The sequence below is a fragment of the Leuconostoc inhae genome, from assembly GCF_019656015.1.
Classification (GTDB): domain Bacteria; phylum Bacillota; class Bacilli; order Lactobacillales; family Lactobacillaceae; genus Leuconostoc; species Leuconostoc inhae_A.
In genome coordinates this window covers 1-57,671 of sequence record NZ_BPKW01000011.1, presented here as the reverse complement: position 1 = coordinate 57,671, position 57,671 = coordinate 1, and the positions used below count along the sequence as shown (strand labels likewise).

61 protein-coding genes and 2 pseudogenes (1 of these 63 running past the window's edge) are annotated in these 57,671 nt (G+C 36.3%); 32 read left to right on the top strand and 31 right to left on the bottom strand.

Going from position 1 to position 57,671, the window contains the following annotated elements; all coding sequences use genetic code 11:
• Nucleotides 1–837: the 3' portion of a helix-turn-helix domain-containing protein gene (locus tag K5Q14_RS07575; protein WP_220735196.1), read on the top strand. Its footprint begins 93 nt before the window's first position; 837 of the gene's 930 nt are visible here — the last part of the coding sequence; its start codon lies off the left edge, out of view; its stop codon occupies nt 835–837.
• A gap of 134 nt (nt 838–971) precedes the next feature.
• Entirely contained in the window at nt 972–1,487 is a 516-nt protein-coding gene (locus K5Q14_RS07570; protein WP_220735195.1) for a helix-turn-helix domain-containing protein, read from the top strand.
• Nucleotides 1,488–1,632: 145 nt separating this feature from the next.
• Here the strand turns inward: K5Q14_RS07570 and K5Q14_RS07565 are convergent, their stop codons facing one another.
• Nucleotides 1,633–2,043, bottom strand: coding sequence for a flavodoxin (locus K5Q14_RS07565; protein ID WP_220735194.1), 411 nt, complete (start codon nt 2,041–2,043; stop codon nt 1,633–1,635).
• Between the two features lie 430 nt (nt 2,044–2,473).
• On the bottom strand, nt 2,474–3,031 hold the full coding sequence (locus tag K5Q14_RS07560) for a TetR/AcrR family transcriptional regulator (protein ID WP_010383552.1): 558 nt from the start codon (nt 3,029–3,031) through the stop codon (nt 2,474–2,476).
• A 214-nt stretch (nt 3,032–3,245) separates the two neighbouring features.
• Here K5Q14_RS07560 and K5Q14_RS07555 point away from each other — a divergent pair, with 214 nt between their 5' ends.
• Together K5Q14_RS07555 and K5Q14_RS07550 are read left to right on the top strand one after the other, a co-directional pair.
• Complete coding sequence (locus K5Q14_RS07555; protein ID WP_220735193.1) at nt 3,246–4,040, top strand: SDR family NAD(P)-dependent oxidoreductase; 795 nt, start codon at nt 3,246–3,248, stop codon at nt 4,038–4,040.
• A 244-nt stretch (nt 4,041–4,284) separates the two neighbouring features.
• Complete coding sequence (locus K5Q14_RS07550; RefSeq protein ID WP_220735192.1) at nt 4,285–4,746, top strand: GNAT family N-acetyltransferase; 462 nt, start codon at nt 4,285–4,287, stop codon at nt 4,744–4,746.
• Nucleotides 4,747–4,818: 72 nt separating this feature from the next.
• Here the strand turns inward: K5Q14_RS07550 and K5Q14_RS07545 are convergent, their stop codons facing one another.
• The gene (locus tag K5Q14_RS07545; RefSeq protein WP_220735191.1) at nt 4,819–5,700 is read right to left on the bottom strand and encodes a LysR family transcriptional regulator; all 882 of its coding nucleotides are present in this window, start codon (nt 5,698–5,700) and stop codon (nt 4,819–4,821) included.
• Between the two features lie 111 nt (nt 5,701–5,811).
• Here K5Q14_RS07545 and K5Q14_RS07540 point away from each other — a divergent pair, with 111 nt between their 5' ends.
• A complete protein-coding gene (locus K5Q14_RS07540; RefSeq protein WP_220735190.1) occupies nt 5,812–7,152 on the top strand; it encodes an amino acid permease in 1,341 nt (446 codons plus the stop codon).
• Nucleotides 7,153–7,233: 81 nt separating this feature from the next.
• On the opposite strand, the gene K5Q14_RS07535 is transcribed toward K5Q14_RS07540, so the two are convergent.
• Entirely contained in the window at nt 7,234–7,662 is a 429-nt protein-coding gene (locus K5Q14_RS07535; protein WP_220735189.1) for a hypothetical protein, read from the bottom strand.
• A 96-nt stretch (nt 7,663–7,758) separates the two neighbouring features.
• Nucleotides 7,759–8,034, bottom strand: coding sequence for a hypothetical protein (locus K5Q14_RS07530; protein ID WP_220735188.1), 276 nt, complete (start codon nt 8,032–8,034; stop codon nt 7,759–7,761).
• 449 nt (nt 8,035–8,483) lie between these two features.
• Between K5Q14_RS07530 and K5Q14_RS07525 the strand changes: the two genes are divergently transcribed.
• Complete coding sequence (locus K5Q14_RS07525) at nt 8,484–8,882, top strand: hypothetical protein (RefSeq protein WP_220735187.1); 399 nt, start codon at nt 8,484–8,486, stop codon at nt 8,880–8,882.
• A gap of 480 nt (nt 8,883–9,362) precedes the next feature.
• On the opposite strand, the gene K5Q14_RS07520 is transcribed toward K5Q14_RS07525, so the two are convergent.
• From K5Q14_RS07520 to K5Q14_RS07500, 5 genes are all read right to left on the bottom strand, one after another.
• Nucleotides 9,363–9,635: a type II toxin-antitoxin system RelE family toxin gene (locus tag K5Q14_RS07520; protein WP_010386130.1), complete on the bottom strand. Its 273-nt coding sequence runs from the start codon at nt 9,633–9,635 to the stop codon at nt 9,363–9,365.
• On the bottom strand, nt 9,632–9,847 hold the full coding sequence (locus K5Q14_RS07515; protein WP_010386127.1) for a DUF6290 family protein: 216 nt from the start codon (nt 9,845–9,847) through the stop codon (nt 9,632–9,634). Before K5Q14_RS07515 ends, K5Q14_RS07520 begins: the two co-directional genes overlap by 4 nt.
• Nucleotides 9,848–10,003: 156 nt before the next feature.
• Nucleotides 10,004–11,659 carry a glycoside hydrolase domain-containing protein gene (locus K5Q14_RS07510; protein ID WP_220735186.1) on the bottom strand — a complete coding sequence of 552 codons (1,656 nt, stop codon included), beginning with the start codon at nt 11,657–11,659 and terminating at the stop codon, nt 10,004–10,006.
• A 169-nt stretch (nt 11,660–11,828) separates the two neighbouring features.
• On the bottom strand, nt 11,829–11,978 hold the full coding sequence (locus tag K5Q14_RS07505; protein WP_010383859.1) for a hypothetical protein: 150 nt from the start codon (nt 11,976–11,978) through the stop codon (nt 11,829–11,831).
• Between the two features lie 61 nt (nt 11,979–12,039).
• Complete coding sequence (locus tag K5Q14_RS07500) at nt 12,040–13,017, bottom strand: NAD(P)H-dependent flavin oxidoreductase (RefSeq protein WP_220735185.1); 978 nt, start codon at nt 13,015–13,017, stop codon at nt 12,040–12,042.
• Nucleotides 13,018–13,146: 129 nt separating this feature from the next.
• Between K5Q14_RS07500 and K5Q14_RS07495 the strand changes: the two genes are divergently transcribed.
• A complete protein-coding gene (locus K5Q14_RS07495; RefSeq protein ID WP_220735184.1) occupies nt 13,147–13,461 on the top strand; it encodes a winged helix-turn-helix transcriptional regulator in 315 nt (104 codons plus the stop codon).
• 265 nt (nt 13,462–13,726) lie between these two features.
• Here K5Q14_RS07495 and K5Q14_RS07490 read toward each other — a convergent pair whose 3' ends face one another.
• The 12 genes and pseudogenes from K5Q14_RS07490 to K5Q14_RS07435 form a co-directional block, all read right to left on the bottom strand.
• Entirely contained in the window at nt 13,727–15,121 is a 1,395-nt protein-coding gene (locus K5Q14_RS07490; RefSeq protein WP_220735183.1) for a flavocytochrome c, read from the bottom strand.
• 219 nt (nt 15,122–15,340) lie between these two features.
• A complete protein-coding gene (locus K5Q14_RS07485; protein ID WP_220735182.1) occupies nt 15,341–15,709 on the bottom strand; it encodes a toxin-antitoxin system, toxin component, MazF family protein in 369 nt (122 codons plus the stop codon).
• Entirely contained in the window at nt 15,702–15,989 is a 288-nt protein-coding gene (locus tag K5Q14_RS07480; RefSeq protein WP_220735181.1) for a type II toxin-antitoxin system RelB/DinJ family antitoxin, read from the bottom strand. Before K5Q14_RS07480 ends, K5Q14_RS07485 begins: the two co-directional genes overlap by 8 nt.
• A gap of 130 nt (nt 15,990–16,119) precedes the next feature.
• Nucleotides 16,120–17,301 (bottom strand): ABC transporter permease, encoded by a 1,182-nt coding sequence (locus tag K5Q14_RS07475; protein WP_220735180.1) that lies wholly within the window; start codon nt 17,299–17,301, stop codon nt 16,120–16,122.
• Nucleotides 17,288–17,977, bottom strand: a complete 690-nt coding sequence (locus K5Q14_RS07470) for an ABC transporter ATP-binding protein (protein ID WP_220735179.1) — start codon at nt 17,975–17,977, stop codon at nt 17,288–17,290. Before K5Q14_RS07470 ends, K5Q14_RS07475 begins: the two co-directional genes overlap by 14 nt.
• Nucleotides 17,970–19,013, bottom strand: coding sequence for an efflux RND transporter periplasmic adaptor subunit (locus K5Q14_RS07465; protein WP_220735178.1), 1,044 nt, complete (start codon nt 19,011–19,013; stop codon nt 17,970–17,972). The genes K5Q14_RS07470 and K5Q14_RS07465 overlap by 8 nt, the downstream gene beginning before the upstream one ends.
• A gap of 33 nt (nt 19,014–19,046) precedes the next feature.
• On the bottom strand, nt 19,047–19,553 hold the full coding sequence (locus tag K5Q14_RS07460; RefSeq protein ID WP_220735177.1) for an MFS transporter: 507 nt from the start codon (nt 19,551–19,553) through the stop codon (nt 19,047–19,049).
• Nucleotides 19,554–20,100: 547 nt separating this feature from the next.
• Complete coding sequence (locus K5Q14_RS07455) at nt 20,101–20,985, bottom strand: ABC transporter ATP-binding protein (RefSeq protein ID WP_220735176.1); 885 nt, start codon at nt 20,983–20,985, stop codon at nt 20,101–20,103.
• 16 nt (nt 20,986–21,001) lie between these two features.
• Complete coding sequence (locus K5Q14_RS07450) at nt 21,002–22,237, bottom strand: ABC transporter permease (protein WP_220735175.1); 1,236 nt, start codon at nt 22,235–22,237, stop codon at nt 21,002–21,004.
• A 352-nt stretch (nt 22,238–22,589) separates the two neighbouring features.
• A pseudogene (locus tag K5Q14_RS09795) lies at nt 22,590–22,898 on the bottom strand (EamA family transporter); the annotation flags it as partial.
• A 695-nt stretch (nt 22,899–23,593) separates the two neighbouring features.
• Nucleotides 23,594–23,962, bottom strand: coding sequence for a hypothetical protein (locus K5Q14_RS07440; RefSeq protein ID WP_220735174.1), 369 nt, complete (start codon nt 23,960–23,962; stop codon nt 23,594–23,596).
• Nucleotides 23,963–24,141: 179 nt separating this feature from the next.
• Nucleotides 24,142–24,552 (bottom strand): annotated as a pseudogene (locus K5Q14_RS07435) (EamA family transporter); the annotation flags it as partial.
• A gap of 173 nt (nt 24,553–24,725) precedes the next feature.
• Here K5Q14_RS07435 and K5Q14_RS07430 point away from each other — a divergent pair.
• From K5Q14_RS07430 to K5Q14_RS07415, 4 genes are read left to right on the top strand one after another with little or no spacing between them, the layout of a single operon-like run.
• Entirely contained in the window at nt 24,726–24,890 is a 165-nt protein-coding gene (locus K5Q14_RS07430) for a hypothetical protein (RefSeq protein WP_010385127.1), read from the top strand.
• Nucleotides 24,875–25,930, top strand: a complete 1,056-nt coding sequence (locus tag K5Q14_RS07425; protein WP_220735173.1) for an aminotransferase class V-fold PLP-dependent enzyme — start codon at nt 24,875–24,877, stop codon at nt 25,928–25,930. Before K5Q14_RS07430 ends, K5Q14_RS07425 begins: the two co-directional genes overlap by 16 nt.
• A gap of 4 nt (nt 25,931–25,934) precedes the next feature.
• Nucleotides 25,935–26,564 (top strand): HIT family protein, encoded by a 630-nt coding sequence (locus tag K5Q14_RS07420; RefSeq protein ID WP_220735172.1) that lies wholly within the window; start codon nt 25,935–25,937, stop codon nt 26,562–26,564.
• Nucleotides 26,565–26,587: 23 nt separating this feature from the next.
• Nucleotides 26,588–27,490: a hypothetical protein gene (locus K5Q14_RS07415; RefSeq protein ID WP_220735171.1), complete on the top strand. Its 903-nt coding sequence runs from the start codon at nt 26,588–26,590 to the stop codon at nt 27,488–27,490.
• A gap of 75 nt (nt 27,491–27,565) precedes the next feature.
• Here the strand turns inward: K5Q14_RS07415 and K5Q14_RS07410 are convergent, their stop codons facing one another.
• Complete coding sequence (locus tag K5Q14_RS07410) at nt 27,566–28,510, bottom strand: DMT family transporter (protein WP_220735170.1); 945 nt, start codon at nt 28,508–28,510, stop codon at nt 27,566–27,568.
• A gap of 158 nt (nt 28,511–28,668) precedes the next feature.
• On the opposite strand from K5Q14_RS07410, the gene K5Q14_RS07405 reads away from it, so the two are divergent.
• The 5 genes from K5Q14_RS07405 to K5Q14_RS07385 all read left to right on the top strand — a co-directional run bounded on the left by K5Q14_RS07405 (nt 28,669) and on the right by K5Q14_RS07385 (nt 31,873).
• On the top strand, nt 28,669–29,562 hold the full coding sequence (locus K5Q14_RS07405; RefSeq protein ID WP_220735169.1) for a LysR family transcriptional regulator: 894 nt from the start codon (nt 28,669–28,671) through the stop codon (nt 29,560–29,562).
• A gap of 110 nt (nt 29,563–29,672) precedes the next feature.
• Nucleotides 29,673–30,023 (top strand): PadR family transcriptional regulator, encoded by a 351-nt coding sequence (locus tag K5Q14_RS07400; protein WP_220735168.1) that lies wholly within the window; start codon nt 29,673–29,675, stop codon nt 30,021–30,023.
• A complete protein-coding gene (locus K5Q14_RS07395) occupies nt 30,020–31,363 on the top strand; it encodes a DUF4097 family beta strand repeat-containing protein (RefSeq protein ID WP_220735167.1) in 1,344 nt (447 codons plus the stop codon). Before K5Q14_RS07400 ends, K5Q14_RS07395 begins: the two co-directional genes overlap by 4 nt.
• A gap of 45 nt (nt 31,364–31,408) precedes the next feature.
• Nucleotides 31,409–31,597: a hypothetical protein gene (locus K5Q14_RS07390; RefSeq protein ID WP_220735166.1), complete on the top strand. Its 189-nt coding sequence runs from the start codon at nt 31,409–31,411 to the stop codon at nt 31,595–31,597.
• A gap of 12 nt (nt 31,598–31,609) precedes the next feature.
• Nucleotides 31,610–31,873 (top strand): PspC domain-containing protein, encoded by a 264-nt coding sequence (locus K5Q14_RS07385; protein WP_220735165.1) that lies wholly within the window; start codon nt 31,610–31,612, stop codon nt 31,871–31,873.
• A 194-nt stretch (nt 31,874–32,067) separates the two neighbouring features.
• Here the strand turns inward: K5Q14_RS07385 and gyrA are convergent, their stop codons facing one another.
• The 6 genes from gyrA to dnaA form a co-directional block, all read right to left on the bottom strand.
• Complete coding sequence (gene gyrA / locus K5Q14_RS07380; RefSeq protein WP_220735164.1) at nt 32,068–34,623, bottom strand: DNA gyrase subunit A; 2,556 nt, start codon at nt 34,621–34,623, stop codon at nt 32,068–32,070.
• A gap of 101 nt (nt 34,624–34,724) precedes the next feature.
• Nucleotides 34,725–36,734: a DNA topoisomerase (ATP-hydrolyzing) subunit B gene (gyrB, locus tag K5Q14_RS07375; protein ID WP_246587606.1), complete on the bottom strand. Its 2,010-nt coding sequence runs from the start codon at nt 36,732–36,734 to the stop codon at nt 34,725–34,727.
• A gap of 25 nt (nt 36,735–36,759) precedes the next feature.
• Nucleotides 36,760–37,887: a DNA replication/repair protein RecF gene (recF, locus tag K5Q14_RS07370; RefSeq protein ID WP_220735163.1), complete on the bottom strand. Its 1,128-nt coding sequence runs from the start codon at nt 37,885–37,887 to the stop codon at nt 36,760–36,762.
• Nucleotides 37,869–38,330 (bottom strand): S4 domain-containing protein YaaA, encoded by a 462-nt coding sequence (yaaA, locus tag K5Q14_RS07365; RefSeq protein ID WP_220735162.1) that lies wholly within the window; start codon nt 38,328–38,330, stop codon nt 37,869–37,871. Before yaaA ends, recF begins: the two co-directional genes overlap by 19 nt.
• A 140-nt stretch (nt 38,331–38,470) precedes the next feature.
• On the bottom strand, nt 38,471–39,604 hold the full coding sequence (gene dnaN, locus K5Q14_RS07360; RefSeq protein ID WP_220735161.1) for a DNA polymerase III subunit beta: 1,134 nt from the start codon (nt 39,602–39,604) through the stop codon (nt 38,471–38,473).
• Nucleotides 39,605–39,793: 189 nt separating this feature from the next.
• A complete protein-coding gene (dnaA, locus tag K5Q14_RS07355; RefSeq protein ID WP_220735160.1) occupies nt 39,794–41,140 on the bottom strand; it encodes a chromosomal replication initiator protein DnaA in 1,347 nt (448 codons plus the stop codon).
• A 490-nt stretch (nt 41,141–41,630) separates the two neighbouring features.
• Here dnaA and K5Q14_RS07350 point away from each other — a divergent pair, with 490 nt between their 5' ends.
• The 9 genes from K5Q14_RS07350 to K5Q14_RS07310 all read left to right on the top strand — a co-directional run bounded on the left by K5Q14_RS07350 (nt 41,631) and on the right by K5Q14_RS07310 (nt 48,599).
• Nucleotides 41,631–42,164, top strand: coding sequence for an rRNA large subunit pseudouridine synthase E (locus tag K5Q14_RS07350; RefSeq protein WP_220735208.1), 534 nt, complete (start codon nt 41,631–41,633; stop codon nt 42,162–42,164).
• 74 nt (nt 42,165–42,238) lie between these two features.
• Complete coding sequence (locus K5Q14_RS07345) at nt 42,239–42,955, top strand: YebC/PmpR family DNA-binding transcriptional regulator (protein ID WP_220735159.1); 717 nt, start codon at nt 42,239–42,241, stop codon at nt 42,953–42,955.
• 281 nt (nt 42,956–43,236) lie between these two features.
• On the top strand, nt 43,237–43,377 hold the full coding sequence (gene rpmH, locus K5Q14_RS07340; protein WP_216761525.1) for a 50S ribosomal protein L34: 141 nt from the start codon (nt 43,237–43,239) through the stop codon (nt 43,375–43,377).
• Between the two features lie 123 nt (nt 43,378–43,500).
• Complete coding sequence (gene rnpA, locus K5Q14_RS07335; protein ID WP_010015461.1) at nt 43,501–43,851, top strand: ribonuclease P protein component; 351 nt, start codon at nt 43,501–43,503, stop codon at nt 43,849–43,851.
• Entirely contained in the window at nt 43,848–44,687 is an 840-nt protein-coding gene (locus K5Q14_RS07330) for a YidC/Oxa1 family membrane protein insertase (protein ID WP_220735158.1), read from the top strand. Before rnpA ends, K5Q14_RS07330 begins: the two co-directional genes overlap by 4 nt.
• 147 nt (nt 44,688–44,834) lie before the next feature.
• Nucleotides 44,835–46,511, top strand: coding sequence for a glycerophosphodiester phosphodiesterase family protein (locus K5Q14_RS07325; protein ID WP_220735157.1), 1,677 nt, complete (start codon nt 44,835–44,837; stop codon nt 46,509–46,511).
• Nucleotides 46,512–46,642: 131 nt separating this feature from the next.
• A complete protein-coding gene (locus K5Q14_RS07320; protein ID WP_220735156.1) occupies nt 46,643–47,101 on the top strand; it encodes a GNAT family N-acetyltransferase in 459 nt (152 codons plus the stop codon).
• Complete coding sequence (locus K5Q14_RS07315) at nt 47,085–48,008, top strand: magnesium transporter CorA family protein (protein ID WP_220735155.1); 924 nt, start codon at nt 47,085–47,087, stop codon at nt 48,006–48,008. The genes K5Q14_RS07320 and K5Q14_RS07315 overlap by 17 nt, the downstream gene beginning before the upstream one ends.
• A gap of 18 nt (nt 48,009–48,026) precedes the next feature.
• A complete protein-coding gene (locus tag K5Q14_RS07310; RefSeq protein ID WP_220735154.1) occupies nt 48,027–48,599 on the top strand; it encodes a xanthine phosphoribosyltransferase in 573 nt (190 codons plus the stop codon).
• A gap of 90 nt (nt 48,600–48,689) precedes the next feature.
• Here the strand turns inward: K5Q14_RS07310 and K5Q14_RS07305 are convergent, their stop codons facing one another.
• A complete protein-coding gene (locus K5Q14_RS07305) occupies nt 48,690–49,235 on the bottom strand; it encodes a TetR/AcrR family transcriptional regulator (RefSeq protein WP_220735153.1) in 546 nt (181 codons plus the stop codon).
• 136 nt (nt 49,236–49,371) lie between these two features.
• Between K5Q14_RS07305 and K5Q14_RS07300 the strand changes: the two genes are divergently transcribed.
• The 4 genes from K5Q14_RS07300 to asp3 all read left to right on the top strand — a co-directional run bounded on the left by K5Q14_RS07300 (nt 49,372) and on the right by asp3 (nt 54,220).
• Nucleotides 49,372–50,007, top strand: a complete 636-nt coding sequence (locus tag K5Q14_RS07300) for a GNAT family N-acetyltransferase (protein ID WP_220735152.1) — start codon at nt 49,372–49,374, stop codon at nt 50,005–50,007.
• 158 nt (nt 50,008–50,165) lie between these two features.
• Complete coding sequence (gene asp1, locus K5Q14_RS07295) at nt 50,166–51,644, top strand: accessory Sec system protein Asp1 (RefSeq protein ID WP_220735151.1); 1,479 nt, start codon at nt 50,166–50,168, stop codon at nt 51,642–51,644.
• Entirely contained in the window at nt 51,645–53,171 is a 1,527-nt protein-coding gene (asp2, locus tag K5Q14_RS07290) for an accessory Sec system protein Asp2 (protein WP_220735150.1), read from the top strand.
• Between the two features lie 5 nt (nt 53,172–53,176).
• Nucleotides 53,177–54,220 carry an accessory Sec system protein Asp3 gene (gene asp3 / locus K5Q14_RS07285; RefSeq protein ID WP_220735149.1) on the top strand — a complete coding sequence of 348 codons (1,044 nt, stop codon included), beginning with the start codon at nt 53,177–53,179 and terminating at the stop codon, nt 54,218–54,220.
• A 4-nt stretch (nt 54,221–54,224) separates the two neighbouring features.
• Here the strand turns inward: asp3 and K5Q14_RS07280 are convergent, their stop codons facing one another.
• Entirely contained in the window at nt 54,225–54,599 is a 375-nt protein-coding gene (locus K5Q14_RS07280; protein WP_220735148.1) for a PaaI family thioesterase, read from the bottom strand.
• Nucleotides 54,600–54,635: 36 nt separating this feature from the next.
• Here K5Q14_RS07280 and menB point away from each other — a divergent pair, with 36 nt between their 5' ends.
• The 3 genes from menB to K5Q14_RS07265 all read left to right on the top strand — a co-directional run bounded on the left by menB (nt 54,636) and on the right by K5Q14_RS07265 (nt 57,558).
• Nucleotides 54,636–55,469 carry a 1,4-dihydroxy-2-naphthoyl-CoA synthase gene (gene menB, locus K5Q14_RS07275; protein WP_220735147.1) on the top strand — a complete coding sequence of 278 codons (834 nt, stop codon included), beginning with the start codon at nt 54,636–54,638 and terminating at the stop codon, nt 55,467–55,469.
• A 104-nt stretch (nt 55,470–55,573) separates the two neighbouring features.
• A complete protein-coding gene (locus K5Q14_RS07270) occupies nt 55,574–56,365 on the top strand; it encodes a carbon-nitrogen family hydrolase (RefSeq protein ID WP_220735146.1) in 792 nt (263 codons plus the stop codon).
• Between the two features lie 8 nt (nt 56,366–56,373).
• A complete protein-coding gene (locus K5Q14_RS07265) occupies nt 56,374–57,558 on the top strand; it encodes a pyridoxal phosphate-dependent aminotransferase (protein WP_220735145.1) in 1,185 nt (394 codons plus the stop codon).
• Nucleotides 57,559–57,671 lie beyond the last annotated feature (113 nt).

Genomic DNA, 57,671 nt, shown 5'->3' with positions numbered 1-57,671 from the left:
GGCAAATTTGAAAAACATGAAACGAATATGTCCGTTTCACGCTTTTTTAAACTATTGGAAAAAATGCATGTCAGCCAAGCTGAATTTGAATTTCTACTTCAAGAAAATCAAGATACTTATTTGACACGTCGCATCCATCTCATCAATGATCAACCGCTAACGCTACAGTCATTAGCGCATTTTCATGACACCGTCGAAAAAGATCGAAACAATGATTTGGACAATCAGGCCTCTCAATTTTTGATGATCTTAGCGGATGGCTTAGCATTATTACTAACTCACGACGTTAAACAATGGCCCGATAGTCAGCTATCGGCACAAGCTAAACCTATACAAAATTATTTACTTAGTGTTGACATCTGGGGCATCTATGAACTGCAACTATTCACCTTATTTTCATTTATGCTACCAGTTGATGTCTTATATTTATTAACAAAAGTAGCCATCAAACGTGTCCGTTCATACGAAAATTCATTGTTAAACATTCAAGCCCACTTAATGAACGTCATTTGGACATCTTTTTCAACACTTGTATACGAGGATCTTTCAGCTGCTCATCAATTACTAGACATGGCGGACACCTATTTAATAGATCATATAGATGTGACTGAAAAAATCACATTAATGTTTAATAAAGGCTGGTATGCCATTGAAGCAGGCCACATTGAAAAAGGTAAGCAGCGCGCTCGCACAGCAATAAACATATATCATTCATTAGGCTACAACAAAAAGGCGTCCGATTTAGAACAACAATTAGCACACCATATCAAAAGGCAAGAAGAAAAAAAACACGGTTACAAACCAGATGGTTCACGTGTTATTTCACTGTATATTTAATTTGGTCATGATCATACGATTGCTATGTTGCACCTTCAAAGCGATTAGAAACACCTTTCTATTGCAAAAATTGGCACTAAGAAATATGTTAGTTATAAGCTTATAACAATCTATTCTAGACTGGAGATAATCAAATGGCATTTGATCAAATCATTAAAAATAAACGACAGGAATTAAACATAACACAATCAGAACTTGCTGAAAAACTGTTTGTTTCTAATAAAACAATTTCTAACTGGGAAACTGGGAAAACCATGCCTGATTTAGATAATGTTCTTTACATCGCTAAAGTATTGCATCTTTCATTAGATAAACTGCTATTGGAGGACAACAACATGGTTGAACATGTGAAACATATCCAAGAAATAAAAGCGACTAAAAAAATGACGTGGGTATCGTACGTCACTAATTTCATGTTTTTTCTGATGTTTTCAACCCAATCTCTTTTTGGACAATTACCCGTTCCAATCCTTGTGATGATGTTAATCGGCGCTTGGGCAAATATATGGGTTTTGTTTCACTTTTGGTCTAAAACAGATTCACTTGAAGATAAAGCACCTAATATGATTAAAATAAATAATACTAAGGCTATCGTTGTGACAACGATAATTACTGTTATAGCATTAATTACCACTATTTTAGTACATTAATACCGCTATCGCTCATCAAAATTTATGAACAATGAGAAAAATTATTTATCCCACTATCTTAACTGCAAAAGCGTTGATACAGGTTTTTGATTTTTCAACCGTGCCAGCAATAGATGAAACCAACAAGCCCGATCCAAAGAAAATTTTATAGTTTTTTAGGGTCAAACGTCTCATCAATCACACTATGAGGGGCTAGTTTTTTTAATGTTTTTAAACTCATTTTCAAAGTACTAACACCGCTCGTCATGAAAGGTTTGATAGTCTTACCTGATAAATCATTTACTTTTAAAAAACCTCTCATAGCATGTGCCATGTCCATCCCAAACATCGGATAGCCCAGATAAATGACATCGTCTGATAACACATCAGCCGGTGCTTTTTTAACTTCCGGAATCGTTTGTGTAGCAATTTCTCGACCTATTCTAGGTGCCGCCTGTAGAGTTTTACTAGGATAAGGTTCTACTGGTTCAATGGCATACAATTGATCACCAGTTTTCTTAGCAATCTTCTCTGCAATTTTCTTAGTGTGTCCACCTTGTGAAAAATAAATAATCATGCCGACCTCCTGAAATTTTTTGTTATCATTTTAAAAATGATACTCGTACACTACTCGTCATATATCACTACCTATGAACGCTCACAAAACAAACCAAATTAAATATAGGCTCGTTTTACTATGTTTTCTATAACTTAATAATAAACGTTTGTTCATTTAATTACAAGTATAGACTGATGACAAATTTAAAAAAATCTTCACAATTGAACCATTCCGTTCGGACACTGATCAGGGTTATCAACTGTCCTCGATTTGCGATAATGTTTTTGCATATTTTCTTGAATCGCAACCTCACCTCAAGTGTGCACCTAGTGTTAAGTGCCATATATTCAATTATTTAGAACATAAGGTGTTGATGCTTCTCGACATAAAAAATAACCCGATACTGTCTCGTTATGGATTGAATAAACATAGTCCATTTTTTACTTTTCTAAATTTTAATCGCCTTCCAACAAGCATCTAATGTTTGACGAATCTGCTCTTCACCAAATGGATATTTGCCTCCCAAATATCCTCTTATTGAATTAGCAACCATACCTTTTATAAGATGACAGCAAAAAGCAGGATCCATGTCAGTAATGATACCTTGGCTCTGTCCTGTTTCAATAATTTTAAAAATTTCAACCATAGCAGGATTCATCATATTTCTGACTTCCTCGTATATATATGGTGAGTCGCTATATCCTTCTATAAACAAAATCTCTTTTGGAAATTTCATTCCATAATCCATCATATTTTTCAAAATACACCTAGATCTTTGGTAAATAGTTTGATCAGAATCATAGTTATCCATGATGACTTGACCCATGTGAATAAATACGCTTTTATAAAGTTCACTCACTAATTCTTCTTTATTATCGTAATAATAGTAAAAAGTACTGGAACCGACATTCGCTCGCTTAAATATTTTTGGAAAAGTAACTGATTGCATCCCTTCCTCAATGATTAATTCAAGTGTTGCATCCATAATATCTTCTCTTTTACCCATGTTTTCTCCTTCTTAATAAAAGTACTTTATTACTAATGCTAGATTTATACTATCATAATATCATGGTTCATCGTCTTTATATTTTTAACTCGTCAAAAATATAAAGTAGTTGACAATTATCATTTTAACTTCTATGATAGTTTTAGAAAATATTTTCCAAAATTATCATTTACTCACACACTAAACTGTCAACCAAGAATAAGGAGAATTACCCATGATAAATTATAAAGGTAAAGTCGCACTTGTTACAGGGGCATCGTCTGGTATAGGAGAAGCATTCGCAAAAAACCTTGCATCGAAGGGCAGCAGTGTTGTTCTAGTTGCAAGATCAAAGGATAAGCTCGAGGCCTTAGCAACAAATTTGACTAACACCTATGGCGTAAGCACTTATGTCATTGCAACTGATCTTTCAAAACCTAACGCAGCGAAAGAAATTGCCGAACACGTTAACAAATTAGGGTTAGAAATCAACATCTTGGTTAACAATGCAGGATTTGGCACACATGGTCGATTTGAGGAGGTTCCCATGGACCGTTACCGTGAGATGATTAATCTTAATATTACCTCATTAGTTGACATGACTGCACAATTCTTACCTCAAATGCAAAAACAAAAAGACGGTATTATTGTTAACCTTGCCTCTTTCTTAGCTTTCTATCCATTTCCTTATATGGGTGCTTACTCTGCTACTAAAGCGTTTGTCCTGTCATTCTCTGAAGCACTTTGGGCAGAAAATAGACACCTAGGTATTCGTGTTTTGGCACTGTGCCCTGGGGCCACTAAAACAGGATTTTTCGATGTCAGTGGTGGCCGCTCAGATGTACCAGGTGGTGTTAATGGCTCGCCACAAGCCGTTGCAAAAACTGCTTTTCGTGGATTAGAAAAAAATCGCAGTTACATCGTAGACGGTGTTGGTAATTACTGGATAGCAAATGCTTCTCGTTTTGTTACACGTAAACTTATGGCTATCATTTCTGAGCGACTCAATCGTCCTAAATCTCAAAGTTAGTCATATGCATTAACATTCAACTTTATTATCTCTATATGAAACTATCAATTTAATTTGAACGACTTCGAAAAATAATTAATAACGGTTGGCAATTACGTTGGTATATTATTAATTTCGTAAATTTTTTTAGCTTAATCCGCCTAAACAGTACCTCCTTTTGGGAAAACCAGTCTAGTGTGAGACTTAACAATTCACACCACTATGCTATACTAGGTTAATTCAATATTTTCGAAGGAGCAATCTCATGTTAAAACTCATGCCAATGAACCCTAGCCATTTTCAACAATATATCAATTTTGCAGTCAATGACTATGCCACAGAAAAAGTTGCAGCTGGTACTTGGACAACGGAAACTGCGCAAAAAAATGCGCAATTAACTTATGACCGTTTATTACCACACGGACTTGAAACACCAAATAATTTTTTTTACTCAATTTTCAATGATTCCGAAATCATCGGTTACATTTGGTTCGGTACTGACAATGAAAATTCATCCACGGCGTTTATCTTTGACTTTGAAATTTATAAAGCTTATCAAAATAAGGGCTTCGGTTCAAAAACGCTCGACCTTGTTTCACGTGAAACAAAAAATATGGGATTTACGTCATTAGGGTTACATGTTTTTGGTAGCAACAGTCGCGCTATTCACGTTTATCAAAAAAGCGGGTTCAGCATAACAGACATCAAAATGCAAAAGAAACTCTGATAGATAAAAGGTGCCAATAAAGTTAGATTTTGTCTAACCTTATTGGCACCTTTTATCTTATTTTTTAATTGTCTAACTTATCGTATATGTCTCTTTCATAAAACACTTAATAGCTGTTATTAATTCAACCACCGAGGGCGACATAACTTTACTTTTATTGGTCACTAATACAATTTGTCTTGTAAACGACTGATGAAAAGGATAAATCGCCACATTTCCTTGGATTTTTTTCAACGCTAATTCTGGTAAAATACCAAATCCAATACCCGCTTCAACCATCGCAATAATCGACTGGTCGTCAATTGAAAAATTGATTGAATTGATTGTCACATCATAGCTATCCAAAACTGACTTTGTTACCCGATCATAATCTATTTTTTGCAGGATAAACTTTTGATTAAGAATATCCTGTTGTGTAATTGTTTGTTTATTTTGAGGTATAAAATCAGCAGGTGTCACACAAAATATTGGATCAGCTAGTAATGGCAATACAGTTAAATTGTCTGTTACTGGTAAAGTCGTAAAACCGACATCAAGCTCTCCTGTTTTGACTTGCTTACTGATTTCTTCAAAACTGTCCTGAACAATCGATACCTCAATGTCAGGATGTTGTTTCGAAAAAGTACTTAAAATATTTGGTAGCCAATTGACACAGACACTACTAAACGCCCCTATTTTTATTGAACCTGAACGTAGCCCGTTAATATTCTGACTCATCTGAATTAAATCGGCTTCATCATTCAATATTTGTTGAATAACTGGCAAAACTAACTCACCGTCATGCGTCAATTTTATGCCAGCACGACTACGTATGAGTAATGGAAATCCTAATTGCGCTTCCAATTGATTAATCGAATGACTAACTGCACTGGCTGTCACATTAAGCACTTGAGACGCTTGATAAAATGACTGATAACGGACAACTGTTGCAAATACCTGATAAGAAAATGTCAATTTAATATCCCCTTAGAATACTTTTTTTCATGTAAAAATGAAAAAGATTAGTTTTATTTATTATACAAGATAATTTACTATAGAACATAGTGACTAGGAGGAAAAATCGTCATGGCAGAAAAACCACAACTATCTCGTACCTTGTCTGGACGTCATATTAACATGATTGCATTAGGCGGCACCATTGGCACCGGACTTTTTTTGGGTGCTGGTGACTCCATTCAAAAAGCTGGTCCGGCTATTTTATTAATTTATATTATCACAGGCTTTTTCGTATTTTCCATGATGCGCGCCTTGGGGGAACTCTTATTAACTGATCATAATCAAACTGTTTTCATCGGCTTTATCAAAAAGTATTTAGGCGCCCGCGCTGGCTTTGTTATGGGCTGGACCTACTGGCTGGGCTGGATTATTATTGCGATGGCCGAGTTAACTGCTATTGGTAAGTACATGCAGTTTTGGTTACCACAAACGCCTGCTTGGTTATGGGAATTATTATTTCTCGGTGTGCTCTATAGTATGAATATTATCGCCGTTAAAGCCTTTGGTGAAACAGAATTTTGGTTTGCTTTAATTAAGATTGTCGCGATTGTCGCAATGATTTTAATCGGCATGATCATGGTCGTTTTTCATATACGTAGTGAGGCTGGCGTGACCCAATTATCCACTTTATGGCAACACGGTTTGATTGCAAATCATGGTCACAACTTGTTAGCAGCTTTTCAGATGGCCTTCTTTGCATTTTTAGGTGTTGAATTTGTCGGTATCACAGCTGCCGAAACAAAAGATCCTTTGAAAACAATTCCAAAATCAATCAATTCGATTATTATTCGTATTCTTATTTTTTATATTGGTGCTTTATTAGCCATCATGACCATCCAACCTTGGACAAACTATAGCGCTAACACATCACCCTTTGTTCAGGTCTTCTCTGGTATAGGTATTCCCGCAGCTGCAGGGATCATTAATTTTGTTATTTTGACGGCAGCTGCCTCATCACTAAACAGTGCACTATTCACAACTGGACGCATGATTTTTTCATTATCACCCAAAAATAGTTTTTTCAGTCAATTAAATAAACACTACATTCCAATGCGTGGTATCAACCTATCAACTGCTTTGATTGCTACTGTCATTGGTTTGAATTATATCTTTCCAGAGGATGCATTTAGTATGGTAACCGCAACTGCTTCGGCTACTTTTATTGTTATTTACATCTCTCTGTTGATCACACATATTCAATATCGTAAATCAGATAATTTCATCAACGGTCAGAAAAAATTCTTAATGCCGTTTGCACCATTTTCAAATTACCTGACTATCTTATTTATGGCAGGTGTGTTCCTGATATTGCTATTCTCGCCTGCTACAATGATGACAACTATACTATCAATCATTTGGTTTGTCGTTCTGTTTATAATTAGTCTGTATAAGGTACGTTTACGGTCATAGAACAAAGTCTTACAACGCAAAAATCCCCAACTAACAATTTGTTAGTTGGGGATTTTATTAATAATCACAACACAAAGTCAGTTATTGATTATTTTTATCCGCTTCAATTTCTGATTGCCAATTAGGTCCTTTGTGAGTGATCGTATACTGTTTTGTATCTGAATCAAAATCTTCAACGGTACCATCTTTGTAGGTTTTTGTAAAAACACCTGAACCAATGAAAGCCCCGTTTCCACGAGGATCCGCTGTGACTTTTGAGTCGCCAATGTCTGACTGTTCTTCTTTAGGAAGGCTTTCACGGACATCATTTGTGGTCACTTCATTGTCGTTCGTTGTTTTTGTGAAATCTGTCTTTGGATTAGTTGTCATTATTGTCGTAGATTCTCTGCTTATATCATGACTAATACTTTGATTTTTATTAAACTGATATTCACTAACAAGCACCACAATACTAGCTGCTAATATCAATAATGCAGAAATTATCTTTATATTTTTTCTCTTTGTGACCACAATATTAGCTCCTTTCATACTGATTCAAAATGTAATAATAAGGCGCCCGAATAAGTCTTTGCCCTCGCCTACACAAACTGGATTGGATAAAACATCTCAATTCCCAAGAAACCTTAAGTTGTCAAGTAATCCCATAAACCAATCTTTTTGGTGCAGTTCTTTTAGTAATTTGCGCCCGTCGTCTGATAGTTTACCACTAAGAGACAGTTTATGAAGTGCATTGGTTACATGTGTTATTTCCCGATACTGAGAAATATTTTTTTCATTTAGCTTTTCAACAGTAACAAAGATAATTTCTCGTTCATACTCGTTTAAACCTGGGTGTTTCTCTAAAAATTCTACTAAGAATTTTTGTTTATCTGTTTTAAACACGTGTGCCCCCCTACGTTATAGATATTGACCTCATAAATAACGATCAACTGGTTCATAGTAGTCATTTACGATCACGTTGATAGTATGTTGTATGTGAGAAGTTACTTAACCCATCTTAAAATTTAACCAAGCATTAAATAAATCAATGGTTAATTTTAACATACGTGAAATTTATAGGCAATATTTTTTAACACTAAACGTGATTTTAGAGGTACAATTACATTAATAAATTAAGAAGGGTCGCATGCATGGGCCGCACATCCCCGTGACACTAGAATTGTCGGTAATGTACCAGAAGCAAACCAAACTTGGATCTACAATTCTCCCAAGGAAATCCGCCTTTCTGCAAGTTCATCACAATATTTTAATAGTGGGTACAATTACAATTCTAAGAAAACATTTTACTTATATAATCCTGCTGCCAGCTCATATTATGAGGTTGTTAACCAATGATTAAGATGAAAAAAAATATTTATTTTCTTTTGCTACTACTGGTGTGTGCTTTGGTTGTCCTTCTGCTAATCGAAAGTCAGAGCAATAAAAAAACTACTACGACAGCTATATTATCTTCTCAAAAATCTTCATCCGCAGATACCTCAAAAAAGAGCGAATCGAAACTATCTTCCGCTGACATTGCTTCTGAAGGAAACAACAATGTCAGTGGTGGTGGAGATTTTACTTCCTACTATGGTAAGGAACGAGTCGTTAAAATATATCATTCAGATACCAAAACAGTTACACTTTTAAACGAAAATGATCCTATGACAGCTGATCAAAAAGATCATTTAAAACAAGCAATTGCTCTTTATCAACAAAATCAAGCCGCGGTTAATGCGGCCAAAAAATAAGTACAATATCTAAGAAAAGCCACAACTAAAATAGTTGTGGCTTTTCTTAGATATTTGAATCACTTTAAAATTTTTTTAATAATTCAATTTTTCCGACTTAATATGCTGTAAAGACTTCTAATTTCTAAAACCTCATTTTAATCATCATACTGATTAGCTATTGCATCATTGACTTAGGAGCACAAAGCCAACCAAAACAATTACCGTAGTCCAGAAGACCATGTTGGGTGTTATCCTATCATATAGCTAAAAGTATTGCTCATTAGCACCACCTCCAGCTATCAGACTCACCAACGCCCTAACTTGATTGCCTGTATAGTATATCATATGTTTAGCCCCCCAAAAAAGTCTATAATCGTTTGTACAAAAAATACATGCTTATTAAAGTGAATCCGATAACTTTAATAAGTAGTTTTTATTATGTTCAACTTTTTTGGGTCACTTCATCTATTCCTTTTCATCATCAAAAATGACTTAAGCTTATTTATTTCGGTAAACATCATCACGTTTACTAGTCTTTAAGACAATAACAACAAATTCGTCATCTACAATATCAGCGATAATTCGGTATTTACCAACTCGATAACGCCATAATGTCCTTAACTCACCTTCCAAGGCTTTACCAAACATTCTGGGATTTTCTATATCACTAATATTCAACTCTAACCAATTATATATACGCTTTTGTACTGGTTTATCTAACTTAGTAAATTGTTTGGCTGCTTTACTATCAAATTTCCAGCTATACTTCATAGACCTAATTTTGCCTTGATTTCTTCTGCTGAAACATATTCACGATTTTCAGAATTAATCACTTTCATTGCGTCAGCATAGTCTTCATCATCTTGACGTGCTTCTTCAATCAGCTCAGCTATTAAGCCGGTAACACTCATGCCTTTAAAATCGGCATATTCCTTAGCCCAAGCCATTGTATCATCTTGTAATCTTACAGTTGTTACGCTCATGATTATTCTCCTTTTGTAATTACTACAAATGTAGTATAACACACTACTACATTTGTAGTCAATTAAAATTACCGGTACTTCTTTTCTGCTCGTGCCATGTTAACTACTGTAAAATTATGATAGCAGATTGCATGGCAATCAATGGTTCATCGATAATTATTTTTTGCTTATATCGTTAGCTTTCGATAAGACCAAGAATGATGACTCTATTATAGCTACAATTTCTGATGCGGATATTGCACCAGCAATTATTGGAGCTGAAGCAAGAGCCACAACACCTGCAAGGGCTGTTGCTTTAACTAAGCTCGTAACACCTTTATCTATATTTGAAGCTGCCACACGATCCAACGCTGGTAGGGTTCCTACACCGACACCATCTTCAAAGAATTGATCAAAGGCCCAATTGGTTGGTTGTGAAAATCCTAGATTACCTGAGAATCCTGTTGACATATTAGAAACGTAGCTATAGAGTACTGCAGGCACTGCCTGTGAAACGCGTGAACTAGCGTTTCTTGTCCCATAGACGCCAATGTTATAATGACTAATACCTGCGGCAATTCCTTGGAAATAAGGAATCGCTGTTGCAGTAATTTCTTCGTCAGTCATATCCATATCAACAGCAAAATAAATTGTATGACCATTAGGAATACCGATAGTGAGCGCAGCATCCACTGCCAAGCGTGCATCTTTAAAGCCTTGATCATAGTTAAAGTAACTCAAATCAGGATTATTATCTTGATAAATTGGCACCAATTTCAAGCCAGCTTTAATGATATTTTGTGCTTCGTTCAACGTCAGGTTTTTATTTCTTTTTGTGGCGCCGCTGCCCACCGTACCTGTCAAATATCGACCAACGTAATTCACTTCATAAGCCACAAGTGCTTTAATCATGCTGCTATCTAGCTGATAAGAAGTATCCATGCCAAAGAAATTTCGAGCTGGATTGCCACTAGATAACATTAATGAATACATTGTTGTACTATCTGGTTGGCCTTTTTGAACCGGATCTAACATCATAAAACTTTGGAATTGACTTAAAATATTTTGCGTCGTGCCATCTAAAGTACCGGTAATTGCGGGTCCGGTAGTACCCTTCGTAGCCAAATATTCTTTCATGTTAACATATAACGCATACTGAACCAAGCGAGTTATTTTACCCCCTAACCCATTGGCAAAATTTGACTTATAGGTTGCAATTGTTGTCGGCCCCCAAAATCCATTAGCAACATTTCCTAATCCCAGTTCAACTTGAACACCATAAATTAAGGCCGTATTCGTTGCACGTTGATAAATCCCATCCGCTGGTAGAATGCCTGTATGCTGACGATAATTAGCATTTAAATATTGTTGCATTTGGCGAACGTTATTATCACCACCACTAACGCGTACAAAAGCACTCATATCAAACAAAGCTTGTGCCAGTTGGGAATCTAATATACCATTTGCAGGAATTCCAGCATCTTTTTGTAATGCTTTAACAGCTAGGTCTGTATGTGCCGAATAGACACCCGTAAATTCTTCTGGATTAACACCTTTTGCCCAGAAGGCGCCTTGAATGAGGTACACAAAATTACTTTTATAGCCATTTTTTAAGTTAGGAACTACTTTTTTATCAAATGCTGCTGAGGTTGCCTCACCAAATGCTGGTGCGCCATCTTGTAAGGCAATGCCTAATTCGTGTTGCATCCCACGAATTAGGCCGTAAATTGTTGGCCAACCCGTATTACCTGTTTCAGGAACTGACTTGTACTTGGGTACCGAACCGTACGTTTTATTTAACCACTTTTGTGTTGCCAATACCATTGAATCCATAATGTATTTTACCTACTTTAATTTTTTTTGTAAAGATATGACGTCATGTTTAACCTTACAACATATAAAAGGCAGCTTTCTGCAAAAAATTAACCTCATGCGTTTTTAAAATTTATTTTTTTAAACCAAACATACAAAAAGTCTCTATCACATGATAGAGACTTTAATGTTACTTAGACTTTGTAATCAGATTGCCAACAGTCGATACAATAGCATCCATACTTTTGTTTGCTGTTTCATTTACTCCAGATGAAGCAACGCCCGACCAAGCACCAACCAATAAATTGGCAATAAGATTATCATTTTGGATAGCTTTCACTGGTATTTAACAGCTATAAATAAAAAGAAGCCCCATTTTCAAGAGCCACCATTTTAGAAATTTAATTATGTGTATTGTTGACTAACTTATCCATGATTCTTGCTACTGATTCAATTTTATTAATAAAAGTAATACCTAGTCCGAATGACGCGAAGCCCTTCGTCAAATCTCCAAACAACATACCATCTCGCATGCCAATGTAACCATTTTGAGCTTTATAAATTTGTTCTTCCGTTGCACCACTTTTTGACATTTCCAATAACTTATTGGGCAAATCACCTGGTAAAGATCGGTAGTAAGCTGGCATAGTTCTATACAAAAGTAAGTCCTCAGCCGTCATTTTTACCGCCATATTTTTAATGTTTTCAGCTAATGGTGATTCTTTTGATAATAGAAATGCAGTTCCTACATAAACTCCCTCCGCTCCAAGAGCATATGCTGCTTGAGCACTTCGAGAATCAACGATTCCCCCAGCGGCCATGATCGGAACTTTTCCTTCACTTGCATCAACAATCATTGGTATCATTGAAAACGTTCCAATTGCTTTGGCAGGAATCGTTCCACCTTCATCGAAGCCGGTAGCCACAATAATATCAACGCCAGCCTGCACTGCCTCTTGGGTATTCTTTTTTGTTGGATTTACTGCTCTAAACACAACTTTTATACCTTTTTCATGAAATTTAAGAATCCATTCAGTATCTAAGTTTCCCACCATAATAGCTACAGGAACATGCTCTTCTACCATTAAATCAAACATCGGCTGTGTAAATACGTCATCAATAGGACTGCTAGTAGGAGAAATATTTAATCCAATAGGATTATTCGTAATTTCTCGAACCTTACGTATCTCTTTTCGCATGTTTTCTTTCGTTTCTTCAGGCGTATCTAAAATTTCGTCTTGTCCGGCATTGAATCCTAATACCCCTAACCCGCCTGCTTCACTAACCGCACCAACGAGTTCTGCATTTGTAAGCCAATTTAAGGGTCCTTGGATAATTGGTTTCTCAATATTTAATATTTCGCATATTCGATTCTTCATTGTTATTTTCTCCTGTTATTGGAAATGATTCCTTTACTAAACTCATTTTATCACTTACACTTGTAATTAATAGTACTGTTCTTAACTGTAGATACTACTACTTTTGATACTATAGGAGATGCGCAATATATGAACTCAGATTACTCCCAAAAATGTGGCATACCAGAATTTCAACATTCAATTACTGGAAAGTGGAAAATTACAATTATCTGGGCTTTAAGTATTAAAACATTACGATTTGGTGAGTTACATCGACAGATTACAGGAATAACGCAATCGACATTAACCAAACAATTGCGTGAATTAGAAACTGATCAAATTATTACCAGATATGTTTATCGACAAGTCCCCCCTAAAGTAGAATATTCACTGACTAACAAGGGGAAAACATTGATACCTATACTGAAAGAATTGAATAATTGGAGCATAAAAGAATTAAGTTGACTTTATAAATTAGTAACTTGACTATCCGTGTTGGTGCCACGATTAGCAATGTATTTGCTGTTAATCATGGTACTTAATGTGATAAATTTTTTTGTGTCTGAATCTAACTAAAACGATTCGCCACCCTCAAAACATCGATGCCACCTTGGTAACTTTTCCACTATGTTTTACATGCGCATCATTTTTTAAAGACTTTTTAAATTTTCATCTATGATAATGATATCAATAAAAAAGCGATTGTCTCATTGATTTGAGACAATCGCTTTTATCGTTCTAAGATAAATTTTGCTACTTGCTTACCAGCCTGCCGACCGAATACAACTGTTTCAGAAATTGAATTGCCACCTATCCGGTTATCGCCATGTAGCCCACCCGTTACTTCACCAGCAGCATATAAACCAGGTACTGTGCCGTCTGCCTCGTTTAAAACTTCACTCAAGCTATTAATTTTTATGCCACCCATTGTGTAGTGTATAGCCGGCTTAATGTGAATTGCGTAATACGTTGGCAGAGTAATACCACGCTCCATGCCTGCCTGACGATTAAATTGCGTATCCTTGGAACGCTCTTGCATTGTATTCCAATCAGCCACTGTTTGTTCTAAATTAACCCCATTCATATCTATTTTTTCTGATAATTCAGATAATGTATCCCCGGATACAACTAGATTCATGGCAATATAGAAATCAACTGCTTTAAAGGCTTGTCGAATACCTTCATCAAATATTAATGTTGCACCATTTTGCTGCAAGTCATTAATAGCTTTTGTCACTGTATCACGTGTAGCCATCTCATTAACAAAACGTTTCCCATTCTGATTAACTAAAATAGCGCCTGCACCACGTAATCCTTCGCCTATCAAATAGACATGATCCGTTTCTTGTTGCGCTGTCGGATGAACTTGAATTTTGTTCATATCTACTACTGCACCACCAACACTGGTTGCTAATTTGATCCCATCGCCAGTTGCTCCAGGATGATTTGTTGTCCGTAATTTTAATAATTCAGGTGTATATTGCGATAACATAGCCTGATTTCGCGCAAATCCACCACTAGCAATTAATACTGCTTTAGCGTTAATTATTTTTTTACCTATTTGGGGATGATCAATTTCTACCGCAGATATATGTTCATTCGTTTTAATCAAAGATAATACCTGTGTTTCATTAAATACAGGTATGTGGTGTGTCATCAACTGTTTCTGCAAACCTGTTACTAAGTAACTCCCAATTGCGGGCGCATCAGCCGGTCGATGTGCCCTTTTTTTTGACATACCACCAGTTGCTATAAGATCATTTAATAAAATATTATGGTGAGACAGCCATTCAATTCCGGACTCAGTATGTCTCACAAAATATGACAGCAACTCTTTATTATTACTGCCTTTGCCACCTTTAAGTGTCTCCTCATAAAATAATTCTTGGGAGTCAATGACTTGATGATTCAATTGTGTTAAGGTTTCAACCGCATTCATACCAGTTGAAGCACGCATCGAATTGCCACCTAAAACAGTGAGCTTTTCAAATATGGCAACATCTAACCCTAACTCTTGTGCCTGAATAGCGGCGCACATCCCCGCTGAACCAGAACCAATCACAACAAAATCATATGAATTTTTCAAATCATCAATGTTCGCGCATTCAAAGTTGAACTTAACCATAGTTGTTCTCTCCATTTTTCCTCAGCATCTGAACTGAAATTATTTCTGCCAAACAAGTGATTGAATTGCTCGTCTAACATGCAATATACTACAAACACAACAATAAGTATCATCATGCAATTAATTGTGGTTGTAAAAAATAGCTATTACAGTCCTGTATAACGTCATGCCTTTGTCTTGATAGTTGAACAATCACAATAATTAGCATTGATACGTTTATTAGCTGTTTTTTTCAGCTAGTACTTTTTGCTGATTATATGTAATGGTTTTAATAAACGCTGCCATGTCAAAAATATCTCTATCCGTAATACTTCCAATTTGATTGTATATTTTGATCTTAGATTTTAATATCTGCCTTCTGCTTCCCAGATCAACCCATGACCGTTTATCAAGACCTGCCTGCTGCCAATCCTTTAATGGATAATACTGAGCCTGAATATAAGCTGATTTCTTTTCAAATTGCGAGGTAATACTAAAAAATTGTAATACTTCATCGCCTTCTTTATAAACTAAAACAGGACGTGATTTACCACCTGATTTATCAACAAACCTCACAAACAAGCTAATAACATCGTTCTTATCAGTCATCTTCATCTAACCATGACTGAATCTTTTCGTCGGTATCTAATACTTCCACCGTAATATTTTTTGTCGCTTCTATAAATTGTCTCGTTGCTATTTGACGTGGTGTCAGTTTAACTTCAAAAGGCATACCACCATTTGAGATTAATGACTTGAAAAACATATTAATCGCTACTGTTGTGTTGAGGCCCAAACTATCAATGATCTCTTCTGCCTGATCCGCCACTTCTCGGTCCAGTTGAATTTGTATACGCTTCTTTTCTTTTGTTGGTGTAATATTTGCCATGATTAATTCTCCTTTTACTTCTATATATTCATAATATCACAAAAACACTCACATTTGTGTAAATGTGAGTGTTTTTGTGATATTATTTTGATTAACTTTTTAACTGATAATCCCATTTCGAAAACTCAAACTATCTCAAAATATCAATCAAATTCTTATTACTTGCCGTTTTAGCTGGTAATATACCAAACACTAAGCCAACAATGGTTGATGTGCCAAATGCTAATAAGAATGTCGATAGAGAGACACTCGCCTTAAACGGCAGAAATGCAGAGACACCCATTGCCACACCAAGCCCTGCTAGGTAACCAATCATACCGCCACTCAAAGTTAACATGACAGCTTCTATTAAGAATTGCCATAAAATTTGTTGTTGCGATGCACCTACTGCCATACGAATACCAATTTCTTGCGTACGTTCACTCACAGCAATATACATCATGTTCATCACACCAATACCAGCAATAAATAGTGAGATACTAGCCACAGCAACAATAAAGTACGTAATACCCTTAAGTACTGCACTAACACCCTTCAACATGGCTGCCATGTCATAAAATTCATATGAACCAGCATTATGTTGCGACCCACTACTGTTCAATTGATTCGCAATTTTTTGCGTTTCTTTTGATACATTAGCACCAGCAGCAAATGTTAGCTTCAATGTGTTTGCCGAAACGTCGGCGTTGTTTGCCTCAAACACTTGGCGCGGCACAACAACATCATAGTTATTATAACTGCCACGCATGGCATCGTTACTAATAATACCAACAATTGTGTATGTCGTCCCATTTAATTCAATACCAGCATTCAAAGCATTTTTTGTACTTTGATAACCTTTTTTAGCCATTGATTGACTCACTAAGGCCACAGGATTGCTAATCAAACTATCTCTTTTACTAATACCATGGCCAGAAATTAAATGATCATTATTTGCGTTCTGGCTCAAATAAACAACTGGTGATATTTTTTTACCATTGACTAACCCTTCAGTGGATAAAATACCATGATCATCTGATTGGACGTTCGCATGACTAACTTTATTATTTTCACGGATACGGTTCAAATCATCATCACTAAACCCTGAAACTTTGCTCTCATCTTTTGATACAAAATTAATTTCAGTTGACTGTTGACCACTACTACTAGCTTGCAAATTTTTCATCATCGCTACCCGTGCACCATCTCCCAATGCCAAGATAGTAATTACGGAAGCAATACCAATAATAATGCCGATCATAGTCAGTATACTACGTCGTTTATTCGACAATAGTGATCGAAAAGCACTCACAAATAATTCACGTATTTGCATGTTGCACCTCCTCATCACTCTGTATTCGACCATCTAATATTTTGATCAATCGATTTGTTTCACGTGCAACATTTTCATCATGAGTGACCATAATAACCGTTGTCCCATGATTATTCAATTCTTTAAACAACGCAATGATTTCTGCAGAAGTAGCCGAATCTAGCGCACCTGTTGGTTCATCTGCTACTAAAAATTTAGGTTTTGTCACAATTGACCGAGCAATCGCAACACGTTGTTGTTGCCCACCAGAAAGATTTTTTGGTAGTTTGTGGTAACTACCAGGTAATCCCACTTGTGCCAAGACTTCATTGACACGCGCAACAATATCGCGACGCTTCATGCCAGCATACAATAGCGGTAAGCCTACGTTTTCACCCACACTTTGGTTTGTAATGAGCTTAAAATTTTGAAATATAAACCCGACCGATTGATTACGCAACTGTGCATGTTGCTTGCGATTCAGTTCACTCACAACCACGTCATTAAATGTATAACCACCTTCAAAATGTTGATCCAAAAAGCCAATAATGTTGATTAACGTTGACTTACCTGAACCAGACGGCCCCATAATCGCGACAAATTCACCAGCTTGAATGCGCAAATTAATGTCATGTAATACTTGATAATTATCATTACCTTGACGATAACTTTTACTAATCGCTGATAAATTAATCATTGATCTTCTCACCATTTTTTAAATGACTATCTGGATTTAAGACAATCTTCTCATCCTTAGCAACACCTGACTTAACGATATAGCTTGTCCCTGACTTAGTAACATCAGCGTTGATTCGACTAGCCTTACCGTCAATCACTTTATAAAGACTACCTTTATAAACAGCACTACTTGGCACCTTGAGATCATTTTGTGGGACTTTCACTTTCACACTTTGTCCGTATAAAAAGCTGTCATTCACATGAGCAGAAAATGGATAGTAGGTGGTACCTTTACTTTGTTCTGCAGGAATTTGGTCAATTTTATCAATGGCTGTTGTTTGGTTTGGCGTCCCATCAATGGCACTCACAGTTACCTTATCGCCACTGTGAACCTTATTATAATCATACTCTGACACAGTTGCCTGTAACATTTTTTCGGTCGTGTTCATTGTTAAAGCAGGCAAACCATCTTTTGTATTATTATCAACTGACACAATACCATCAAAAGGTGCTGTCACATTCACATTGAGCTTATTTTGTAACTCAACTAGCTTATTTTGCGCATCTTGTGCATCTGCGTTGGCATCAGTAACAGCTTGCTGTGCCTGAGCTATACCATCTTTTAGTCCAACTTTAGATTCTGGATCTGCTTGATTATAGCTCTGCTGTGCACTTTTTAATGCACTGGCAGCGCCGTTAACCGCACGATTAGATTTAGAAATCATATCGTTTTGATTATCGATTGCTTCTTGCATATCTGTATTTGTTACCGTCAGTAAAATGTCCCCATTTTTAACAGTTTGACCATTATTAACATTAATCTGTTGTAACTTACCAGTGGGTATATTCAGTGTTTGTGTCTTGCTGGCAATGACTTTACCTGACATTGATAAGTCAGGTGATGTGGCCACTGTGTAAGTTTGATATCCTGCTTTTACAGTTGCTTCCGACTTATGTGTCATTTTTTGATACGTTGTCACACCAGTCACTGCTAATAATGCAATAGCGACAACACTACTCGTGACAATTAAAGTTACTTTAGTTCGTCGTTTCATACTACTCCCCTCAATACTTGTGAATTCAGTTGGTTATGCTTTAAGCAATGCGCCAGATACAACGGCCATTAAAACGGTCAATACAACCATAATCACCACGTAAATGATTTGTGTACGTTTTGTAATAATCTTTTCTTGACGTAAAATCAATGTGTAAATCACTGCACTAACAATACCGCTAATCGTTGTAGCAATTGTGTTTTCTGATTTGTATAAGCTCAGTACAGTTACTAAGAATACATTGATGATAGCAAATGGTAGCTCACTCGTAGCTGTTGCATACCATGATGTTAAAAATGATACGGATTGCTTGCCTTCTTGTCCAAGCTGTGACAACCAAATAAATAATTTATTAAACAATGCGCCAACAATTACACTGACGATCCCAGACACAACTGCTGAAATCATCATGAATTGTGATGCTTTTCCGTCAATCTTAACCCCATTAACTTCTGTCACACCAAGCGTGCTCATCACACCAATACCCATAATCACTAATGTTGCTACAATAGCAATCATAACTTTGTTCTTCTTACTCATGTCTTTTTTCTCCTTTGTAATGCGTTCGTCAAAAAACCAATAGTAATATTATATCAATGTTTGCTGTAAATTTATACCTAAAGTGGCTACAAAGACGAGATATTGTGATTTTATATGCAAAATTTAAGTATATTTTAAATAATTATGATTTAATGGTATTAACAGTTTTGTCTACTTGATATAAAATTCACGAATAAATACTATTTTATGATAAAACAGCGATTGGAAAGTAACCGTATGACCTCATTTCTTTTCCGTATAACTATAAGTGGCTTATTAACATTATTAACCGGCAGTTATCTATTTTTTTGCTCAAGCGAACTAACTAACAGTACTATTTTTTGCATTATTTTAGCTTTATTAATCAGTGCCAGCTTATCTGGCTCTGCTATTGCTGACATTATTCAAGAAAAAATTTAAGACACAATATGATTAATTAAGAAAATAACACATACAGTGACATCATAAAATACCGTGTAGTCTGAACATTAACTTTCAGGCTACACGGTATTTTGATTTCTTTCTAATTTATACAGTACCACGATGATTATTTAGACAAAATAATTTGTCTAAATATATCATCTAATGTTGGCGTCTGTAGGCGGTATCCAGTGACAATGCGTTGTTTGAGTTGCTTTTCTAAAAATAATTTTGCTTCTTGTTCATTGTCAAAGGTAATCATAAACCCTTCATCATCTTGCTTGGCATTTAAATTCATAAAGTCTGAATTTTTGAAATTACCTTCTATATATAATATTTTTTTACCAAAATTACTACGAATTGTATTTGTTTTCCCATTTAAGATTGTTTTCCCATTTTTTAACATCATTATCTTATCAGATAATAAGTTGACATTACGCATATCATGTGATGAAAAAATGATGGCAGCCCCTTTATTTCTTATATATTCTATAGATGTTATCAATAGATCTGAATTAACTGGATCAAGTCCTGAAAAAGGTTCATCAAGAATCAACAATTTTGGTTCATGAATAAAAGATGAAATCAACTGTACTTTTTGTTGATTACCCTTAGATAATGTTTTTATTCTGTCATTTTTTTTTCCTTTTACCTGTAATTTTTCCATCCAAAAATCTATTTTGTCATCAATATCAGACTCGTAATAGCCATGAAGTTTAGCCATATATTTTATGCCTACGCTAATTTTTTGTTCCTCATAAACACCACGTTCCTCTGGTAAAAATCCAACATTATCCAAATCTTTATAACTTAATTGATGGTCATTAAAATAGATGCTTCCTGAATCAGGTTTTAAAAAATTTAGTATCATTTTGAAAGTAGTTGACTTTCCTGCGCCATTTTGGCCAATCAACCCCAATACCTCTCCTTTTTCGAGATCTAGCGATAATTGGTCAACAACAGTATGATTATCAAATTTTTTAGTTACATTATTAATTTTTAATACTGTCATAAGGTCACCTTTTTGACTAAGAGATTAATTGCCATATTTTCCGAATAATATTTTTATTATCAAAGTTTAAAGCATAGTTAGCATAAACATTACTAGCTATCCAATACAAAACTAAAACGCATACAATAGATATACTAATTGCTATATAGCCTGCTAAATAACTTGTTGCGTGACTAGCAATGCGCATAGGCATAATGTTTTGAGATGCGAATGGCAAAAACGATAGTATTTTTATTATCACATTATTAGGCATCATTGAACCAGCTAAACTAATCCCATAAGGCACTAACAATAGAAGTGATGACAGGTTCGTAACCTGAGGAATATCCTCTACTTTTGAGACTAATGATGCCAATAATGCTGCTAATAAAACATATGTCAGTAGGGCTATCACCATAAGAGTAATAGAAATAATAATATACTGATAAGAAATATTTTTCAAGATATCTGCTGACACAAAATGATTAACATGCAGTACCGGATTTAATATTTTTACAGCGATGACTATTAATAGATAACAAAGCAGTTGAAATATCAACAAATATATAGTACCTAAAATTTTCCCAGCAAATTGAACTTTCGCTGAAACAGCGGACAAAACTGATTCAATAACATGTCCACCTTTTTCACGTCCTATTTCTGAGCTAATAATGTTAATATAACTACCTATAAGAACAAAAATTATAATCGTACAAATGTTACTAAACATCTGAACATCACTTAACCCATTAAAACTATTATTTGAAACATCATTATCACTTGAAACAACCGTCATATCATAATTTGGTGGCGAAAACAGTTGATTAAGTTTGTTAACAGATAGATTTTGCTTTTTTGCTTCAAAGTTAATCTTTAATGCATTAATATCTTGTTTAATAGCCGTTTCTGGAAATGCCTTATCAGAATAAGTATTTCGAATGATAGAAACGCTATCAAAATTATTGGATATTTTAATAGCTGCATCTATGGAACCACCATCTTTAACTAATACATTTAATAAATTATCATCTGCTTTGACATATTCAAGATGATATGAGCTTGCATGTTTATTTAAAAGTTGCTTTTTTAAAGATTCTGGCGCACTAATAGCCACATATGGTTTTTTATCTTTAGCATCTTGACTTAAGTACTGAGTTAGACCAAAAATAACAATCAGTAATATGACTGGTGCAAAAATCATCCAATAATATGATATTTTCACAATTTTAGTTTTAAAAACTTGCCAAGCTATGGTTTTAATTCTTTTAAACATTATCAATTCCTATTTTTTTAATATATTACACAACTTATTATTGCACTTTTTGTGAAAAAAATCGATAATGAAATTCAGATGGTATGCTTAACAAGCTATGTAACTATCAAATCTAGGTAAAGGAGATTTGATACCATGCCAATTATCGTTTTTGGAGCAGCTACAGCCGCAGCAATGTTGTGGCACATTCCTAAAGCCAGCTAAAAACACTTTTTTAGCTGGCTTTAGTGATTATTTAAACATGCTCATCGCTATCTAAAAGAAAGAACAGGTTCCCTTAAAAATTGGGTGCCTGTTTTTTAATTATTATTACACGCTCATCTTACGCATTTCAAAATAAACACTTTTCTATTTATTTTTTGACTATATTCGATTTTTTATTGGCAACATACCTATTATTACCAATTAACGCACTGATTGTAATCAAACACCCAATAATTTCAAAAGCTGAGACCTTATAACCGTTGATAATCATGATAATAAACGCCACAATTGGCACTAAGTTCATAAATAAAATACCATTTATAGGGCCAATCACCCGATTCCCCATATTCCAAGCAAATACTGCAATAACCCCGGCTAACATAATCATATAGACCAACGCATTTTTAACACCGCTTACTTGGGTCATGGTTGGTACTTTTAACCAACCTGCTGCTGTCGTACTCCTAAGTCAATAGTTCAATTATGCGATGCACAGCACTGATTCGTTTATCATTTTAGGGCACACTAACTAGCCAAACGATATTAGTTATACAAAGTCACAGTCCGAACTATTGACTTAGAAGCATATTTTTTGTTTGCAAACGATTATAGACTTTTTTGGGGGGACTAAACATATGATATACTATACAGGCAAGCAAGTTAGGGCGTTGGTGAGTCTGATAGCTGGAGGTGGTGCTAATGAGCAATACTTTTAGTTATATGAAAGGATAACACCCAACATGGTCTTCTGGACCACGGTAATTGTTTTGGTTACAGCATTGCTACGAAAGTAGTTGAACTACTCATAGCCGTGATTGACAAGGCTAAAAAATAGCCAAACAAAAACCCCTTAACTTTGAGTGAGTACTAGGGGTTAAAATTCTTTATAAAATTTAACTACCACCAACGCCTAAGCGGGTTTGTGATTTAAAAAGTACGTGTTCCTAGCACGTGCTTTTTCTTATGTCTTAATTATAGCATAATTAGAATAAAACTGTTCTTACACTGACCTCTCAGATTATTTTCTTTCTAGAAAAGAATTAAAATCTCAATTGTGACCTTGTAAAATAACCAAGGCATCAGTTCGAACTATTTAATTAAGAGCAATATGATTTCACAAAAAAACCCTATGATTTATAGGGATTTTATGGTCTAAATGCCAGGCAGCTTATTATCAAGTTGAAATGTTGTTGTTAGATGCTTAGCAATTGGATATAAATCAGGAATGTAAATACTTGCCAATCCATTCAATACCTTAACAATGGTAACATCATGAACATTCTTAAACACTTCTGGCTCTAATTCCTGATAAAAAGTTTTAAAATCAGCTATACTATATTTACTAATGTCATTATTATGTACTAACTGATGTGTTTTTGTTAGTACATTTAAAAAAGTCTCCTCAGTGCCTCCAAGGTCCTGTATAACAAGTGCTATTGATACTGGTTTGATATACGAATCCCCTAAAAATGTTGCCATTTCCATTAATATTTGCCCTTGTAATCTAACATCTTCTAACATTTATATACCTCAAATTAATAATGAAACTGCCCCAGCCAAAGCATTAGCAATACGTCCGGATTGTTGCGTTCCCAAACTTCTGCAAACAGCATTAAACATAGGTATTATTTAAACATATATGGCATACGTAGGTCAATACTTTTTTGTAAAAAAAGTATTATCTCAGAGCGATTTTCTATTTAATTTTTGACTATAGTCAACTTCTTATGTGCAACATAGCGATTATAACTATTATTACCAATTAACGCACTGATTGTGATCAAGCAGCCAATAATTTCAAAACCTGAGACCTTATAGCCATTGATAATTATGATAACAAATGCCACAATTGGCACTAAGTTCATAAATAAAATACCGTTTATTGCACCAATCACGCGATTCCCCATATTCCAAGCAAATACTGCAATAACTCCAGCTAACGTAATCATATAGACCAACGCATTTTTAACACCGCTCACTTGTGTGATGGTTGGGACTTTTAACCAACCTGCTGCTGTCGCAACAACTAATACCACAATCACTGAACAAACACCTAAAATTGCGGTTAGCGTCGAGTAACGTAAAATCGACCACTCAGGAAAATCCGCACCACTTTAAATGTTTTTGAAATATTAGGTAATAACTGATTATTTTGTCTATACAATTTATTGATTCACAATTGTAAATAATGTAAATCCTTACACTATTTACATAAAACAGTTTACTTTTTTATGTGAATTGGTTATCATGGTATTATGATTTAAATAATAAGGGGGCTAAACGCATGATTTATTTTGACAATGCATCAACTTCGTTTCCAAAACCTACTGAGGTTATTGATGGTGTTCATAATTTAATTACGAATGCATCTGGTAATGCAATGCGTACAACTAGTACAGAAGACACAGATATTGTGTTTGAAACACGAAAAAAATGGCAAAACTGCTAAATGTTAAGTTCCCAACAAGTATTGTCTTTACTTCCAATGCTACTGAATCTTTGAATACTATTATTGATGGATACTTAAAATTTGGGGATCATGTTGTATCTACGGCAATCGAGCATAATTCAGTAATTCGACCGTTAGTAAGATTGGAAAAAGAACGTGCCGTAGAAATTTCATGGGTTCCTGTTGATAAAATTGGAACCATAAATCCTGATGACATTTTTAATATGATAACCACTAAAACGAGATTAGTTATTGTCAATCACGCTTCAAATGTTACAGGGACTATTCAAGATATAGAATCAATTGGACGTCGTTTACAAAAGTATCCCAACGTCAGGTTTTTGATTGATGCTTCTCAGACAGTCGGCCACATTAACATTGATAATGAAGTAATTAAAGCCGATTTTATTGCTTTTACTGGACATAAAGCCCTCCTAGGAATCAGTGGTGTAGGCGGTTACTACATCAATCCTGAAATTCAAATTAGACCCATAAAGGTTGGGGGCACAGGAGTTTTATCAGAATTACTGGTACAGCCTGCTGGTTCGCCACTTCACTATGAAAGTGGCACGATGAACATGATAGGGATTGGCTCTTTATATTACGGTATTAATTATTTAAATAGAATTGGTATTGAAAATATTTCTCGGGACTTACATGTTAAAACAAGAAGAATAATTGAACAACTTTCTACTTTTAAAGAAATAACATTGTATTCTCTCCCTAACGCTTCCGGAATAGTATCATTTAACATTAATGGCATTATCCCTTCACGTTTATCCACCTTCTTAGCCGATAATGCATCTATTAGTAATCGTTCTGGTTTAATGTGTGCACCATTTATTCATGAATTTATTAAAACTAACCCTTTTGGTTGTGTCCGCATCAGCTTATCACATTTCACAACGCAAGATGAAATCAAAATTTTCATTAATTACATCGGTCAAATAATTGCTGATCTTGATAAAGTTAAAAATATTAATATTCCAGTCGTATATTCAAATCCTAGTATTTATGATTTCCAAAAAAAAGAGGTTTAAAAACATGCCTAGTATTACAGATTTTTGTACATTTTGTGGTCAAAACGAAATGGAAATTTATCACCGTACGGAAAATTTTACAGTTTGGTTAGCATTGGGACAAATTACTGAGGGTTACTCCCTTATTATTCCAAATGATCACTATAATTGCATTGGTTCCTTACCAACGGAACTTCAAAAAGAATATATAGATCTGAAACAATTAGTTCGAGAAAAGTTAACTGATACATATGGCCAAATTATTTTTTATGAACATGGTCGTGCAGGATATTGTAACGTACAACCTGGTGAACAACTTTGTTACCATGGTCACACGCATGCTGTACCATTGAATATTAATTTGGTTAATTCAATGGCAACCGAGGGACTTTATCCAATAAAACTCAACTCTCCTACAGACATATTTTCAAAATATTATGAATTAGGACACTACTTATATTTCGAAAATACAGAAAGTGAAGCCTATATGTTTCAAATTAATCAACCAATTCCTCGACAATACCTTCGCAAATTAACTGCTGAAGCTATTGATCGTCCTGAGCTGGCTGATTGGAATAAATACCCCGAATATGATACTCTAAATGCCGCTAGAGCTAAGCTTATTCCCCTCTTTTCAGAGAAAAAAGACGTCTAGCCTTTGAGAAGGATAATCCCCCAATGGAAAATAGTGCAATATATTTAATACTCTTTGCTGTTTTATCAGCATTATCTCGCGGCGTTATTACAGTGATTGACCGCTATCAGATGGGCTATCGTAAAAGCTCTGTTATGGTTGTCAATTTTTATAATAACCTGTTAAGCATGTTATTGGTCACAGGTCTATTGGGAATTGTTGTTGCGCGATATGGCTTTGGATTATCGTTCACGCCATTGTTAATGTTTCGTTTATTAATTTATGCCGGACTAGTTCAGGCTGTAGCATATGGCTACAGTGCTATCTTTAAAAAAGTAACAGTCATGGAATCTGTGTTGTTGAGTAAATTAACAGATTTTATTATTCCACTAGGTATTTTTGCAACAACTTGGTATTTTAACTGGCATTCATATATTATCTCCATTGTATCAACCTTGTTAGTCATTTGGTTATTTTATTCAACGACTCAAAAATCAACCAATAACAGTCAAACATTATTTAAGTATTTTTGGTTGATTGGTCCCGTTTTAGTTATTCAGGCTGCAATATCACCGTGGTTAGTGACCGACATTAAAACGACTCACGCATTAATTATTTTTACTATTTTAACAATCTATTTACGATTTTTAATCACATCAATTGCCCTTTTACGTAGCAAAAAATATCTACCTGGCGGTAAAAATAAAATTTCAAAACATATTTTAATGTTGTACAGTATAAGAGCAATACTAACAATTGTTGCTCAATTATCTTTCACATTAGCAACGTCAAGTAAAAACTCAAGTATTGCATGGGTTTTCTTAAATATGACATCATTATTTAGCGTTGTCATCTCAGGCGTTGTGTTGCAAGAAAAAGTTCGACTACGAGAGTTTTTGGTTCTGATTATAATCGTATGCTTAGGTATACTCACTAGCTTTATATGAATGATCTATTTTATAAAAATCAAAAAGATGACACAACTTATCATGAAATTGTGCCATCTTTTTGTTACCTGAAATTTAATTTTTAACTGTATTTAACTTCTTATGTGCAACATAACGATTATAAATATTATTACCAATTAGCGCACTGATAGTAATCAAACACCCAATAATTTCAAAAGCTGAAACCTTGTAGCCATTGATAATTGTAATAACAAACGCCACAATTGGCACTAAGTTCATAAATAAAATACCGTTTATTGCACCAATAACCCGATTTCCCATATTCCAAGCAAATACTGCTATAACCCCGGCTAACGTAATCATATATATTAACGCATTTTTAACACCGCTCACTTGTGTGATGGTTGGGACTTTTAACCAACCTGCTGCTGTCGCAACAACTAATACAACAATCACTGAGCAAACACCTAAAATTGCGGTTAGCGTCGAGTAACGTAAAATCGACCACTCAGGAAAATCCGCACCACCGGCAGTATATATCACCCAGCATAAAGCGCCAAGTAAGATAAATACGACTGCTAACAGCGTATTATGTCCCGATATTAAGACACTAATATGCCCTTTAGTCACAACCATAAACACGCCAATTGCTGCGATAACCATTGAAATAAGTGATGCTACAGTTGGCTTTGCGCCACGATATAGCCATCCTACTAAAACACCCAACAATGGTTGAATAGCCATCATGACAGAGGCAATAATGGAACCAGGTTGTCCCGCAAGCTGTTGTCCTAAGAACACAAGAAAACTAAATCCTGCAAAGGCCGCAGTCCCAAACACCCAAAGTTTAATGGCATGCCCTTCTGTTTTGAATGCTTTGGGACCTTCCACAATAACCAGAATAATTGCAAAAATGATAGCAACACTCCCATAACGTAATAATGTAAAATAAAATGGATCCATAATTTTTAATGCTGGTGCCATGACTGGAAACATACCACCCCAAGACAACACTGCTATTAAACACAAAATTAAGCCGTACACATATTTCTTAGACATATTTAAACCCTCCTAGGCTTGATTATTACGATTGCTTTCATCTCGACAACCTTGTTAAAAGTTTATCATTGTCCCTTGCAAAGCGGAATTAATGATTTATAATAGGAGGTTATAACGTTATTGCATATGTTGGTAGCGTTTTATCAAGGGGGGAATTTATGGTAACTGATACTTCTTTTAATATAGAACTGTTATACGTTTTAGTGGCTGTCAATGATGCTCACAGTATCAATAAAAGTAGTGACACTTTAATGATGACGCAACCAGCTATTAGTAAAAAAATTAAGCAACTCGAAACTTATTATGGCAAACAACTCTTTTTAAGAAGTGCTCAAGGTATGACTTTAACTTTGGCCGGACAAAATCTCTATTTAGAAGCCAAAAAATTAATCCAACAATTCGAAAACATGCATGACATGATGACTGAATCTCAAGTGTCCCTGACTGATTTAAAATTGGGTTCTTTAGATAGTATTGCTTCCAATATGTATCCCAATTTTTTTAGTCATTATTTATCTGACTTAAAAGAAGTCACTTTGACGAATCAGATTTATGAACTCATTACACCATTTAATTCAGGTCAACTAGATGCTATTTTAATTGACCACGAGTTTAGTAAAGAATTTACCGGTCAATTCGAAGAAAGACAGTTATTTGAAGAACCATATTATTTAGTCTATGCACAAAACAATAAGAACCTAGCCACTCTCAACAGACCGACACTAGATGCAACTGATCTGAATCACTTAAAATTACTCATGTACCCAAAATACTGTCCCATTCATCAGAGAATAAGCCAAATATACCAGACAAATAGTAAACCCTTACCTGATATGGTTGAAATAGATTATAGTGAATCTACGATCGCTATGGTTGCAAATTCTGATTATGTGACAATTCTACCAAAATCAGTCGCCGTTAATAAAGTAACCCAGGACCCGACACGCTTAGCAATGAAACAGCTGTCCGAACCCTTTACCAGAACTGTCTCCCTGTTTACACGTGACAAGGCCACACGTCAATTAATCCATGATATGTTAATCAAATCCTAACGTCAAAGTCATCCTTTTGGATGACTTTTTTTATATCATAAAGCAAATTACTTTGACAACCACAGTAATTTGCTTTATGATATAGTTAGAATACATAGAAAGGTGACGATATGGCTATTTCTAAAGATCTTATTCGTGGGCATACTGACACGATTATATTAAATATCCTTAGCCAAGGCGATTCCTATGGCTATCAAGTTTCTAAATCCATTCGTCTGTTAAGCCAGCAACAATATGAACTGAATGAAGCCACACTATACACAGCGTTTCGGCGTTTAGAAAAAGGTGGCGCCATCGCAAGTTACTGGGGCGACGAGACACAAGGTGCTCGGCGAAAATATTACACAATCACGACGTCTGGTCAGCAACATTTGACGACTGCTTTGCAAGAATGGGGCTTTGCTAAAGACGTTATCAGCAACTTAATTACAGGCAATCTAAACGAAGGAGCATCATTATGACATCAATCGAAATGGAAATACGGACACGTTTGGACGTCATTTTCTCAAAATACACGCCAAACACACAACTCACTGAGTTTAAAGAAGAACTTGTCGCCGATTTGATGGAAGCCTACCAAGATTTTGCTAAACAAGACAAATCTCACGATGAGGCACTTGATGATGCATTTGCACAATTAGGTGATATTGATATGGTTCTACGTGATTTAAGTCAGACAACCAAAACAGATGATACAAATCATGATGACGAGCCCAAAAAAGCCCCCTTTATTGACATTTCAGACGATGGCTTTCATGTTGGTAACTTACATATTGATGGTCGTGGCGTTCGTTTAGGTGATGACATTGTGATCGATGGTAAAAATGACAAAGTGCAATTTGGTGATTGGTTACATGTCGATCATGATGGCGCGCGGGTTGGCAAAAAATATTACAAGTTCGACGATGACAGTAATATGAATCAAGCACACTTTGATGAAGACGAGAAACATACTTCTGCGCCAACTTGGGCTGCTGCTCATCATAATGCCCAAATTCCTATCAGTGATAAGCAATTTGTGTTTGATTATAGAGATGCTGTTGTTAATTTTTATACCAATGATAAGACAGATCTCATAACCGTCGATGAATACTTTAATCGCGACAATGCGCGTTATTTTGCCAATATTGAAGAAAATAATGAGCGCATCTTAGTGTCACAAGGTGATCATCCCCTGTTGTTTCACGTACGCACTTTAATTAATATTGGCTTTCCAAAAAGCTTTGATACTGGTTATATAACAAGTATTAACCACAGTGGCCGTGTCGTCGCTCAAAATTTAACACTTGGTACGTTTAATCTAGTCATTCACTCTGGCAGCTTTACTGGGCAACAAATAAAAGCTACCAATGCCGCTTGGGAGCTACATTCCGGCGCAGTAAAAGTTGACAGACTCAATTTTGAAAAAGCAGAAATATTTGGTAAATCTGGTAGTATCAAGATTAAAAACGCCACAATACCTCATGCCAAAATCAGCGCGACATCTGGATCTATTCAAGTGGATAATTTTATTGGCGGTGGGCAATTTAGCGCAAATTCTGGCCCCTTACGGTTACGTATAACTGAGTTAACTGATGATCTGAAATTGCATGCTCACTCTAGTTCACTTCGTGTTACCGCACCAGAAACACAACATTTTAATTTTGATCTATCTTCTAGCAACGGGATTGTATCAATTGAACGTCATGACAATATTCATTTTGATAAAAATATAACGAATTATAAACGTGGATTTTATGGTACTAATCCTCAATTTACAATTGATGCTAACGTTAATTCTGGGACAATTAAGGTGTATTAGAGCTAATAACCTCATAATGCACAACTGAAAGGAATTCATATGTCCATGAAAGAATATTACCATCATAGCCACTCATCACATGGTATACAAGCATACGGCGTTGGTTTCATGCTTGCTGCTGGTATTGAATTTGCAACATCTCATGACTGGTTTTCAGCGCTTTGGCATGCACTTCTCAGCTGGATTTCAGTTGGTTACTACATTGCCGATACATTACAGCACATTATTAAATAAGGAGTATTAATCATGACAAAAAAGAAAACATTTACACGTTCACGTAACAATCGCATGATTGCCGGTGTTATGGGAGGCGTAGCTGATTATTTTGGTTGGAATGCAACTTGGTTGCGTATTATATTCGTATTGATTTCATTTTTCTCAGCAACATTTCCTGGCATTTTAGTTTATATTCTAGCTTGGATTATCATTCCTGATGCACCAAAAAAAACAAACTACTATTCAACAGAATCACGTAAAGATGTCACACCAGACAATGATAATCGCCCTTAATATTGCATAAGCAAATTTACCTGTCTTCTCGTATCATATACTATCATAAAATATTAAGGAGACACGTTATGTTCAGCTACCTCGCATCCCTTTTTACTAATAAAAAAGGCCTATCATAATAAAAACGCGATGACTATATAGTCATCGCGTTTTTATTATAATGCAACAATTGAAAATTAACCTACTAATACGTATTAATCTTCAGTTTTTTCATCAGATTCCGTACGGTTCAATAATTCTGTTACTTGTTCAAGTTGTTGATTATTCAGAGGTGTTTCACGTGAAACATCTTCTTTTGTATCATCAGCAATTATCTCTTCATGTTCGACCTTTGCTAATGTTGCTACTTTAGCGCCATCTTCAAGACGAATTAACCGTACACCTAATGTTGCACGACCAGTTTGACTGACAGATTCGGCAGTAAATCGAATCATTACGCCTTGCGTTGTAGTAACCATGATATCTTCATCACCGTGAATAATTGTCATACCGGCTAACGTACCATTTTTTTCAGTAATATTAACTGTTTTGATACCTTTACCACCACGACCCTTAATTGGATACTCACTAACTGGTGTTTGCTTACCGTAACCTTTTTCTGTAATGATCAAAACATTATCATTGATATTCACAACATCTGATCCAATAACCAAATCACCATCACGTAATCGAATACCACGGACACCTGCTGCAGCACGACCCATGATGCGAACATCATCTTCCGTAAATCTGACAGAATAACCATCTTTGGTAGCAATCATAATACTTTGCGTACCATCTGTAATTTCAACAGACAACACTTCATCGTCTTCACGTAACGTTAATGCTTTCAACCCATTCGTGCGAATATTTGAAAATTCACTGACAGCTGTTCGTTTAACAACACCTAAGCGTGTGACAAAGAACAAATAATCTTTGCTTTCGCCAGCTTCGCCACGAACATTAATAACTGTTTGTATTTTTTCGTCACCTTCAAATTTAAGTAGGTTGACAACGGGAATCCCCTTAGCCTGACGACCGTATTCAGGTACTTCATAACCCTTCATTCGGTAAACTTTGCCTTTGTTTGTGAAGAATAGTAAGGTGTCATGCGTTGAGGTAGCAACCATTTGATCAACAAAGTCTTCATCATTGACGTTGATACCTTGCACACCACGGCCACCACGATTTTGCGCTTTAAATTCAGCCTGTGGTACACGCTTAATATAACCATTGCGTGTCAAAGTGACAATCACATCTTCTTCTTCGATTAAATCTTCATCTTCCAAATTGGTCACATCGCCAACTTGTAATTCTGTACGACGTGCATCCCCAAATTTTGTTTGAATTTCTAATAATTCATTATAAATTATTTGATCAACACGTTCTTCATGTGCCAAAATATCTTTCAAATCAGTAATTAAAGCAACTAACTTTTGATATTCGTCTTCAATTTTATCACGTTCCAAACCAGTTAAACGTACTAATCGCATATCTAAAATGGCTTGTGCTTGCTTATCAGATAGTGAATAACCATCAATCAAGCGTGTCTTAGCTTCTTCTGAAGTTGCAGATGAACGAATGATACTGATAATTTCATCAATATGATCTAAAGCTATGCGTAATCCTTCAAGGATATGGGCACGTGCTTGTGCCTTTTGTAAATCAAAAGCTGTACGGCGACGAATAACTTCACGTTGGTGAATTAAATAAGCGACTAAAATTTCTTTGAGGCTCATTGTCTGTGGTTTCCCACCATTAATGGCCAACATATTGAAACTAAAGTTTGTTTGTAGCAATGTCTCTTTGTACAAATTATTTAAAATAACACTAGCAGAGGCATCACGACGCACATCTATTGAGACACGTAAGCCATCTCGATCAGATTCATCACGAATCCCTGTGATACCTTCAATACGCTTATCACGGGCTAATTCTGAGATACGTTCTATTAAACGCGCCTTGTTGACAGCATAAGGCAATTCTGTCACAATAATTTGTTCTTTACCTGTTTTTGTTTGTTCAATATCGACTTTTGCGCGAACAGTCACTCGGCCACGGCCGGTTTCATAAGCACGTCGAATACCTGACTTTCCCATCACAATCCCACCTGTTGGGAAGTCTGGTCCAGGAAGTGCCTCCATTAAGTCCAGGGTGGTCGCTTCTGGATTGTTCATCAAAATATGAAGCGCCGAAATAACTTCGGCCAAGTTATGTGTTGGAATATTTGTCGCCATACCAACTGCAATACCAGTCGCACCGTTAACTAATAAGTTTGGGAAACGTGCTGGTAGAACTTCAGGTTCCCGTTCTTCACCATCATAGTTGGGTATAAAGTTAACCGTGTCCTTGTTTAAGTCGCGTACCATTTCCATGGCAACTTTCGACAAACGCGCCTCAGTATAACGCATAGCGGCAGCACTATCACCATCGACAGAACCAAAGTTACCATGGCCATCAACAAGCATATGACGATATGAAAACGGTTGGGCCATACGGACCATTGATTCATAAATTGCTGAGTCACCATGCGGATGATACTTTCCCATAACATCACCAACAATACGTGCTGACTTTTTATGTGGCTTATCCGGTGTATTTCCTTGCTCAATCATTGAGTATAAAATACGGCGATGGACAGGCTTCATACCATCACGAACATCCGGTAATGCACGCGCCACAATGACAGACATAGCATATGACAAAAATGATGTTTTCATTTGTTCTGACAAATTCGCATTATGAATGCGCGAATCATTTTGTTCAGACATTTTTTACTCCTTATAACGTTATTCTGCAATTATGTACTGCCAATTGGCAGTTGCGAGTGCTGGTTACGCCACGCCTCATGACGGACCATACGCACACTCTTTTAAATATCTAAGTTTTCTACGAACACAGCGTTTTCTTCGATAAATTCACGACGTGGTGCGACATCATCACCCATTAGCATATCAAAAATACTATCAGCTGCCTCCGCATCAGAAGGATCAACACGTAATAAACGACGATTTAAGGGATCCATTGTTGTATCAGCAAGCTGATCGAAATCCATTTCACCTAATCCCTTATAACGCTGTACTTTTGGCTTAATATTTGATGGCAATTGCGCCAAGTATGTTTCAAGTTCTTCATCGGTATCCAAATATTCACGTGTCTTGGAATTACCTAACGCTACCCCATACAAAGGTGGTTGTGCAATATAAATATACCCTGCATCAACTAATGGCCGCATATAACGATAAAATAGTGTCAACAACAACGTACGGATATGTGCGCCATCGACATCGGCATCAGTCATGATAATAACTTTATGATAATTTGCCTTTTCAACGTTAAAATCATCACCAAATCCTGTTCCCATTGCAGTAAACAGTGACCGAATTTCTTCATTTCCTAATACTCTGTCTAAAGTCGCCTTTTCAACATTCAAAATTTTACCACGAATCGGTAAAATTGCTTGTGTGACACGATTGCGCCCTTGCTTAGCAGATCCACCGGCAGAATCACCCTCTACAATGAACAACTCTGAAAGTGCAGGATCATTTGACGTATTATCTGCTAATTTACCTGGTAAATTACCAATTTCTAGGCCAGATTGTTTACGTGTCATTTCACGTGCACGTTTAGCGGCTAAACGTGCTTTTTGCGCCAAAATACCCTTGTCAACAATTTGTTTGGCAACTATCGGGTTTTCCATCATAAAGCGACTAAAGGTCTCTGAAAACATGCGATCTGTTGCCTGTCGCGCGTCTGAGTTTCCTAACTTTGTCTTGGTTTGACCCTCAAACTGCGGATCTGGATGTTTGATTGACACAATCGCTGTCACGCCTTCACGCACATCTTCTCCGGTCAAACTTTCAGCAGCGTCCTTCAATTGCCCATTTTTACGAGCATAATCATTAATAACACGTGTCAATGCTGTTTTAAATCCTGTTTCGTGCGTCCCACCTTCATAGGTGTTAATGTTATTTGCAAAGGTACGCAAACTATCTTTGATATCTGTTGTATACTGTAATGCTGCTTCCACAACAATACCATTTTCTTCACCTTCGACGTAAACAGGTTCAGGGAAAATAACTGTCTTTTCAGAATTCAAATATTCAACATACTCTTTTATGCCACCTTCAAAATGAAAGCTCTCTGTTACAGGCGCTTCTGGGCGACTATCTGTAATAGAAATACGCAAACCCTTATTTAAAAATGCCAATTCGCGTACACGTGTCAGCAATGTATTATAGTTAAAAGTTGTTGTTTCACGGAATATATCGCTGTCAGGATTAAAGTGGACAATTGTGCCACGATCAATTGTGGGTTTTTCATCTAGCTTAACAATACTTGTATTGACACGACCTGTCTTGAAGTCCATGTAATAGACTTGATTGTCACGGACAACTCTAACATCTAGATTAGTTGATAGCGCATTAACGACTGACGCACCAACACCATGTAAGCCACCAGAAACTTTATATCCGCCGCCGCCAAATTTACCACCAGCATGCAATACAGTAAAGACTGTTTCAAGTGCCGATTTCCCTGTTTTAGTTTGGATATCTACTGGAATGCCACGGCCATCATCAGTCACGGTAATCGAGTTATCTTTTTCAATTGTGACTGTAATATGTGAGGCAAAGCCAGCTAAGGCTTCATCAATCCCATTGTCAACAATTTCCCATACCAAATGGTGCAAACCTTGTGCAGTCGTTGTACCAATATACATACCTGGCCGCTTACGAACAGCTTCTAACCCTTCTAAAACTTGGATTTGGTCTGCATTATAGTCTCCTGCACTGGCGTTTACAGTACTTGCTTGACGGATTTCAACATCATCAGTTACAATACCATCTATATTTTCTAATTCATTATTTATTTCTTCAGACATATTAAATCCTTTATGTACTTGCTAGTCACTCAGCTTGTTCTTCTAACACAATTTCACCTTGTTGCACGTGAAACACTTTAGGCGCATGAATTAATTGCCGTGCCACATCACTTAACGTTGGCGCTGTAATGAACGTTTGAACCTTATCTTGAATTGCTAACAACAGATGTGTTTGTCGATTGGCATCAAGCTCACTCAACACATCATCAAGTAACAAGATTGGATATTCACCCGTTTCTTGTTGCATGAGATCTATTTCAGCTAACTTAATGGCGAGTGCTGTTGTCCTTTGTTGCCCTTGTGAGCCAAAAACAGCCACATCATTATCGTTAACAATAAACTGTATATCATCACGATGCGGACCAACCAATGTTGATCCTTGCATAATTTCACGTGCTTGTTGCCTTTTTAAGGTTTGTTCAAAAACAGCTTTTATCGCTGATAAATCAGTTTCCTTTTCAAAATCAATGCTTGTTTGATATCTCAAAGTTAAGGTTTCTCGTTGATTTGAAATTTCAGCATGGATAGGCTGCGCAGCAATTTCTAATCTTTTTAAAAATGTTTGACGTGCCAAAAGCACCTGTGCACCAATATCAACTAATTGTTCTGTCAAAACATCTAAAAAAATAGTGTCCGTAGTTTGTTTCATCTGCAAACGCTTTAAGTACGCGTTGCGCTCTTTTAATATGCGACGGTACTGCGTGGTATTGTACAAATATAAGGGATTCATTTGCCCAAATTCCATGTCAATGAATCGCCGTCGTACACTAGGAGCACCCTTCACTAATTCTAAATCCTCGGGTGCAAATAAAATAACATTTAATTGGCCAATATATTGTGATAATTTAGATTGTTCCAAATGATTCACACGCGCTTTTTTGCCTTTATTCGAAAAATGCAAAGATAACGGTGTCTCACTAATACTTTTCTTAACACGACCACTAATTGTCGCTTCTTTTTCCTGCCAACGAATTAAATCTTTATCACTACTTGTTCGATGTGAGCGTGCCAAAGCTAAAACATAAATACTTTCTAGTAAATTTGTCTTACCTTGTGCATTTTCACCCAAAAAAACATTCACACCATCACTAAAATTTAGCGACAGGTCAGCATAGTTACGGTAATTAACCAGTCTTAGTGATTGGAGTTCCAAGAACTAGGCCCTTTTGGTCCTGAGCCACGACCACCTTGATTAGAGCGACCAAACCCACCTGCTCGTGTCCCATTTTTCTTACGTAATTCAGCAAATCGTGCTTCTTTACGTTCTTTCGCGACAGCAGCTTTTTGTGCTTTAATTCGGTCATTGCGCACGGTTTTTTTTGCAGCAGCGGCACGTTCAGCCTTTTCTTCTTGCGCTGCTGCGATCATTTCATCAGCATTATCTGCTAATGAAATGACATAGTTCTCGCCGTCCACAGTAATCTCATCGTGGTTATACAGTTTTTTGCCACGGCGATTTTCTGTCTCGCCATTTAATAAGACTGGAAAATCCATTAGATAATACTTTGCCTGACCACCAGAAGAAATAATATTCTCTTCTTTGAGTAATTGTGTGAGTGTAATGTATTCAGTTGTGATTTTTATATTTTTCGTCATATTAGTTACTCTTGTATTATACCATTTTTTTACAGCTTATTCTTAAAAAAACGGTCTAAAATCGTTTTTAAGCGATTTTAGACCGTTTTAAGGATAAATGTTTGTTTGTTATCAACTTTATTTAAAACGCCCGTCAGGAATTAAAACGTGCGTACTGGTGTGATCAGCTGCAATTGCTTGTCATCTGTTTCACCAGCTGGCGTCAATGTGAATGGCCGTAAATTACTTGTAAATTTGATATCAACAGATTTACCGCTAAACACGCGTAATGCGTCACGCACATAATCTGGATTAAATGAAATCTCCAAATTGTCACCTTCAACAGATTTTGTCACCAACTCTTCTTGTACACGACCTACTTCTTGTGATGTACCAATTAATGTTACCACCCCATCTTCTAGCGTGAGTTGGACAACGTTATTGCGGCTTTCATGGCTTAATAAACTGGCACGGTTAATTGCGCCTAATAATGCACTCGCTTCAATCGTGAGCTGTGTTGTGCTTTCTGTTGGAATTAAGCGATCAGTTTCTGGATAATTTCCTTCTAACAATCTTGAATAAAAAGTTGTATTACCCAAATCAAATACCGCTTGATTTGCTGCTAACTTAATTTCAACGCGATCTTGTCCTTCTAACAAACTTTGTAATTCATTAAAAGACTTAGCCGGGATAATCACATCAGCTTTAACTTGGGCATCAGTACCCGTCAAAGTTACAATTCGTTGTGACAGACGATGTGAATCAGTTGTCACTGCTTTAACGTCATTACCATTCAAAGCTAAATGAATACCCGTTAAAATAGGCCGACTTTCTTGCGTTGAAGCAGATATTTTGGTTTGTGAAATAATATCAACAAGCTGTGCTGCCGAAACGCTCAAACTTTGAACATCATCCATTTCTGGTAATTGTGGATAGTTATGAACATCTTGACCATTAATTGTAAAATCAGATGCCCCAGATGTAATACTAGCACGAACACCGTCAACAGATAACGTCATATCATCAGCAGGTAAATTTTTAACAATATTTGAAAAAAATGTTGCCAATAGTGTGATGCCACCTGGCTGCTTGATAATTAATTGTGCACCAGTATCTGATTGATCGATACGCGTTTCAATTGAAATATCACTATTTGAGCCTGTTAAAATTAACTCTTCTTGTGTTAAGACAATTTTGATATTAGTCAAAATTGGAATCGTCGTGCGAGATGAAATTGCACGAGAAACATCATTTAAAGCTTTAATAAAAGCTTGACGATTAATTGAAAATTGCATAATTATGCTCCTTTGATTTTAGCAATATGCGTAGCCATGTTTTTAAATATTTTAAATAAAAGATCTAGTAGTAATAATAAGGGGTGTTTAAGTTGGGGATAACTGCTTGTTCATAACGTATAGAACGATTAGACTTGTTCACAATGGTGTGGGAAAAACCAAGAGGTTATTCTATCTTATCCACAAGCCCTATTTACCATTTTTTATCTCATCTGTTAGTGCTTCAAGCATTTCTTTTGTTCGTGCATCCGACTCGGCTTTTTCAGTAATTTTATTGGTTGCATGTAGAACGGATGAATGATCACGACCACCAAACGATCGACCAATGTCTGGTAGACTTTCGTTTGTTAGTGTTCTAGTTAGGTACATCGCAACATGTCGTGCAGTGACAAGGTCTTTTTTTCGACTAGTACTTTTGAGATCATCGATTGTTTGCATATAGTAGTCAGCTACAACCTGTTGAATGCGTTCAACAGTGATTTTAAAGCCTTGATTAATATTTAAATCGCCCAATATTTTTTGAGCGGTTTCTTTCGTGGCTGGTTTGTTACGGTAGCGTAACATCGCTTCAAAACGATGAAATGTTCCTTCAAGTGTACGGATATTAGAATCAATTTTATCAGCAATCAACTCTAATACATCATTAGGAATCTCTAAATTGTCGGTTTCTGCTAAATTTTTGAGAATAGCCACACGGGTTGGTAAATCTGGCTTTTGAATATCCATTGAGATACCAGCTTCAAAACGTGATGTCAGACGAGATTGTAGATCAACAATTTCTGTTGGCAATTTGTCTGATGTCATGATGATTTGTTTACCTGTTTTGGTTAAAACATTAAAAGTGTTGAAAAATTCTTCTTGAACTTTTTCTTTACCAGACCAGAATTGGATATCATCAATTAATAACAGGTCTACGGTACGATATTCTTTTTTAAATGCCGCAGTTGCACCCTCGCCAGCACGTAAAGATTCAGTAAAATCATTTAAAAAATCTTCTGCCGTCGCATATTTAATGCGCGCTGATGGTGTTGTTTTTGAGTAAGCATTACCGATAGATTGCATTAAATGGGTTTTGCCAAGTCCAACACCACCGTAAATTAAATATGGATTATAGACGCGACCAGGATCTTCAGCGACTGCACGCGCAATCGCGTAAGCATTTTCGTTACCAGTACCAACAACAAATTTATCAAACGTAAAATTCTCATTTAAATCTGATTCTCGTGTAAATGTCAGATTTTCTGTTTGAATAAGCGTCGATTTTTGTATGGCTTCGGCAATACGAAGTTCAGGTTTGATGAACCCTTCAGCGATTTCCATGGCATACTGTACAAAGCTCATGGCATATGATTTGTTCCAATTATCAATGATATCAGTACTTTCATCAACAGGGACTTCTAGAATAATACTTGATTCCGTTAAAGTAACTGGGACAAGTGGTTCTATATAGGTATCAAAGGAAACAGGACCAATTTCTTGATAGAATTTAGCTTTTACCTGATTCCATAATTCTTCTTTTGTTATGGGTTTTGTCACAAAAATCTCTCCTATAATTCGGTGTACTTTAAAAATAACGACAAATTAAAAAAATGACGTCTTAAACCGATCAACTTTTCTATATTAAAGAAGAAGTAGCAAATATTATTATAACAGTAAGAAATAGAGTTTTCCACAGGAGAGTGATAATTTTAAAGAATATCAACAGTTGTGGACAAAATAAAAAAGGGTTTGTGGATATAAAGACGAACAAATGTGCGAGTTATCCACAAACAAACAAGTTTATAAACATTCAAAAGTGGGTAAGGACAATATTTGAGGTTTGTTATAAACATTATCCACAATTCAGCAATAACAAGCTGTGGATATGTGGATAACTTGTGAACAGTCCTGTGCTTAACGTTTTTATAAACGTAGTTACTGCACAGGCTTGTGTCTTGTTTTGGATAAGATTGTGAATAGTAAAGAAAAGGTTAAGGACTTTAATACTTACCATCTTTTACAGGCATATCTTTGCTATAATGAACCTATGATTATACTATTTAACAAACCTTATAACGTCTTAACTAAATTTACGGATACTGATGGCAGACCAACTTTGGCTGATTATATTGATATTCCAAGAGTCTATGCTGCTGGTCGGTTAGATATGGACAGTGAAGGTTTATTGCTTTTAACAGACAGCGGTAAACTTAATCATGAGTTAACTGATCCTGAAAATAAGGCTTATAAAACCTACGTTGTTCAAGTTGAAGGTGTCCCAACTAAAGCCCAGTTGAAAATGTTAGAACAAGGTGTTGAATTAAAAGATGGGCTGACCTTGCCAGCAAAAGTTAAACGTATACCGTATCCAAAATGGTTGTGGGAACGGGAAAAGCCGATTCGTGTGCGTCAAAATCAGCCCACTAGTTTTCTTCAGATTAAGATTAAAGAGGGGCGAAATCGTCAAGTTCGTCGTATGACGGCAGCAGTTGGTATCCCGACCTTACGCTTAATTCGAACACATATTGATACCTATCATATTGGTGATTTAAAGCCTGGTATGTATCGTGTTATAAAATAAATTTATTTTTTGGTGCAAAGTATTTGTAAACCGTTATAATGATAAAAGAAATAAATATTAAATGAGGTGAAAGCATGGGACGTAAGTGGGAAAACATTAAAATGAAAAAGGCGCAGACAGACGGTGCTGCAGCCAAGGTTAATAGTAAATATGGGATTGAAATCTATGTTGCTGCCAAGCAAGGTGGGAGTATTGATCCAGAAGCAAATTCAAATTTAAAATTTGTTATTGAACGTGCTAAGCAAGCCCAAGTACCAAAACATGTTATTGAACGTGCCCTTGAGAAAGTCAGTGGTTCTGGGGATGAGACGTTTATTGCCGGTCGTTATGAAGGCTTTGGTCCTAATGGCTCACTAATTATCGTTGACACATTAACTTCAAATGTTAATCGTACAGCGACAAACGTACGGACTGAGTTTAATAAAAATGGTGGCACATATGGTGCAGCTGGATCAGTGAGTTATTTGTTTGATGAAACAGGGGTGATTGTTTTTGAAGGCAATGATGCAGACAGCATGTTAGAAACATTGTTAGATGCCGAAGTAGATGTCCGTGATGCGGAACAACAAGACGATCAAATCGTTGTCTACACAGAACCAAACGCGTTGCATAAAGCCATTGAAGTGCTGCGTCAAAATGGTGTGTCAACGTTTTCAACGACAGAAATTTCAATGTTACCACAAGCAGAAATGACGCTTGACGGGGATGACTTGGCAACATTTGAAAAGTTAATTGACGTCCTTGAATCAGATGAGGATGTCCAAACTGTTCATCACAATGTGACGTTGTAATAAATAGGAAATCAATAGTATACAGAAATAGCGCTTCATAATTGAAGCGCTATTTCTGTATACTATTTAAAAAACGCATGTATAAACGGGTTATGTCGTGACATTCGTTGACTAACTATTGTCCTTCACTATAATAAAGGGTACAATGTTAGTATTGCATTTACTAAAAACATTTTTAGACATAAAAACAGGTGAATTTGCTTGCTTACGTAGTTGATTCATGTTATGATTAAAATCGAATTGCAAAGTTTTTGCAGGTAAAAAATCGCGAATGGAGGTGAATACACATGAAGCGTACATACCAACCAAAGAAGCGTCATCGTGAACGCGTACACGGATTCCGTAAGCGCATGAGCACAAGCAACGGTCGTAAAGTTTTGGCTCGCCGTCGTGCAAAGGGCCGCAAGGTTCTATCAGCCTAACAAGGTCGCTGCTATGCAGTGGCTTTTTTATTTAATAAAAGACTATAAAAGTATGTGAGCATACATGTTTGCGTAACAGGTATTCAATATTAACCTATCAAATCCTCAAGAGAGACTAGTCAAATGAGAAAAACTTTTCGAATTAAAAAACCAACTGACTTTCAACTTGTTTTTAATAAACATCGGTCGGTTGCCAATAAATATTTTATTGTTTATCAGTTAGGCAAAAGCGATCAGAAGCATTTTCGACTAGGAATTTCTGTGAGTAAAAAAGTTGGTAAAGCGCATGATCGTGTTTGGGTAAAGCGTCGTATTCGTCAAAGTATTTTGGAATTAAAGCCGCAACTACCTAACGAACTTGACATATTGGTAATTGCACGGCCAGCAGTGGCGAAGCAGAGTCAAAAATTCATCAAAGAACAAATCGTGCATGTGCTGAAATTAGCTAATATCCTGAAAGTGGAAGAAGAATGAAACGTTTTACAAATATTTTAAAAAAAATCGGTCCGTTACCGCTGATTCTAGCTGCCATTGCGTTAATTATTATCATTATTGCTGGTATGAGCTTTAGTGGTCATGTGGCTTCTCATAGCTTGTGGAGTGCTGTTGTTGCGGCATTTACCTCTGCTATCTTAGGCGCTTCAGCATGGTTTGGTAATAATTATGGCATGGGAATAATTGTTTTTACAATTTTAATTCGTTTTTTGATTTTACCTTTAATGGTTTATCAGATTCAATCAATGATGAAGATGCAAATTGTACAACCAGCTCTCAAGGCTCTACAGTCTAAGTACCCAGGCAAAGATACTGAAAGTCGTCAACTGATGATGGCTGAACAGCAAGCCTTGTATAAGGATGCTGGGGTAAATCCATTTGCGTCAATGTTACCTTTAATTGTACAAATGCCTGTATTGATTGCTTTGTATCAATCAATTTATAACTCACAGGTTTTGAGATCAGGCAAATTTTTATGGCTACAATTAGGAAATAATGATCCTTACTATATTTTGCCAATTTTAGCAGCACTTTTCACATTTGCTTCATCATGGCTATCAACGCAAGCCACACCAGAGCAAAATGGCATGACAAAGGCAATGCCGTATATTTTCCCAGTCGTGATTTTTTTCTCTGCAATTGCTGTACCAAGTGCGTTATCATTGTACTGGGTAGTAGGAAATTTGTTTCAAACAATTCAAACATTCTTCTTACAAAATCCCTTTAAAATACGACGTCAACGTGAATTAGAAGCGCAAAAAGAGCGTGATATGAAGCGTAAAATTAAAAAAGCAAAGCGTAGTACGAAACGTTAATGTATTCATGCTGTGTTGCCAGTCAGGCAACACAGCTTTTTTTATTGTTTAAAAACATCAAACAAAAAAATTGAAAAACGGTGGTAAAATGTTATTCTGAAATAAGAAATAAGGAATAAGAAATATAAAGATAGTGGAGATTTTGAGATGAGGAAGCAACACGTCAGTAAATATCAGTTCTCAGCCATTTTGGTTGTGGTATTATTTTTATTTAATTACTTGTCATCACAGGCTATTGATGCAATTCAATCTTATCAACCAAGCGCTTATAGTATTGCAACTGGCAGTCTAGGAAAATTATTAACTTATTTTAGTAATAATTGGCTGATCTATGGATTGACGTTAATTGGTTATTTTTTTGTTTGGATGATGCTAATAGCGGTTGTTGTCATAACTATGTTGTTAACATGGGATATAGCAAGTAGGCAATATTTTTTAAGGGGATTAAAATCATTACAAATTCATCTTGCTGTTTTTGTTACGATGCTGTTATTGATACCTTTAAATCAAATTGGTTTTAAATTTCCAATTGCATATTATCTCACAATCCCAAAAACCTTTATTGATCCAATTATGACGCCGATGATGTGGGTTATCATCGCTGTTGTTAATATTGGATTATTATTTCTGGTGTATCGATTAAGATTAGTCCCTTATTTTGCGATAACGACACGTCAAAATTTGAAAGTTAATGTGGCGCGTAGTTGGCAACAAACAAAGTTTCAGAGTGGCTACTTTTTTTTAACAATTGGAAAATATGCGTTAATAACTATTGCTGTTGTTGGGGGACTCTATTGGTTACAACGCTTGTTTGATCAGGGACTTAGTAACGGCTTGAATCGTAGTATGGTCAATATTCTGATTGCCATTGCGATTGGTTATTTTTATTTTATTACAAGCCAAGTGTGGTTATTTTTTATCATTAAAGATCAGCAGACTTCACCTACACGAGTACGTGATATTAAATTATATTTAAGCATCACGCAAGTTATTGTTGTTGTTCTTGTTGGCGTAGCCAGTAGCCTACTGTCAGGTAAATTTGTTAGTCAACCCACTAAAAATTATGTTGTGATTGCACACAAAGGCGTGTCATCAGAAACGGATGCCTCAAATACGATTATTAGCCTAAATAAAGTTGCTAAAACAAAACCGGATTATGTAGAAATAGACATTCAAGCAACAAGTGATGGTGTTTATGTTTTAAGTCATGATGCTAAAATTAAAGCTAAAAATGGTAAAACTTATCCAATTAACGAGACACCTTGGCATGTTTTAAAAAAGGTGCGTTACGAAGAAAACGGGAAAGTCATTACTGTCACGCCATTTCTAGCGTATATTCAACGTGCAAATCAATTAAAACAGAAATTGCTTGTGGAATTAAAAATCAATACAACCATTACGACAGCACAGCTGGTTAATTTTCAAAAAAAGTATGGCAATTATCTAACAGAAAATCGTGCACAGCTGCAATCAATGAACCAAAATGCAATTAAGCGATTGGCAAAATACTCGGATAGGCCAATAGGTTTACTGTCACCAGTTGTCAACAGCATTAATCGTGCAAAGTTTAATACATTTTATGCTATGGAATATTCCAATGTGAATACTAACATTGCACGTCAAGTGATTAAAAATCATAAGGCATTGTACGTCTGGACCTTAAATGAGGAGGCAGATATTAATAGTAATTACGCATTAGGTGTTCAAGGATATATTACAGATTACCCAAAAGAAACACGTGCATTTTTGCAGAAGTTATCACGACACGCTGTATATGCTGATGCGATGTGGTATATTGTGATGTTACAAAAAACGGCTATTTAGTACAAGTGTTTAGTCATACAATAAAACTGGTATAATATACTCTGATATGTTGAAATAATGACAATGCAACCGTATTAAAAAAACATGGGTTAATAATTTGTGGTGTTCAAAGCGTGAGGTGAAAAATATTAATGGCTAGTCAAAGCAACAGTTCACAAACGAACAACTTAATTTTGCGTGCCATGCAGGTAGAAGATTCTGACGCATTGTCGCGCATTTATTTAGATACCCGCCTTACTAATTTTCCTTGGGTCAATTCACCTAAACGCGCTGATTTTGATTCAGCTATCTTAGGTGAGAAAGTAACAGTTGCTGTATTTAATGGGGAGATTGTTGGTTTTTCATCGGTATCAGAGTGGGACAGCTTTTTACATTTGTTATTTATTAAAGAAGGGTGGCAACGACAAGGTATTGGGGCTGTCTTATTAAAAAAAGCACGCGAGATGGTCAAAGAACCACTTGAATTAAAAGTAGTAACTGCCAATACCAGTGCGCAACACTTCTACGAACGTGAAGGTTTTAAAGTAATTGCGCATTCAATTTTATCAAATCCAATGAATGTGACGTATAGAGATGATCGAAACAGTTAAAAAATTTAATAACTTTACTTGGTACCATGTGTCCAATTTAACCGCAGAGGATAATCAAATATTAGTGAGTGAACATCAACTGACTAATGAAATTATTGGCTATGCTGTTGATCATAACGAGGCGGTACGTATGGAATATGACAGCGTTGCTGATGAATCTTTGATGGTTATTGATGTGATTTCATATCATGATACTACGGTTGAAACACGACCCATCGGTATTTTGTTTGCGCATGGTGATTTATATACGTTTTCGCATTCAGTGACAGATTATATTCAAGCGGTTTTATTAGATCCTAAAAATCGCCAAAAACGTGGGAATGATAATGAAATTAGTGCGATTGATTTTGTCATGACAGGGTTATATTCACTAATGACAAGATATGTAACTCAAGTCACGGAAATTAATCGTAAGCGCCGTGTCATCCAAGCGCAATTGGGTCACCATAAACGCACCACAAAGCAAATGAATGATTTATTACGATTACAAACACAAATGATTTATATTCAAAATTCATTGGCAAATAACCATGTGATGCTTAATGCCTTCAAGCAAGATTTTAAAACAAAAATTGCCCATTTTGAAGTAGAACATGTTGATGATGTGCGTGTTGAAGTTGGGCAAGCGGAACATATGGCAGATTTGGCAATGGCTGTTATTACTTCAGTTTCAGATGCCTACGGTAACCTAAGTAATCGTGATTTGAACTGGACAATGAAAGTGCTAACCGTGTATTCAATTGTACTAACAGTGCCTACAATTGTCAGTGGCTTTTATGGGGAAAATGTCAAATGGTTACCATTTGCAACGGCACAAGACGGTTGGTGGATAACGATTGTGATAACACTAGTTTTAATGGCGGCTGTTAGCTTAGTACTAGCATTGAGTGGGTTTTTTAGAAGATAAATAACAAAGAGGGGTATTATGAAATTATTAGAGGACCGTATCCGTCGAGATGGTCGTGTTTTGGGGACAGAAGTATTAAAAGTTGATAGCTTTTTAAATCATCAAATTGATCCCGAACTGATGGCAGCGATTGGTGAAGAATTTGCACGATTGTTTGCAAATAACAAAATTGATAAAATATTAACGGTAGAGTCCTCAGGAATTGCGCCCGCTGTTTTTACGGGATTGGCATTACATGTGCCAGTGGTATTTGCACGAAAAAATAAATCATTAACGCTGCCAGATGATGTTTGGACAGCAGATGTCTATTCTTTTACAAAAAATGTCACTAACCATGTCATGATTGATCATCGTTTCTTGATGGCCGGTGAAAATGTTTTATTGATTGATGATTTTTTGGCTAATGGGCAAGCAATTGAAGGATTACTATCGATTGCGCAACAAGCTAAAGCAGAGGTTGTTGGTGTCGGAATTGTTATTGAGAAGACATTTCAAAAAGGACGGCAGTTGCTCGATGAGCTTGGGATAGAAGTTGAAAGTTTAGCGCGTATTAAGTCGTTTGATAATGGTAAAGTAACGTTCTTATCTTAAAGATACTGTTTCACGTGAAACAGTATCTAACAAAAGAGGCATCATTTTAGCAATAGGTTTTACTGCTAAAATGATGCCTCTTTTACTTGTTTAGAATTTCAGTAATAAGTTATAGATATGTTGATACAGCTCTTCAGCGGTGATAGGCAATTCATGTGAAATGAAGTCAATAATCAAACCCATGATACCTGAAACGATAAAATTGATTTCAATTTTATCAGGAACACTGTCAGACAAATCTGTTTCAAGGATGAGTGCTTTTTGGATAAATGTTGTTTTAACTTTTTTAAAGACAACTGCGCCAACTTGCTGCTGATTTAGTAACACATCAACAGTTGCCTGATGTGTTGCAATGTAGTTAACGAGTTGATAACTCAATGTTTTGAAACTACTATAATTTTCTGTTGTTGTCGGGTAGGTTGTACTAAAAATGGTAGTCATGTCTGTTATTAATTCAGCAACAATTTGGTCATGTAGGTCATACACGTCGTGATAATGTAAGTAAAAAGTACCACGATTAATGTCAGCAAGTTCAGAAATGCGAGATACGGTAATTTTGTCAATTGGATTTTTTGAGAGCAAGTGAATGAAAACTGCTTTGATACCTAATTGTGTCTTATTTTGTCTGCGATCCATGGTGTTTTTTCCTCAATAAAAGTCAATCTGTTGTTTAATAAACAGATATGGCATATGTGTTTATTGTAACATCTTCTATCAGTCGATAGACTGTTAGTGAGTTCGCAATTAAGTACGAACCATAGAAGGAGGCTTTATGAATTTTAGACACGCGGTTATCCCAGAAATAAAACAGTTATCAGAACTTGCTGCTGCGTCATTTAGTGAGTATGAATTATACCAAAAAACAATTAGACAGACTTTTCATCATGAAGCTGATTATCAGAAATTTATTCAAAGCATGCATGCTGTTCATTTGGCTACAAATGTTAAGCAACAAAAAGCATTTGTGTTGGAAGAAAAAAATAAAATTTTAGCAATTGTCATTTTGGAGGCTGCAACATTACCAAAAACTACCATATGGCAATATATAAAAAATGGCGGATTAAAAATGTTTCCCTATTTCTTTCAAAATAATTTAGCACAATTTTTGGCTATGCTTGATGAAGCAGAAAAATTGCCACAACAGTATTCACCAACAAATTGGCATGTGAACTTATTAGCAGTAAGGCCTGGTTATCAAGGCCAACATATTGGGTCGCGTGCATTAACGGACTTTGTCATACCTTATGTTAAGTCAAAAGGTGCGCAGAGTTTATCTCTTATTACTAATACACAAAATAATGTCACTTTTTATCAAAAAAATAATTTCAAAATAACGGATGAACGGATACTTGATTTTAAAGGCCATCAGGTCAAAAATTGGTCTTTTATGCAAGTGTTGGTAGATTAAAATAAGGGGACAAGTTTTTCTGAATGAATACCTGCAAAAATGACGCGTGAAATTGGTATAATGGAATAAATGATTATAACAAAATAGGATATGTGTTGATAATATGCTATTAATCCAATAACACATGCATGAGAGTGCAAGTACATAAGAGGTAAAATATGAATTTGCACATTATTCCAGATTGGCACGCATACAGTTTGACTTTACCAGAGTTTAACGATTCAGTTCATCAAACACAATTATTTTTGTCACAAGGTCAAGCAGTTGAACTTATTTTAGTGGATTACTTACCTAAATTACGCCAAATTTTATCAGACAAAGCAATTGAAAGTGCTCAAACTTGGTCAGTTTATGATTTGTTGCAACAAATTTCAATAAAAGACGCCAAACCCTTGGCTTTATCTGATTTTTCTTGGCCTGAAAATGCGCAATTTGTTTACATGACTGATTGTATTAATGTTCAAGTTGCAGGGAAACATTTTGCCACGATAAGCCTTGAATATCCGTCATGGACACGCTTTGAAAAAGTTGATTTATGGTCAAATAATAAGCACACACAAGAGCTTTTGATTGATGATCGCGGTTTTATTTCTCGAGTGACAACGTTTGATGATAACGCGGTTATTTTACGTCGGGACTATTTGACACCCAGTGGCGATGTTGCAGTTCAAGAAGATTATACAACAGGCGTTGTAACGACACAGCAAACGTGGACAACGCAGACAACATTTACGACTATGTCTGAACTGATTGCAGCAGCATTAGCGCATCATTTGCAAACGATACCGGAAAACGAGTATCTTATTTTTGCACAAAGTCAGCGGGCTAATTTTTTCATTGACAAAGTCGCACCAAAGCAACCAATCATCCTGAATTATCAAGCTAAACGTACAGACGAACAACTTGCCAAAAATCTTTTGTTAAAAAGTCCGGATACAACACGCTTTTCTGTAACGGATACTAAAGAGCAATATGGCAAAATTATAACACAGCTAAATCATGGCGAAACACTTGCCATTATTCCACCATATGTTGCGGCCAAAAAAAATAATCATCGCGAAATACAGCCTTTTTCGACGATTTACTGGCAAGCAACAACAATAACGTCAACTGCTTTTGATGTGGTGAGTGCGGTTATAGCAAATCATCCCAATATATTGGTTTTGATTGAAACGGCGCAATCACATACGGCATTTGATGAACTGATTGCAAAAAACAGTCTGACAGCAGCGAATGCACACGGTATTGTGGATAGCGACAGTCAGATGGCTTACAAAACTCGGTTTCAATTTTTGCCACCGCAAACTGAAGTGCAGCGCACACGGTACATAGCTAATACACGCATCTTATTAGATCTTAGTGAGAGGCCGGACCAATTTTTACAAACGCAAGCAATTAGTTTTGGCGTACCGCAAATTAATAGTGTACAGACCGAGTATTTGATACCAAATAAAAATGGTCAATTATTGTCAGATCATTCGGAACTCATTGACGCTTTGAATTTTTATTTAGACGATAATCATCATTTGTCAGAGACGCAAGAAGCGACTCACCAAATGGTTGCAGATTTTAGTGACGACATGGTTTGGATTAAATGGCAACAAATTTTTAACAAGATTAAGCAAAGGAATCTATAAATGGCAGATATTTCAGTGCTTCAAATTGGGGCCGATGATTGGACAACGGCTATTGATACAACACGTATCGATTGGCAATACACGACAATTCTTGACTTGCCCACACGGTTAGCGTTTCAAAAAGACCCGTATGTTTTAGAGCAAACTTACGTTGTGCTGACTGATGATACGTTATCAAGCACGTTGTTATCAGGTCAAATCAGTGCATGGCCGGCTTTACGCATCATTTACTTTGCAAAAAATATCACACCGGCATTTCAAGACATTTTAGATGAACGGCGTGCTTTTTGTGTAAAAAATACAACACCGGAGGCAATTCAGCAACGTCTGCAAGAGGATTTTCATTTTGATCAAATAGGATTTTCAACACGTTTTAGTGAACAACAATTTATACCAATGCCTCCCACAGGCAGCCATTTTAAACGAGAAGGTCGTTTTTCGGCGCAATTTAGTGGTGATTTTGGTACAGCTTGGCAACAAATTGGTACGTTGAATACATTTGTTGATGATTTAATGCCACATGTTGAAAACATGGTTTGGTTAGATTATGCGCAGACAGAAACAGTGGCGGTGCAGGTACAATTTATTTTTTACAAAGATAACCAGATACAAGCAGTTCAGACGCTCACTGGTGATGAATTGAGACAGCAACAGGCAATCGGTGGCATAGCAGATTACCAAGACTATCAAATTTTAATTTTTGCCAAAGGTACCGGTAAGTTAGATCTTCATGTATTACATCAACGGCGCTCGCGACACGGCTTGGGAACTTTACTACCGGGGGATGAGCGGCAAATGACTCATGATCAGGAAGAAGTATTGAGTTATTTTAATCCTGGGGATCGTCAGGCACCACTAATTGTTAATTTTTCTGGTATCCGGTTACATGTTGATGGTTTCGAAATGCGGGGACCGTTAAATGAATTAGGGACACCGTACCTTCTTTTTTCAGATGTGAGAATGCAAGGCGGTGCATTTCATATTGGATCTGAAACGTATGAACAAAAAATCGTTGAGATCATTAAAAAAGCCATGAAGACCCTCGATTTAAAACCAGAAGATGTTATTTTAACAGGCTATTCAATGGGAAGCTTCCCAGCAATGTACTATGCGGCTGATATTAAGCCGCATGCGCTCGTTGTTGCTAAACCACTGATTAGTTTAGGGACATTGACAGGAAATGCTGAGTTTCCAAGAGAAGTGAACCAAGATTGGACGTTAGATGTGCGGCGCTTTTTGGCAGGGCGTATGCATCCAGACGATACTGACATGTTAGATAACACGTTGTGGCAGCATATTGAAAATGTCGATTGGTCAAAAATAACGGTAGCCTTATTTACGCTTAAGCAAGATGAGTATGACGGGCAAAGTTTGCCAAAATTACTATCATTTTTCGAAGCGAACAAGACACCATTAATACATGTTCAAGAAGAAGGAACACATACAGCCAAAATTCCTGAAATGATAGCGTTTATTAAAGCACAGTTGGTCAGTTTAAGAGATAATATGCGTAAGGGGGATCGGTAATCATCATGCAATATCAGATATATTGGACGCCACAAACACAATTATTTGAGTTACAAGGCGCAACAATCGATTTTCGAGCATTAAATGATGTGTATTATGAACATTATTTTTTGCCAAGTGGGCGTGTAATTGCCTCTTGGCGATCGAACCATTATTTTCAACGCGCAAAAAAAGTCTCCGATTTACCCCAACTGTTACGTGGTGTCACCTATACGATCGAACGAAGTATTGATAATAGTGAACGTATGTTTGCTTATTTGGTTGTTACTTTCTATGATGATCAATATCAAAAATTAGTAACGAATAGTCAAAATGCTGACAAAATAACGGTGACAGTGCCAGAGAACTATGCTTTTTATACCATTGATTTGGTTTCTGCTGGTAATGGTCATTTTGTCTTTCATAACTTTGTTATTCGCCAACAAACAAGTGGTGTACTGCGAGATAATGACTTGACTATAGCGCCTAATTTGTATACCTATCTTCAAGTGCCAGAAAAAATAACGACGAAGACCTTGCGTGTTGTTTTTTCGGAACCTGAAAAAATGACGACGGATTACATGACTGACTGGATCAGCGAAACACAACAAGCGGTGCAGTACTTGACGAGTAGTGATATTGACGCTGGTTTTTATCGTCATCACGAACCGGCTTTGATAGCGGCTGTTAAAAGTGCACGTAAACAAGTGCATGCAAACAAAGTTGAATTTGTTGGGTATGGTCCGATATCAAGTTATGCGGCATTGTATTATCAGCAGCAAATTAAAGGCAGCTTAGCAGTTATTAGTGAAGATGTTAATCTCTCACCAAGTTCAGATTTGGCAATAGTACGGACAGTTGATAACGTACAATATCTAGGAAATCCTATTGTGGCAAATCATCAGGTGGCAATAGTTATCCCACATCCCAGGTACGAACGTCTGGGCGCATTGAGTTATGAAACACCAACACCAAAAGAATTACAACGGCGGCAGGAATATCAAGCTGCACATCCTAAAAAGAGTGCGCTATCAAAGTTTTTTACGACAAATAAAAATAACACGCGTTGACGTGTTATTTTTTTAAAATTTGGTTTTTCATTGTCACCGTACTGATGCTTGTGAGTGTATTTGTGTCTTTTTCAAAGATAGATACAGACCAAACTTGTAATGAGTGACCGATGTTTACAGGTGTGGCGATGGCGACTAAAATACCATGACTAACTGCTTTTAAATGGTTAGTTTGGATCGCCACGCCAACTGGTACAAGATTGTCAGGTAGACATTCATTGGCACCGAGTGAGGCAGCTGTTTCGGCAAGTAACGCGTTAATGCCACCATGAACAATACCATATGGTTGCATCAGCCTGTCACTCACTATTACTTCAACAATTGTTTTTTCTGCCGATAATAAGGTGGTTTTTAACCCTAAAAGTTCTATAATATTCATAAGAACAAAATCCCCTTTCTGAATGGAGTATAACATATGACAACTTGGAACACTGTAAAAGCCTATAAAGAAATTTTATTTGAAACAAATACTGATGGCAAAAATCCCGGTAAGATTGTTAAAATCACGATGAATGATGTTGCAACACATAATGCGTTTACACCTGGCATGGTGTCTGAAATGATTGATGCGTTCACCATTGCACGTGATGATGCTAAAATTGGTGTCATTATTATGACAGGTGCTGGAGATCAAGCCTTTTCATCTGGTGGTAATCAAAAAGTCCGTGGTAATGGCGGTTATGTTGGCGTTGATGGTATACCACGCTTAAATGTGTTAGATTTACAACGATTAATGAGAATTATACCAAAACCAATTATTGCGATGGTAAAAGGCTGGTCTGTTGGTGGTGGGAATGTCTTACAACTAGTGGCCGATTTGACTATAGCTGCTGATAATGCCAAGTTTGGTCAAACTGGACCGATGGTTGGGTCATTTGATGCTGGCTATGGCTCCGGATACCTTGCCCGTGTTATTGGACACAAACGTGCGAAGGAAGTTTGGTTTTTAAACCACTTCTATACAGCTGATGAAGCTTACCAAATGAACTGGATTAATAAGGTTGTACCATTGGCTGACGTAGAAGATGCCACAATTGAATGGTCAGATGAATTATTAACGAAGTCACCTACCGCGCTAAGATTTATCAAAGCAGCCATGAATGCTGACACAGACGGTTTAGCTGGTTTGCAACAGTTTGCTGGGGATGCAACGATGCTTTATTACACATCAGATGAGGCTAAAGAAGGTCGTGATTCATTTAAAGAAAAACGCGATCCCAATTTTGATCAATTTCCTAAATTCCCTTAAAACACCAGATAGGTGTTTTTTTATTGCTAAATAATGAGCTTAAAATGATATAAATTTGACAAAAACAATAAAAAAATGCACAATAACACATAAGAGGATTGATTATGAAACTTAAAGTTGCGATAGCACAAATTGATATTGCTTTAGGAGAACCTAAACATAATCAGCAAACAGTGGCTTATTATGCCAAAAAGGCCGCCGAGGTCAATGCCGATGTGTTAATTTACCCAGAAATGTGGAATACGGGATATGCGTTAGCTGATTTAAATCAGCTAGCAGATAACAATGGCCAAGATAGTCAGATGTTACTTAGCAAATTAGCGAAGCAATATCATTTAAATATTGTAGGGGGGTCTGTAGCAATCAAACAAAACCATCAATTTTATAACACGATGTTTGTTTTTGATGCATTAGGTCAAAAAGTTTCTGAATATAATAAATTACATCTTTTTGGTTTAATGAATGAGGAAAAATATGTGTCTGCCGGTAGCGCAGTAAATACTTTTGACTTAGCAGGTGTTAAGTCGGCGGCAGCAATCTGTTATGATATTCGTTTTCCAGAATGGTTGCGCACGATGATGTCAGTTGGACCCCAAGAAATTTTGTATGTGGTTGCTGAGTGGCCCATTCAACGCATTGAACAGTGGCAAATCATGTTACAGGCACGGGCCATTGAAAATCAGGCATTTGTTGTTGCAGCTAATCGTGTTGGTCGAGATAAAGATAATGTGTTTGGTGGTCGCTCATTGATCATTGATCCTTTGGGTCATATTGTACAGCAAGCTTTGGATATACAAGAGACATTGTTAATTGGTCATATTGATATTGATGATGAAAAAGCTGTTCGCGGTCAAATACCGATTTTTGATGATCGACGACCTGAGTTATATTATTAGGAGAAATTATGCAATTTGAAAAATCAGATTTACTTAAAACATTGCCTAAGCAGTTTTTTGCGTCACTTGTTGCCAAAGTAAATGCTAAAATTGCAGCAGGTGCAGATGTGATTAATTTAGGACAAGGTAATCCAGATTTACCAACACCTGATTATATTGTCAAAGCTATGCAAACGGCGACAGCTAAAGCTGCTGATCATAAATATTCATTATTTCGTGGTGAATTGCGCTTTAAAGAGGCAATTGCGCAATTTTATTTAACTGAATATGGTGTGACCATTGACCCTAAAACAGAAGTGGCAATTTTGGCGGGCAGTAAAATTGGGTTAGTTGAACTGCCCTGGGCATTGATGAATCCTGGAGATACCCTCTTATTACCAGATCCAGGATATCCAGATTATTTGTCTGGTGCTGCTTTAGGTCGTGTTAATTACGAAACAGTGCCACTTAAACGGGAAAATGATTTTCTAATAGATTATTCAGCAATCCCGGGGTCAACAGCAAAAAAAGCTAAATTTCTTTACATGAATTATCCTAATAATCCAACAGGTGCAGTCGCTACAACTGAATTTTATGAACAAACAGTTGCATTTGCGAAGCATCATAGTGTGGGCATTGTTTCAGATTTTGCCTATGGGGCAATTGGATTTGATGGACATAAGCCACTGTCATTTTTACAAACACCAGGTGCTAAAGATGTCGGCATTGAGACCTATACGCTGTCGAAAACATTTAACATGGCAGGTTGGCGTGTTGGTTTTGCAGTTGGAAATGCAGATATGATTGAAGCGATTAATCTTATCCAAGATCATCTCTTTGTCTCAATTTTTCCAGCAATACAAGATGCAGCAGTTGAGGCATTAAGCAATACCCAAGCACGTCACAATGCTGTTAAGTCATTACAACAAACATACGAAAGTCGGCGAAATGCTTTTGTTTCAGCTGTGCGCGAATTTAATTGGGAACCTTATCTACCTAAGGGCGCTTTTTATGTGCTCATGCCAGTGCCAAAGGGGTATACTTCAGCTGAATTTGCTGATTTGTTGTTAACAGAGGCCAATGTTGCCGTAGCAGATGCGTCTGGGTTTGGCGATAAAGGCGAAGGTTACATCCGTGTAGGATTAACAATAGACGAAAAACGCTTAGTAGAAGCTGCAAAAAGAATTGGACAATTAGCAGTTTTTAAAGCATAAAAGATAAAATTAAGCTTACAAACGCGAGCGTTTGTGCGATTTGAAGAATAAGGGAAAGAAAGTATTGACAAAGAAGAAAAAGAGCGTATAGTAATAATAGTTGTCTGATACGC

Bases quoted from the DNA above. Each gene is read 5' to 3' on its own strand.
- K5Q14_RS07510 (WP_220735186.1), bottom strand. From the start codon at position 11,659: ATGGATTCAATGGTATTGGCAACACAAAAGTGGTTAAATAAAACGTAC.
- K5Q14_RS07465 (WP_220735178.1), bottom strand. From the start codon at position 19,013: ATGAAACGACGAACTAAAGTAACTTTAATTGTCACGAGTAGTGTTGTC.
- K5Q14_RS07555 (WP_220735193.1), top strand. From the start codon at position 3,246: ATGATAAATTATAAAGGTAAAGTCGCACTTGTTACAGGGGCATCGTCT.
- K5Q14_RS07390 (WP_220735166.1), top strand. From the start codon at position 31,409: ATGAAAGAATATTACCATCATAGCCACTCATCACATGGTATACAAGCA.
- menB (WP_220735147.1), top strand. From the start codon at position 54,636: ATGACAACTTGGAACACTGTAAAAGCCTATAAAGAAATTTTATTTGAA.
- K5Q14_RS07520 (WP_010386130.1), bottom strand. From the start codon at position 9,635: ATGAAGTATAGCTGGAAATTTGATAGTAAAGCAGCCAAACAATTTACT.
- K5Q14_RS07460 (WP_220735177.1), bottom strand. From the start codon at position 19,553: ATGAGTAAGAAGAACAAAGTTATGATTGCTATTGTAGCAACATTAGTG.
- asp3 (WP_220735149.1), top strand. From the start codon at position 53,177: ATGCAATATCAGATATATTGGACGCCACAAACACAATTATTTGAGTTA.
- K5Q14_RS07320 (WP_220735156.1), top strand. From the start codon at position 46,643: ATGGCTAGTCAAAGCAACAGTTCACAAACGAACAACTTAATTTTGCGT.
- K5Q14_RS07330 (WP_220735158.1), top strand. From the start codon at position 43,848: ATGAAACGTTTTACAAATATTTTAAAAAAAATCGGTCCGTTACCGCTG.
- K5Q14_RS07405 (WP_220735169.1), top strand. From the start codon at position 28,669: ATGGTAACTGATACTTCTTTTAATATAGAACTGTTATACGTTTTAGTG.
- K5Q14_RS07415 (WP_220735171.1), top strand. From the start codon at position 26,588: ATGGAAAATAGTGCAATATATTTAATACTCTTTGCTGTTTTATCAGCA.
- K5Q14_RS07475 (WP_220735180.1), bottom strand. From the start codon at position 17,301: ATGCAAATACGTGAATTATTTGTGAGTGCTTTTCGATCACTATTGTCG.
- K5Q14_RS07280 (WP_220735148.1), bottom strand. From the start codon at position 54,599: ATGAATATTATAGAACTTTTAGGGTTAAAAACCACCTTATTATCGGCA.
- K5Q14_RS07450 (WP_220735175.1), bottom strand. From the start codon at position 22,237: ATGTTTAAAAGAATTAAAACCATAGCTTGGCAAGTTTTTAAAACTAAA.
- K5Q14_RS07410 (WP_220735170.1), bottom strand. From the start codon at position 28,510: ATGTCTAAGAAATATGTGTACGGCTTAATTTTGTGTTTAATAGCAGTG.
- K5Q14_RS07395 (WP_220735167.1), top strand. From the start codon at position 30,020: ATGACATCAATCGAAATGGAAATACGGACACGTTTGGACGTCATTTTC.
- gyrB (WP_246587606.1), bottom strand. From the start codon at position 36,734: ATGTCTGAAGAAATAAATAATGAATTAGAAAATATAGATGGTATTGTA.
- K5Q14_RS07470 (WP_220735179.1), bottom strand. From the start codon at position 17,977: ATGATTAATTTATCAGCGATTAGTAAAAGTTATCGTCAAGGTAATGAT.
- K5Q14_RS07485 (WP_220735182.1), bottom strand. From the start codon at position 15,709: ATGACTGATAAGAACGATGTTATTAGCTTGTTTGTGAGGTTTGTTGAT.
- K5Q14_RS07515 (WP_010386127.1), bottom strand. From the start codon at position 9,847: ATGAGCGTAACAACTGTAAGATTACAAGATGATACAATGGCTTGGGCT.
- K5Q14_RS07270 (WP_220735146.1), top strand. From the start codon at position 55,574: ATGAAACTTAAAGTTGCGATAGCACAAATTGATATTGCTTTAGGAGAA.
- gyrA (WP_220735164.1), bottom strand. From the start codon at position 34,623: ATGTCTGAACAAAATGATTCGCGCATTCATAATGCGAATTTGTCAGAA.
- K5Q14_RS07325 (WP_220735157.1), top strand. From the start codon at position 44,835: ATGAGGAAGCAACACGTCAGTAAATATCAGTTCTCAGCCATTTTGGTT.
- K5Q14_RS07420 (WP_220735172.1), top strand. From the start codon at position 25,935: ATGCCTAGTATTACAGATTTTTGTACATTTTGTGGTCAAAACGAAATG.
- K5Q14_RS07550 (WP_220735192.1), top strand. From the start codon at position 4,285: ATGTTAAAACTCATGCCAATGAACCCTAGCCATTTTCAACAATATATC.
- K5Q14_RS07560 (WP_010383552.1), bottom strand. From the start codon at position 3,031: ATGGGTAAAAGAGAAGATATTATGGATGCAACACTTGAATTAATCATT.
- K5Q14_RS07565 (WP_220735194.1), bottom strand. From the start codon at position 2,043: ATGATTATTTATTTTTCACAAGGTGGACACACTAAGAAAATTGCAGAG.
- K5Q14_RS07480 (WP_220735181.1), bottom strand. From the start codon at position 15,989: ATGGCAAATATTACACCAACAAAAGAAAAGAAGCGTATACAAATTCAA.
- K5Q14_RS07425 (WP_220735173.1), top strand. From the start codon at position 24,875: ATGGCAAAACTGCTAAATGTTAAGTTCCCAACAAGTATTGTCTTTACT.
- asp1 (WP_220735151.1), top strand. From the start codon at position 50,166: ATGAATTTGCACATTATTCCAGATTGGCACGCATACAGTTTGACTTTA.
- K5Q14_RS07455 (WP_220735176.1), bottom strand. From the start codon at position 20,985: ATGACAGTATTAAAAATTAATAATGTAACTAAAAAATTTGATAATCAT.
- K5Q14_RS07315 (WP_220735155.1), top strand. From the start codon at position 47,085: ATGATCGAAACAGTTAAAAAATTTAATAACTTTACTTGGTACCATGTG.
- K5Q14_RS07490 (WP_220735183.1), bottom strand. From the start codon at position 15,121: ATGGTTAAGTTCAACTTTGAATGCGCGAACATTGATGATTTGAAAAAT.
- K5Q14_RS07300 (WP_220735152.1), top strand. From the start codon at position 49,372: ATGAATTTTAGACACGCGGTTATCCCAGAAATAAAACAGTTATCAGAA.
- K5Q14_RS07400 (WP_220735168.1), top strand. From the start codon at position 29,673: ATGGCTATTTCTAAAGATCTTATTCGTGGGCATACTGACACGATTATA.
- K5Q14_RS07495 (WP_220735184.1), top strand. From the start codon at position 13,147: ATGAACTCAGATTACTCCCAAAAATGTGGCATACCAGAATTTCAACAT.
- K5Q14_RS07345 (WP_220735159.1), top strand. From the start codon at position 42,239: ATGGGACGTAAGTGGGAAAACATTAAAATGAAAAAGGCGCAGACAGAC.
- K5Q14_RS07440 (WP_220735174.1), bottom strand. From the start codon at position 23,962: ATGTTAGAAGATGTTAGATTACAAGGGCAAATATTAATGGAAATGGCA.
- K5Q14_RS07525 (WP_220735187.1), top strand. From the start codon at position 8,484: ATGATTAAGATGAAAAAAAATATTTATTTTCTTTTGCTACTACTGGTG.
- K5Q14_RS07500 (WP_220735185.1), bottom strand. From the start codon at position 13,017: ATGAAGAATCGAATATGCGAAATATTAAATATTGAGAAACCAATTATC.
- K5Q14_RS07540 (WP_220735190.1), top strand. From the start codon at position 5,812: ATGGCAGAAAAACCACAACTATCTCGTACCTTGTCTGGACGTCATATT.
- K5Q14_RS07570 (WP_220735195.1), top strand. From the start codon at position 972: ATGGCATTTGATCAAATCATTAAAAATAAACGACAGGAATTAAACATA.
- asp2 (WP_220735150.1), top strand. From the start codon at position 51,645: ATGGCAGATATTTCAGTGCTTCAAATTGGGGCCGATGATTGGACAACG.
- dnaN (WP_220735161.1), bottom strand. From the start codon at position 39,604: ATGCAATTTTCAATTAATCGTCAAGCTTTTATTAAAGCTTTAAATGAT.
- K5Q14_RS07385 (WP_220735165.1), top strand. From the start codon at position 31,610: ATGACAAAAAAGAAAACATTTACACGTTCACGTAACAATCGCATGATT.
- K5Q14_RS07305 (WP_220735153.1), bottom strand. From the start codon at position 49,235: ATGGATCGCAGACAAAATAAGACACAATTAGGTATCAAAGCAGTTTTC.
- K5Q14_RS07430 (WP_010385127.1), top strand. From the start codon at position 24,726: ATGATTTATTTTGACAATGCATCAACTTCGTTTCCAAAACCTACTGAG.
- K5Q14_RS07265 (WP_220735145.1), top strand. From the start codon at position 56,374: ATGCAATTTGAAAAATCAGATTTACTTAAAACATTGCCTAAGCAGTTT.
- K5Q14_RS07310 (WP_220735154.1), top strand. From the start codon at position 48,027: ATGAAATTATTAGAGGACCGTATCCGTCGAGATGGTCGTGTTTTGGGG.
- yaaA (WP_220735162.1), bottom strand. From the start codon at position 38,330: ATGACGAAAAATATAAAAATCACAACTGAATACATTACACTCACACAA.
- K5Q14_RS07350 (WP_220735208.1), top strand. From the start codon at position 41,631: ATGATTATACTATTTAACAAACCTTATAACGTCTTAACTAAATTTACG.
- rnpA (WP_010015461.1), top strand. From the start codon at position 43,501: ATGAGAAAAACTTTTCGAATTAAAAAACCAACTGACTTTCAACTTGTT.